At 72.2% G+C, this 57,671-nt stretch carries 42 protein-coding genes and 2 pseudogenes (1 of these 44 running past the window's edge); 11 read left to right on the forward strand and 33 right to left on the reverse strand.

Going from position 1 to position 57,671, the window contains the following annotated elements; all coding sequences use genetic code 11:
- Positions 1–107: 107 nt before the first annotated feature.
- From ACFVYL_RS16785 to rimP, 9 genes are all read right to left on the reverse strand, one after another.
- Positions 108–1,070, reverse strand: a complete 963-nt coding sequence (locus ACFVYL_RS16785; protein WP_389716410.1) for a bifunctional riboflavin kinase/FAD synthetase — start codon at positions 1,068–1,070, stop codon at positions 108–110.
- A 149-nt stretch (positions 1,071–1,219) separates the two neighbouring features.
- Positions 1,220–4,846, reverse strand: a complete 3,627-nt coding sequence (locus ACFVYL_RS16790; protein WP_389716411.1) for a trypsin-like peptidase domain-containing protein — start codon at positions 4,844–4,846, stop codon at positions 1,220–1,222.
- A 566-nt stretch (positions 4,847–5,412) separates the two neighbouring features.
- On the reverse strand, positions 5,413–6,321 hold the full coding sequence (gene truB / locus ACFVYL_RS16795) for a tRNA pseudouridine(55) synthase TruB (RefSeq protein WP_389716413.1): 909 nt from the start codon (positions 6,319–6,321) through the stop codon (positions 5,413–5,415).
- Positions 6,318–6,776: a 30S ribosome-binding factor RbfA gene (rbfA, locus tag ACFVYL_RS16800; protein WP_389716416.1), complete on the reverse strand. Its 459-nt coding sequence runs from the start codon at positions 6,774–6,776 to the stop codon at positions 6,318–6,320. Before rbfA ends, truB begins: the two co-directional genes overlap by 4 nt.
- 50 nt (positions 6,777–6,826) lie before the next feature.
- Positions 6,827–7,120, reverse strand: a complete 294-nt coding sequence (locus ACFVYL_RS16805) for a DUF503 domain-containing protein (protein WP_389716418.1) — start codon at positions 7,118–7,120, stop codon at positions 6,827–6,829.
- 161 nt (positions 7,121–7,281) lie between these two features.
- A complete protein-coding gene (infB, locus tag ACFVYL_RS16810; protein ID WP_389716420.1) occupies positions 7,282–10,422 on the reverse strand; it encodes a translation initiation factor IF-2 in 3,141 nt (1,046 codons plus the stop codon).
- A gap of 158 nt (positions 10,423–10,580) precedes the next feature.
- Positions 10,581–10,859 (reverse strand): YlxR family protein, encoded by a 279-nt coding sequence (locus tag ACFVYL_RS16815; RefSeq protein ID WP_389716423.1) that lies wholly within the window; start codon positions 10,857–10,859, stop codon positions 10,581–10,583.
- A gap of 132 nt (positions 10,860–10,991) precedes the next feature.
- Positions 10,992–11,981 (reverse strand): transcription termination factor NusA, encoded by a 990-nt coding sequence (gene nusA, locus ACFVYL_RS16820; protein WP_389716426.1) that lies wholly within the window; start codon positions 11,979–11,981, stop codon positions 10,992–10,994.
- Between the two features lie 2 nt (positions 11,982–11,983).
- A complete protein-coding gene (rimP, locus tag ACFVYL_RS16825) occupies positions 11,984–12,481 on the reverse strand; it encodes a ribosome maturation factor RimP (RefSeq protein WP_389716428.1) in 498 nt (165 codons plus the stop codon).
- A 282-nt stretch (positions 12,482–12,763) separates the two neighbouring features.
- Between rimP and ACFVYL_RS16830 the strand changes: the two genes are divergently transcribed.
- Genes ACFVYL_RS16830 through ACFVYL_RS16840 form a run of 3 tightly spaced genes read left to right on the forward strand, consistent with a single transcriptional unit; the run spans position 12,764 to position 14,715 of the window.
- Positions 12,764–13,306 (forward strand): hypothetical protein, encoded by a 543-nt coding sequence (locus ACFVYL_RS16830; protein WP_389716430.1) that lies wholly within the window; start codon positions 12,764–12,766, stop codon positions 13,304–13,306.
- Positions 13,303–13,788 (forward strand): ferritin-like domain-containing protein, encoded by a 486-nt coding sequence (locus tag ACFVYL_RS16835; protein ID WP_389716432.1) that lies wholly within the window; start codon positions 13,303–13,305, stop codon positions 13,786–13,788. The genes ACFVYL_RS16830 and ACFVYL_RS16835 overlap by 4 nt, the downstream gene beginning before the upstream one ends.
- A 27-nt stretch (positions 13,789–13,815) precedes the next feature.
- Complete coding sequence (locus tag ACFVYL_RS16840) at positions 13,816–14,715, forward strand: aminoglycoside phosphotransferase family protein (RefSeq protein ID WP_389716434.1); 900 nt, start codon at positions 13,816–13,818, stop codon at positions 14,713–14,715.
- 35 nt (positions 14,716–14,750) lie between these two features.
- Here the strand turns inward: ACFVYL_RS16840 and ACFVYL_RS16845 are convergent, their stop codons facing one another.
- The 11 genes from ACFVYL_RS16845 to ACFVYL_RS16895 all read right to left on the reverse strand — a co-directional run bounded on the left by ACFVYL_RS16845 (position 14,751) and on the right by ACFVYL_RS16895 (position 33,382).
- Entirely contained in the window at positions 14,751–16,445 is a 1,695-nt protein-coding gene (locus ACFVYL_RS16845) for a proline--tRNA ligase (RefSeq protein WP_389716436.1), read from the reverse strand.
- Positions 16,446–16,559: 114 nt separating this feature from the next.
- Positions 16,560–17,102 (reverse strand): GNAT family N-acetyltransferase, encoded by a 543-nt coding sequence (locus tag ACFVYL_RS16850; protein ID WP_389716438.1) that lies wholly within the window; start codon positions 17,100–17,102, stop codon positions 16,560–16,562.
- A 29-nt stretch (positions 17,103–17,131) separates the two neighbouring features.
- On the reverse strand, positions 17,132–17,980 hold the full coding sequence (locus tag ACFVYL_RS16855) for a GNAT family N-acetyltransferase (RefSeq protein WP_389716439.1): 849 nt from the start codon (positions 17,978–17,980) through the stop codon (positions 17,132–17,134).
- A 319-nt stretch (positions 17,981–18,299) separates the two neighbouring features.
- Positions 18,300–19,457, reverse strand: a complete 1,158-nt coding sequence (ispG, locus tag ACFVYL_RS16860) for a flavodoxin-dependent (E)-4-hydroxy-3-methylbut-2-enyl-diphosphate synthase (RefSeq protein ID WP_150215887.1) — start codon at positions 19,455–19,457, stop codon at positions 18,300–18,302.
- 195 nt (positions 19,458–19,652) lie between these two features.
- On the reverse strand, positions 19,653–20,954 hold the full coding sequence (locus ACFVYL_RS16865) for a M50 family metallopeptidase (RefSeq protein ID WP_389716442.1): 1,302 nt from the start codon (positions 20,952–20,954) through the stop codon (positions 19,653–19,655).
- Positions 20,951–22,228, reverse strand: a complete 1,278-nt coding sequence (dxr, locus tag ACFVYL_RS16870) for a 1-deoxy-D-xylulose-5-phosphate reductoisomerase (RefSeq protein WP_389716444.1) — start codon at positions 22,226–22,228, stop codon at positions 20,951–20,953. The genes ACFVYL_RS16865 and dxr overlap by 4 nt, the downstream gene beginning before the upstream one ends.
- Positions 22,229–22,308: 80 nt before the next feature.
- Positions 22,309–25,071, reverse strand: a complete 2,763-nt coding sequence (gene secA, locus ACFVYL_RS16875) for a preprotein translocase subunit SecA (protein ID WP_389716827.1) — start codon at positions 25,069–25,071, stop codon at positions 22,309–22,311.
- A gap of 245 nt (positions 25,072–25,316) precedes the next feature.
- Entirely contained in the window at positions 25,317–27,260 is a 1,944-nt protein-coding gene (locus ACFVYL_RS16880) for an acyl-CoA dehydrogenase family protein (RefSeq protein WP_389716446.1), read from the reverse strand.
- Positions 27,261–27,539: 279 nt separating this feature from the next.
- A complete protein-coding gene (locus ACFVYL_RS16885) occupies positions 27,540–28,985 on the reverse strand; it encodes an aldehyde dehydrogenase family protein (protein ID WP_389716449.1) in 1,446 nt (481 codons plus the stop codon).
- Between the two features lie 300 nt (positions 28,986–29,285).
- Positions 29,286–30,986: a PucR family transcriptional regulator gene (locus tag ACFVYL_RS16890; RefSeq protein ID WP_389716453.1), complete on the reverse strand. Its 1,701-nt coding sequence runs from the start codon at positions 30,984–30,986 to the stop codon at positions 29,286–29,288.
- Positions 30,987–31,228: 242 nt separating this feature from the next.
- Positions 31,229–33,382, reverse strand: a complete 2,154-nt coding sequence (locus ACFVYL_RS16895; RefSeq protein WP_389716455.1) for an ATP-binding protein — start codon at positions 33,380–33,382, stop codon at positions 31,229–31,231.
- Between the two features lie 300 nt (positions 33,383–33,682).
- Between ACFVYL_RS16895 and gabT the strand changes: the two genes are divergently transcribed.
- Entirely contained in the window at positions 33,683–35,017 is a 1,335-nt protein-coding gene (gene gabT, locus ACFVYL_RS16900) for a 4-aminobutyrate--2-oxoglutarate transaminase (protein ID WP_389716457.1), read from the forward strand.
- 574 nt (positions 35,018–35,591) lie between these two features.
- On the opposite strand, the gene ACFVYL_RS16905 is transcribed toward gabT, so the two are convergent.
- Positions 35,592–36,638 carry an Lrp/AsnC family transcriptional regulator gene (locus ACFVYL_RS16905; protein WP_389716460.1) on the reverse strand — a complete coding sequence of 349 codons (1,047 nt, stop codon included), beginning with the start codon at positions 36,636–36,638 and terminating at the stop codon, positions 35,592–35,594.
- A 102-nt stretch (positions 36,639–36,740) separates the two neighbouring features.
- Between ACFVYL_RS16905 and ACFVYL_RS16910 the strand changes: the two genes are divergently transcribed.
- Together ACFVYL_RS16910 and ACFVYL_RS16915 are read left to right on the forward strand one after the other, a co-directional pair.
- Positions 36,741–39,974, forward strand: a complete 3,234-nt coding sequence (locus ACFVYL_RS16910; protein WP_389716461.1) for an amidohydrolase family protein — start codon at positions 36,741–36,743, stop codon at positions 39,972–39,974.
- 69 nt (positions 39,975–40,043) lie between these two features.
- On the forward strand, positions 40,044–40,754 hold the full coding sequence (locus tag ACFVYL_RS16915) for a phosphatase PAP2 family protein (protein ID WP_389716463.1): 711 nt from the start codon (positions 40,044–40,046) through the stop codon (positions 40,752–40,754).
- On the opposite strand, the pseudogene ACFVYL_RS16920 reads toward ACFVYL_RS16915, so the two are convergent.
- The 8 genes and pseudogenes from ACFVYL_RS16920 to ACFVYL_RS16955 all read right to left on the reverse strand — a co-directional run.
- Positions 40,708–41,721 (reverse strand): annotated as a pseudogene (locus ACFVYL_RS16920) (chitinase); the annotation flags it as partial. The gene ACFVYL_RS16915 and the pseudogene ACFVYL_RS16920 sit on opposite strands and share 47 nt — an antisense overlap.
- 337 nt (positions 41,722–42,058) lie before the next feature.
- Positions 42,059–42,535 (reverse strand): hypothetical protein, encoded by a 477-nt coding sequence (locus tag ACFVYL_RS16925; protein ID WP_389716465.1) that lies wholly within the window; start codon positions 42,533–42,535, stop codon positions 42,059–42,061.
- 193 nt (positions 42,536–42,728) lie between these two features.
- Positions 42,729–44,147, reverse strand: a complete 1,419-nt coding sequence (locus tag ACFVYL_RS16930) for an NAD(P)/FAD-dependent oxidoreductase (protein ID WP_389716467.1) — start codon at positions 44,145–44,147, stop codon at positions 42,729–42,731.
- A gap of 65 nt (positions 44,148–44,212) precedes the next feature.
- On the reverse strand, positions 44,213–45,016 hold the full coding sequence (locus ACFVYL_RS16935) for an ABC transporter permease (protein ID WP_389716469.1): 804 nt from the start codon (positions 45,014–45,016) through the stop codon (positions 44,213–44,215).
- Positions 45,016–45,960 carry an ABC transporter permease gene (locus tag ACFVYL_RS16940; RefSeq protein WP_389716471.1) on the reverse strand — a complete coding sequence of 315 codons (945 nt, stop codon included), beginning with the start codon at positions 45,958–45,960 and terminating at the stop codon, positions 45,016–45,018. The genes ACFVYL_RS16935 and ACFVYL_RS16940 overlap by 1 nt, the downstream gene beginning before the upstream one ends.
- Positions 45,957–47,126: an ABC transporter ATP-binding protein gene (locus ACFVYL_RS16945; RefSeq protein ID WP_389716473.1), complete on the reverse strand. Its 1,170-nt coding sequence runs from the start codon at positions 47,124–47,126 to the stop codon at positions 45,957–45,959. The genes ACFVYL_RS16940 and ACFVYL_RS16945 overlap by 4 nt, the downstream gene beginning before the upstream one ends.
- A 114-nt stretch (positions 47,127–47,240) precedes the next feature.
- Positions 47,241–48,491, reverse strand: a complete 1,251-nt coding sequence (locus ACFVYL_RS16950; RefSeq protein ID WP_389716475.1) for a spermidine/putrescine ABC transporter substrate-binding protein — start codon at positions 48,489–48,491, stop codon at positions 47,241–47,243.
- Between the two features lie 62 nt (positions 48,492–48,553).
- Positions 48,554–50,056: a gamma-aminobutyraldehyde dehydrogenase gene (locus tag ACFVYL_RS16955; RefSeq protein ID WP_389716477.1), complete on the reverse strand. Its 1,503-nt coding sequence runs from the start codon at positions 50,054–50,056 to the stop codon at positions 48,554–48,556.
- A gap of 218 nt (positions 50,057–50,274) precedes the next feature.
- Here ACFVYL_RS16955 and ACFVYL_RS16960 point away from each other — a divergent pair, with 218 nt between their 5' ends.
- Positions 50,275–50,832 carry an NADAR family protein gene (locus ACFVYL_RS16960; RefSeq protein ID WP_389716479.1) on the forward strand — a complete coding sequence of 186 codons (558 nt, stop codon included), beginning with the start codon at positions 50,275–50,277 and terminating at the stop codon, positions 50,830–50,832.
- Between the two features lie 13 nt (positions 50,833–50,845).
- Here ACFVYL_RS16960 and ACFVYL_RS16965 read toward each other — a convergent pair whose 3' ends face one another.
- Entirely contained in the window at positions 50,846–52,183 is a 1,338-nt protein-coding gene (locus ACFVYL_RS16965) for an MFS transporter (protein ID WP_389716481.1), read from the reverse strand.
- Positions 52,184–52,248: 65 nt separating this feature from the next.
- Here ACFVYL_RS16965 and ACFVYL_RS16970 point away from each other — a divergent pair, with 65 nt between their 5' ends.
- The gene (locus tag ACFVYL_RS16970) at positions 52,249–53,568 is read left to right on the forward strand and encodes an aminotransferase class I/II-fold pyridoxal phosphate-dependent enzyme (protein WP_389716483.1); all 1,320 of its coding nucleotides are present in this window, start codon (positions 52,249–52,251) and stop codon (positions 53,566–53,568) included.
- 21 nt (positions 53,569–53,589) lie between these two features.
- Here the strand turns inward: ACFVYL_RS16970 and ACFVYL_RS16975 are convergent, their stop codons facing one another.
- A complete protein-coding gene (locus tag ACFVYL_RS16975; RefSeq protein ID WP_389716485.1) occupies positions 53,590–54,096 on the reverse strand; it encodes a DUF4190 domain-containing protein in 507 nt (168 codons plus the stop codon).
- A gap of 25 nt (positions 54,097–54,121) precedes the next feature.
- Complete coding sequence (locus tag ACFVYL_RS16980) at positions 54,122–54,262, reverse strand: hypothetical protein (RefSeq protein ID WP_389716486.1); 141 nt, start codon at positions 54,260–54,262, stop codon at positions 54,122–54,124.
- A gap of 117 nt (positions 54,263–54,379) precedes the next feature.
- Here ACFVYL_RS16980 and ACFVYL_RS16985 point away from each other — a divergent pair.
- The 3 genes and pseudogenes from ACFVYL_RS16985 (at position 54,380) to ACFVYL_RS16995 (ending at position 57,136) form a co-directional block, all read left to right on the forward strand.
- Positions 54,380–55,521: pseudogene (locus ACFVYL_RS16985) on the forward strand (adenosine deaminase).
- Positions 55,522–55,541: 20 nt separating this feature from the next.
- Complete coding sequence (locus tag ACFVYL_RS16990; RefSeq protein ID WP_389716488.1) at positions 55,542–56,222, forward strand: glycerophosphodiester phosphodiesterase; 681 nt, start codon at positions 55,542–55,544, stop codon at positions 56,220–56,222.
- 23 nt (positions 56,223–56,245) lie between these two features.
- Positions 56,246–57,136 (forward strand): DUF72 domain-containing protein, encoded by an 891-nt coding sequence (locus tag ACFVYL_RS16995; RefSeq protein WP_389716490.1) that lies wholly within the window; start codon positions 56,246–56,248, stop codon positions 57,134–57,136.
- A 62-nt stretch (positions 57,137–57,198) separates the two neighbouring features.
- On the opposite strand, the gene ACFVYL_RS17000 is transcribed toward ACFVYL_RS16995, so the two are convergent.
- Positions 57,199–57,671: the final stretch of a spermidine/putrescine ABC transporter substrate-binding protein gene (locus tag ACFVYL_RS17000; protein WP_389716492.1), read on the reverse strand. The gene runs 691 nt beyond the window's last position; only the last 473 of its 1,164 coding nucleotides appear in the window; the start codon falls outside the window, past its right edge; the stop codon is at positions 57,199–57,201.

Here is a 57,671-nt window from a genome sequence, read left to right on the forward strand (position 1 = left end):
GCAGTTCCCCGCGCCCCTGGGTGGAGCGCCCTGCGGGCGCTCTCCAGGGGCGCGGGGAACTGCGCGAGCAACCACGTCGCACCCGCAGACACGTACGAAGGCCGCTGCTACGGCAGCTGGGCGGGCCGCGACGCCTCGATCAGCTCACGGCACCGCTTCACATCGTCCGCGATGGCGACCAGCAGCGACTCGATGGAGTCGAACTTCGCCTGGCCCCGCACGAAAGCGAGGAAGTCGACGGCGACGTGCAGGCCGTAGAGATCGAGGCCGACCCGGTCGATCGCGTACGCCTCGACCGTCCGCTCCGTGCCGTCGAACTGCGGATTCGTGCCCACGGAGATCGCCGCCGGCATCGCCTCGCCCTCGACGTGCAGCCATCCGGCGTAGACGCCGTCGGCGGGAGTGGCGGTGTGCGGCAGGGTCTCCACGTTCGCCGTGGGGAAACCGAGCTCGCGCCCGCGCTGCGCGCCCCGCACGACGACGCCCTCGACGCGGTGCGGGCGGCCGAGGATCTCCGCCGCTCCCGTCACGTCGCCCTCGGCGATCAGGCGCCGGGTCAGGGTGGAGGAGAAGGGCTCGCCGCCGCCTGCCTCACCGCTGACGTAGAGGTCGATGACGTCGACTTCGTAGTCGTACGTACGGCCGAGCTCGGCCAGGAAGTCGACGTTGCCCGCGGCCTTGTGGCCGAAGCGGAAGTTGGGGCCCTCGACGACCACGCGCGCGTGCAGCTTGTCGACGAGGACCTTGACGACGAAGTCGGCGGGCGACAGCTTCGAGAACTCCGTGGTGAAGGGCAGGATCAGGAGCGCGTCCACACCGAGCTCGGCCATCAGCTCGGCGCGCCGGTGGTGCGGGGCGAGCAGCGGCGGGTGGCTGCCGGGGCGCACGACCTCGCTGGGGTGCGGGTCGAAGGTGACGACGACGGCGGGCACGCCGAGCTCACGCGCGTGCTCCACGGCACGCCCGATGATCAGCTGGTGACCGCGGTGCACGCCGTCGTAGGAACCAATGGTGACGACGCTGCGCCCCCAGTCCTGGGGGATGTCCTCCAAGCCACGCCAGCGCTGCACTTCTTTGCTCCTCGCCGAACCCGTATACGTCACGTACATCTGTACGTTCCCCTTGCCGATTGCGCAGGACTAAGACTGCCATGCCGACGGGTCGGGGCTCGCACCGGAGGGAGTGGCGGGGGTCACTCGCGCGCTGCGGGCGCGAGAACCTAGGCGGGGACCCGGACGCCACCCGCGAGACCCTCGATGGTGCGGCAGGCGCTCGGCCCGACCACCGCGGCCCAGTCCTGCGGGGCGGCGCCGATCCAGCCCGCGACGAGCGCGGCGAAGCCCGGCCGGGTGCGGGCCAGTTCGACCAGGGTCCGGTCGAAGCGGGAGGCGCCCTCCGGGGTGCGGACGAGCAGGAGTCCGGTGCGGTGCACGCGCTCGCGCGTACGGGCCTCGCCGCGCTCCCCCATGCCGCGGGCCACCGCCCGCAGGACGCTCTCCAGAACGGCGGAGTCCCGCTCCTCGCTGAGCAGGACGTCAAGGAGCTCGTCCCGCAGGTCGCGCGAGGCGGCGGTGCCGGGGGCGGCGAGCACGGGCGCGAGGGCGGCCCGTACCCGCGCGGGGCGGCTGTGCAGCAGCCTGGCGACCAGCGGGAAGAGGACGGGGCGCACGGCGGGGCCGTGTTCGAGCCGCCGGTCGATGTACGCGGCGGCCTGGCCTGCCGCCTCGGGGCGGGCCTCCAGGAGGTCGTGCACGAGGTCGGCCACGCGGCGCGCGAGCGCGGGAGTGGTCACGTCGGCGAGGGCGCACAGCACGTCGTCGGGCACCGTTCCGGGCACGTGCAGGCGGCCGCGGAAGGCGTCGAGCACCGGATCGGGGTGGGTGGCCAGGGCGGCGGCCAGGGCGCTCGCGGGGAGGCGGGGGTCCCCGGCGGCGAAGCGGGAGAGGGCGTGGGGCAGGTGCCGTGAGCGGGTCTGCGGGTCGTGCACGAGGAGGGCGAGCGCGGAGCCGTGCAGGGTGTCGTCGGCGGGGGCGAGCAGCGCGAAGGCGGCGTGCCGCAGGAGCTCGCGGTCGGCGCGGCCGGTGGTGTGCGGGGCGGCGAGCGGGGCGTAGGCGGCGGCCGCCACGCGCCGGGCGGGGCGTTCGTCGCGGGCCCAGCGGCCGACGGCGCGGCAGACGGCGGACGGCTCTTCCTCGGCGAGCGCGGTGAGCAGTTCGTCGGCGTGGGTGTCGGCGCAGTCGACGAGGGTCTCGATGAGGTCGTCGATGGCGCGGCGCCGGTGGGTGTGGAGCAGCGCCTGCGCGGCGGAGGCGACGGTGGCGTCGGGCGCGGCGGCCAGCGGCCGTTCGTCGGTGAACCAGCGCGAGAGGTGCGGTTGGACGCCCGCGGGGTCGGCGGCGAGAAGTTCGGCGACGGCGTCGAGGCAGCGGTCCGGGGCGCCCGGGGGTCCGTCGTGCACGACGAGCCGCCGCAGCAGCGCGAAGCGCTCGGCCTCGCACAGCGGCAGCGTCAGCCAGAAGGAGGGCCCGAACTCCCCCCGCTCGGCGAGGGGTTCGAGCACGGCGAGGTACGGGGAGGCGTCGGGCACGCGCAGCAGCACTTCGCCGAGCAGGTGGGCGGCCCACCATGCGGCGTCCCCGGCGTCCCCGGCGTCCCCGGCGTCCCCGATGTCCCCGATGTCCCCGGCGTCCCCGGTGTCGTCCGCGTCCGCCGCTTCGGCTCCCTGCTCCACCCCTACGGCAGGCGGCGACCCGTCGGCGAAGTCCACCAGGGCGTCCGCCAGGCCGACCAGGCGCGAGGCCAGCTCCGCGGCGCCCTGCTGGCGGCCCAGCAACAGCAGCGCCTGGATCACCGGGCCGATGCGGTGCCTCGGCACCGGCAGCGGGCGGGGAGCGGGCGCCGGGGCCCGCCCGCGGCGCCGCTGTTCCGGGACGGCGGGGGTCCTGGCCGCGACCCGGTGCCGGTGTACCAGCGACGTCAGCGCGCCGTCCACGTCCAGGTGCGCCCCCTGGATCCAGTCGGCCAGCTCCTCGTGCGCGAAGCGGTAGCCCGCACCGGCGGGCACGAGCAGCCCTTCCGTGAGGACGGCGGGCGCCCACCCCGTACAGGCCGACAGCGCCCCCCACGGGAAGACCTCTTCGAAGGAGGCCGTGTCCAGCTCCCCCTGGCCGGGCCCCAGACACCGCCGCGCCGCCTCGTGGACCTGCCCGGACACCCTCGCGGCGAGGCGGCGCACCGCGCTCCCGCGCAGTCCGTTCGCCGCCGCGAGCCGCACCGCGACCCGCAGGCAGAGCAGGTCGAGGTAGGCCGCGAGGATCTCCGGCCGGTCCGGGATGCCCGGTGGCGGCGCGTCCGGCCGGGCGGCCCGCACCTCGGCGAGCAGCCGCAGCGCCAGCGGATGCCGCGCGTCGGCGGGGGCGAGCGCGCCGTCCGGGATGCCGTACCCCGCGCGGGCCCGGCGGGCCTGCGGCTCCGGCAGGTCACCGAGGCGTACGCAGCCGGGGAGCCCCGCGCTCTGGTCCGCCCCGTGCAGCGACGCCACGTCGAAGTGGGCTCCGGCCTGCTCCCAGTACTCCGCGCGGCAGGCGACGACGAGGCGTGTGCCCGTCTCCCGCAGCCAGCGGGCCGTGCCCTCGCTCCACTCCGCGAGGAGGTGCGCGAGCGCGGGCGGCATCTCCTCGGGGCCGTCGAGCAGGAGGAGCAGCGGCCGCCCCGCGTCCCGTACGAGCCGTGCGATCCGGCCGGCCGAGACGTCACCGAGGCCCTGGTCCGCCGGGGCCTCGTCCGCCGCCTCAAGGATCCGCCCGGCACGCTCCAGTGCCCGCTCCACCGCGTCGGCCACGGAGGTGTCCGTGCTGCGCAGGTCGGCGCCGCGCAGCCACAGCGTGGGGGTGGGCTCGGCGCCCCGTGCCCGGCGCGCGGCGAGCGCGGCCAGCTCCGTGGTGCGGCCCGTGCCGGGGTCGCCGACGAGCCCGAGCACGCGTGCGGGTCCTGCGGTGAAGGCGGTGAACTCCCTTGCCGTATCGGGTCGTTCGACCGGCTCGTGGAGCGGGGCGCGCGGCCCGTCGGAGCCCGCCGAGGTGGCGGTCAGGTGCAGCGCGCCCGCGAGGTTCAGGTCGTCGCCGTACGCGGGCACGGTCGCCGCGTTGTGGCCGAGGAGCGCGGCGAGCGGCCCGGCGGGGTCGGCGGCGGCCGCGGCCCGCAGCGGGAGCGCGTACCCGGCGGGGCGGTGGGCGCAGGCGTCCTGGCCGGGCGGGGCGGGCTCGGGGGTCTGCGGCAGCAGGGCGGTCCCGAGGACGGCGAGGACGGCGCCGGACGAGGTGTCGACGACCGGACCGCCCGCGGCCCCGCCGCCCAGCCGCAGCGCGTCGGCGCCGTCCGTGCCGATCGCCAGTTCCAGGGCGGTGTCCACCAGATGGAAGCGGTCCGTCGCCGTGTACGTCACCGGCGAGGAGCCGAGGACGCGTGCCTCGCGCCAGCCGTGCGCGGCGATCCGCACGTAGGTGCCGGTCGCGACGGAGTCCCGCACGGTGACGGGGAGGGGCCGCAGTCCGAGTCCCTCGGTGCGGATGAGCGCGAGGCCGACGGCGGGCAGTGCCACCACCGCGTCGGCGGGCACCACGCAGGTGCGTTCGCCCGGTGCGTGCAGGACGATCCGGGCCAGGCCGTCGACCGCTTCGTGGCTCGTGACGACCGTGCCGTCCTCGTCGGCGGCGAACCCTGTGCCTCGCGGGCGTCCCGCGAGATCACACACCCGCACCACGGACCGGTCGGGCACCGGACCCGAGGGGCCGCCTCGCTCCCCCGCGTCCCCGGCGCGCCCGGACCGCGGGCCGCGTCCCGCCATGCTCGAACCTCCCCACCATGCCCCGTTATCCACCGACCGTAGGTCGGGCGTGATCAGCGGGACAGGCGGAGACGCGAACGCGCCCCCTTCCGACCCCGCGGTTCACTCCGAGCGCCTGCTCGATGGGGTGAATGGGCACGCGGCGATGGATACACCAGTAGTGGGGGGATCGTGGAGCGGCGGACGCGAGTCCGCCGCTCCGCAACGAGAGCACCGCGCTACGGCGGGGCCGCCGATCTACAACGAGAGCACCGCTCCATGGCGGGGTAGCCGCTTCACGACGAGATCGCCGCACCACAGGGGTGATCACCGCTCTACGACGGGGTCGCCAATCCACAACGAGAGCACCGCTCCATGGCGGGGTTGCCGCTCCACGACGAGATCGCCGCACCACAGGCGTGATCACCGACCCAGAACAGACTCACCGCCCCAGAACGGGATCGCCGCTCCAGAACAGAATCACCACCCCAGAAAGAGGTCCTCGCTCCAGAACAAGACCACCGCTCCAAGGCGAGATCACCGCTCCAGAATGAGAGCGCCACCCCACAACATAATCACCGCTCCCGCTACGCGAAGACCGCCAGGCTCTTGGCCTTGCCCCGCGACTCCTCCGCCAGGACCAGGAAGCGGCCCTCCGGATCGAAGACGGCGACGGCGCCCACACCCGCGTACTCCTCGGGCATGTCGATCCGTACGCCGTTCAGGAGCAGTCGGCCGCGCTTCTCGTCCACGTCCCAGCGCGGGAAGGCCCGCTCCGCGGCCTCGGCCACGGGCATCACCGTCAGCTCCTCCTGGAGCTGGTCGAGGGTCTTGGCCGCGTCCAGCTTGTAGGGGCCGACGCGGGTGCGGCGCAGCGCGGTCAGGTGGCCGCCGACACCGAGGTCCGCGCCCAGGTCGCGGGCGAGCGCCCTGATGTACGTCCCGGAGGAGCAGACGACCGAGACGACCAGGTCCTGGACGGGCGTGCCGTCCTCGGCCACGGCCTCGCGGACGTCGTACACCGTGAAGGCGGAGACCGTCACGGGCCGGGCGGGGATCTCGAAGTCCTCGCCCTTGCGGGCCCGCGCGTACGACCGCTTTCCGTCGATCTTGATCGCGCTGACCTTCGACGGCACCTGCATGATGTCGCCGGAGAGCTTGGCGATGCCCGCGTCTATGCCCTCGCGGGTGACCCCGGACGCGTCGGTGGACGAGGTGATCTCGCCCTCCGCGTCGTCGGTGATCGTGTTCTGTCCGAGGCGGATGGTGCCCAGATACTCCTTCTCGGTCAGCGCCAGGTGACCGAGGAGCTTGGTGGCGCGCTCGACGCCGAGCACGAGGACACCCGTCGCCATCGGGTCGAGGGTGCCCGCGTGCCCGACGCGGCGGGTCTTGGCGATCCCGCGCATCTTGGCCACCACGTCGTGCGAAGTGAAGCCGGACGGCTTGTCGACGATGACAAGTCCGTCCGGCGTTGTGGTGCTGCTCTTGCTCATGCGGGGGCGTCGCCGTCCTCGTTCTCGTCGTCGTCCTCGGGCTTGCGGTACGGGTCGGCACCGCCCGCGAACTCGGCGCCCGCCGAGACCTCACGCACCTTGGCGTCCGAGAGCCGTGCCTTGTCCAGCAGGTCCTCGATGGCCCTGGCGTTGTCCGGCAGGGCGTCCGCGACGAAGGCCAGCGTCGGCGTGAACTTCACGCCCGCCGCCTGGCCGACCGCCGACCGGAGTACGCCCTTGGCGCTCTCCAGGCCCGCGGCCGCGGCGGCCCGGTCTTCGTCGTCGCCGTAGACCGTGTAGAAGACCGTGGCCTCCCGCAGGTCACCGGTCACCCGGGTGTCCGTGATCGTCACGTGCGTTCCGAGCCGCGGGTCCTTGATCCCGCGCTGCAGCTTCTGAGCAACCACCTCTCGAATGAGGTCCGCCAGCCTTTTCGCCCGCGCGTTGTCGGCCACTGCTCCGTCTCCCTTATCCCCGGGCATTCCCTGGGCTTGTCTTGCTGTGTTCAATCGTCGTCGCCGTGCAGCCGCCGCCGGACCGACAGCAGCTCCACTTCGGGCCGGGCGGCGACCAGGCGCTCGCACCGGTCCAGTACGTCATGGAGGTGGCCCGCGTCGCCGGACACCACCGCGAGGCCGATCTCGGCTCTGCGGTGCAGGTTCTGACCGCCCACTTCCGCCGCGCTCACTCCGTGCTTGCGCTGGAGCTCGGCGACGATCGGACGGACGACGGAGCGTTTCTCCTTCAGCGAATGTACGTCGCCGAGGAGCAGATCGAAGGACAGAGTCCCCACATACATGTGTGTCCGGATGTCCCGCCGGTACGGGGTCGAGGCCCCGCCAACCGCTTGGCAGGGACACAAGAACCGTACACGGAACGGCCGGGGCCGATCGACGGGATTTTCCCCGTCGACCGGCCCCGACGCTGACCGCGCAGATCGGACTGCCGTGAGGCAGTCGATCAGCCGCGCGGCTTCTCGCGCATCTCGTACGTCGCGATGACGTCGTCGATCTTGATGTCGTTGAAGTTGCCGAGGTTGATACCGCCCTCGAAGCCTTCGCGGATCTCGGTGACGTCGTCCTTGAAGCGGCGCAGACCCTCGATGTTGAGGCTCTCCGCGATGACCTTGCCATCGCGCAGCAGGCGGGCCTTGGTGTTGCGCTTGACCTCGCCGGAACGGATGAGGACACCCGCGATGTTGCCGAGCTTGGACGAGCGGAAGACCTCGCGGATCTCCGCGGTGCCGAGCTCGACCTCCTCGTACTCCGGCTTGAGCATGCCCTTGAGGGCCGCCTCGATCTCCTCGATGGCCTGGTAGATCACCGAGTAGTAGCGGACGTCGACGCCCTCGCGCTCCGCCATCTGCGCGGCACGGCCGGCCGCACGGACGTTGAAGCCGATGACGATGGCGTCGGAGCCCATCGCCAGGTCGATGTCGGACTCGGTGACCGCACCCACACCGCGGTGCAGGACACGGATGTCGACCTCTTCACCGACGTCGAGCTGGAGCAGCGAGGACTCGAGAGCCTCCACCGAACCGGACGCGTCGCCCTTGATGATGATGTTGAGGTCCTGCACCAGGCCTGCCTTGAGCACCTGGTCGAGGTCCTCGAGGGACACCCGGCGGGTGCGCTTGGCGAACGCGGCGTTGCGCTCACGGGCGGCACGCTTCTCGGCGATCTGACGCGCCGTACGGTCCTCGTCGACAACCAGGAAGTTGTCGCCGGCACCCGGCACGTTGGTGAGACCGAGCACGAGGACCGGAGTCGACGGAGTCGCCTCCTCCACGTTCTCGCCCTTGTCGTCGAGCATCGCGCGGACTCGGCCGTACGCGTCACCGGCGACCATCGTGTCGCCGACGCGGAGGGTACCGCGCTGGACGAGGACGGTCGCGACGGCGCCGCGGCCCTTGTCGAGGTGGGCCTCGATGGCAATACCCTGCGCGTCCTGCTCCGGGTTGGCCCGCAGGTCGAGCGAGGCGTCCGCGGTCAGGACCACGGCCTCGAGCAGCTGCTCGATGTTCTGCCCCTGACGCGCGGAGATGTCGACGAACATCGTGTCGCCGCCGTACTCCTCGGCCACCAGACCGAACTCGGTGAGCTGACCGCGCACCTTGGTCGGGTCGGCACCCTCGACGTCGATCTTGTTGACCGCGACCACGATCGGCACGTCGGCCGCCTTGGCGTGGTTCAGCGCCTCGATCGTCTGCGGCATCACACCGTCGTTGGCCGCGACCACGAGGATCGCGATGTCGGTGGACTTCGCACCACGGGCACGCATGGCGGTGAACGCCTCGTGACCGGGGGTGTCGATGAAGGTGATGGCGCGCTCTTCGCCGTTGACCTCGGTGGCGACCTGGTACGCACCGATGTGCTGCGTAATACCGCCGGCCTCGCCCGCGACGACGTTCGTCTTGCGGATCGCGTCCAGAAGTCGGGTCTTACCGTGGTCGACGTGACCCATGACGGTCACGACCGGCGGACGGGAGACGAGCATCTCCTCGCCGCCCTCGTCCTCACCGAACTCGATGGAGAACGACTCGAGGAGCTCGCGGTCCTCCTCCTCCGGGCTGACGATCTCCAGGACGAAGTTCATCTCGTCCGCGAGGAGCTTCAGCGTCTCGTCGGAGACGGACTGGGTGGCGGTGACCATCTCGCCGAGGTTCATCATCACGCCGACGAGCGACGCCGGGTTGGCGTTGATCTTCTCGGCGAAGTCGGTCAGCGAGGCACCGCGCGACAGGCGGACGATCTGTCCGTTGCCGCGAGGCAGCATGACGCCGCCCACCGACGGGGCCTGCATGGCCTCGTACTCCTGGCGCCTCTGCCGCTTCGACTTGCGGCCACGACGGGCGGGCCCGCCGGGACGGCCGAACGCACCCTGCGTGCCACCACGGGCACCGGGGCCACCGGGACGGCCACCGAAACCGGGACGACCGCCGAAGCCGCCGCCACCACCGGGACGACCGGCACCGCCGCCACCGGGACCGCCGGGACGACCGGCGAAACCGCCGCCGCCACCGGGACCGGCCGGACGACCGGCGAAGCCGCCGCCACCGGGACGACCGCCGCCGCCACCCGGACGACCGCCGCCGCCACCGGGACCACGGCCACCACCGGGGCCACCGCCGGGACGCGGACCCGCGGCGGGACGCTGCGGCATCATGCCCGGGTTCGGACGGTTACCGGCGGGACCGCCGCCGGGACGCGGAGCGCCGCCCTGCGGGCGAGGCATGCCGCCCGGGGTCGGACGGGCGCCGCCCTGACCCTGCGGACGGGGAGCGCCGCCGGGACCGCCCTGGCCCTGCGGGCGCGGGGCGCCGCCGGGACCGCCGGGGCCACCCTGGCCGCCGGGACGCGGGGCGCCGCCCGGACGGGGCGCCTGCGGGCGCGCCATGCCGGTGGAGCCACCAGAGGTGAAGGGGTTGTTGCCAGGACGCGGACCCGCGGGACGGGCACCGCCGGGACGCGGGGCACCACCCTGGCCGCCGGGGCGCGGAGCACCCTGACGGTCGCCGCGGTCGCCGCGGTCACCACGGCCCTGGCCCTGACCCTGACCCTGGCCCTGACCGGGGGCCGGACGGCCGCCGGGCTTCGGGGCACCCGGGCGAGCGGCGCTCGGGCGGGGGGTCTGCGGTGCCGCGGGGGCTGCCGGAGCGGCCGGGGCGGCGGGCGGAGCGGTGAACTCCGGGGCAGCCGGAGCCGGCGAGGCCGGCGCGGGCTTGGGGGCCGGCGGCTTCGGGCCGGGCGTCGGGCGCGGGCCCGGGGTCGCCGGCGAAGCCGCGGGCTTCTCGGCCGCGGCGGGCTTGGCCGCCGGCGGCTTGGGCGCGGCCGGACCCGGACGGGCGGCCTGCGCGGGAGAGGGCGCCGACGGGGTCGGCGGCTTGGGGGCGGCCTGCTTGCGCGGCGCGCCGGGCTTGGCGGCGGACTTGCCGTTGCCACCGCCCTGCTGGAATGCGTCAGTCAGTTTGCGTACTACGGGCGCCTCGATCGTCGAGGACGCCGAACGTACGAATTCACCGAGATCTTGGAGCTTGGCCATGACGACCTTGCTCTCTACACCGAACTCCTTGGCGAGTTCGTATACCCGGACCTTAGCCACTTCGCTCCTTTTAGGTCCGGGTTACGCCGGACCGTCGCTACTTCATGGGCGTACTCATCGCGTGCTCATCGAGTGCTCATCGCAATCTCGACCTACTTCCAACTCGCGGGGTACCAGGGCCGCACGGGGTTCCGTACAGCCACGTCTTGCGTTGTTGCCTACTGGGCAACCGTCTCGACAGCCCGGCGCAGCGCCTCCGTGTCGAGCGGCCCCTGGGCTCGAAAGGCCCGCGGGAACGCCCGGCGGCGGACCGCCAGGTCTAGACAGACCAGGGCGGGGTGTACATACGCACCCCGGCCGGGCAGCGTACCGCTTGGATCGGGGGCGCAGGCGCCCTCTTTCGCCACGATGCGCAGCAGTTCGCTCTTGGCCGCTCGCTCCCGGCACCCCACACAGGTGCGCTCAGGGCATACGCGGGCATGCGTCCGGCCAGACACGCTTAAGTCTACCTCCCCGCACCGACCTCACCCCTTTGGGGCAAGAATCGAACGGCTACTCGCCACATACTGTCGTGATCGAAGCGGTGGCCGCCCGGAATTTATTCCCGGCGGCGGCTCCCCCGCTGGTCGCTACTGGTCGGCCGGCTGCTCGGTGTCGGGCCGGATGTCGATGCGCCAGCCCGTGAGCCGCGCGGCCAGACGGGCGTTCTGCCCCTCCTTGCCGATGGCGAGCGACAGCTGGTAGTCCGGCACGGTCACCCGGGCCGAGCGGGCGCCGAGGTCGACGATCTCGACCTTGCTGACGCGGGCCGGGGAGAGCGCGTGGGCGACCATGTCGGCCGGGTCGTCGGACCAGTCGACGATGTCGATCTTCTCGCCGTTGAGCTCGGCCATGACATTGCGCACGCGGCTGCCCATGGGGCCGATGCAGGCGCCCTTGGCGTTCAGACCCGAACGCGTCGAGCGGACCGCGATCTTGGTGCGGTGGCCGGCCTCGCGGGCGATCGCCGAGATCTCGACGGAACCGTCGGCGATCTCCGGGACCTCAAGAGCGAAGAGCTTCTTCACCAGGTTCGGGTGGGTGCGCGACAGCGTCACGGACGGGCCGCGGACGCCCTTCGCCACGCGGACGACATAGCTGCGCAGGCGCATCCCGTGCGGGTACTCCTCGCCCGGCACCTGCTCCTGGACGGGCAGGATGGCCTCGAGCTTGCCGATGTCGACAAGCACGTTCTTCGGGTCGCGGCCCTGCTGGACGAGACCGGTGACGATGTCGCCCTCGCGGCCCGCGTACTCGCCGAGGGTCACGTCGTCCTGGGCGTCCCGCAGCCGCTGCAGGATGACCTGCTTGGCGGTCGTCGCGGCGATCCGGCCGAAGTCGGACGGGGTGTCGTCGAACTCCTTGGCCTCCTGCCCCTCTTCGAGGTCCGCCGGGTCCTCCGTCGCCCACACCGTCACATGGCCGCTGTCGCGGTCCAGCTTCACGCGGGCCCGACGGAAACTGCCTTCGGTGCGGTGGTAGGCGATGAGGAGGGCCGACTCGATCGCCTCGACGAGGAGGTCGAAGGAGATCTCCTTCTCCCGGACCAGACCCCGCAGGGCACTCATGTCGATGTCCACGGCTACGCCTCCTCTTCCTTCTTGTCCTTGCGGTTGAACTCGACCTGTACGCGCGCCTTGTCGATCTCGTCGAAGGCGAGGCGGCGGGAGGTGGGCTTGCGGCCCTTCACTCCGGGCACTTCGAGGTCGAGGCCTTCGTCGTCCACGGTGAGGATGCGAGCGGTCAGTTCGCCACCCTCGGTCAGCTGGAACTTCACCAGGCGGCTCACGGCGCGCACGTAGTGACGGTGCTCGGTCAGGGCTCGCTCGGCGCCGGGGGAACCGACCTCCAGGTCGTACTCCCCCTCGCCCATGGCGTCACTCTCGTCGAGCTTCGCGGAGAGCAGGCGGCTCACTTCCGCGATCTGGTCCAGGTCCACGCCGTCCTCGGAGTCGATGACGACTCGCAGCACTCGCTTGCGTCCGACCGGGGCCACTTCGATCTCTTCGAGATCGAGGTCCTGGGAGCTGACGAGCGGTTCCAGTAGTTGCCGCAGCCTCTCGCTCTGGGTGGTGCTCATCCGGGTGACTCCTCGGCCGCGTGTGCTGTTGTGGGATTGTCGCGTGTCAGGTCAAAGGGTATCCGGTCCCGAGGGGTGTTGCCGCCCACGGACAGGACGGACGGGCCGGGCGGTGCGCCGCTCCGTTCCGAGCCGCTCGCGGGCGCCGGGGCGGTCCGAAGGTACGGTGATCACCGGGCCCCTGCCCACCGATCTCCCTTTGTGCTCCTTTCCGTTCCCTCGTGCTCCTTTCCGTTTCTTTCTCGCTCACGCCTTTTGGCCTTCCTTCCGAGGATGTCTGCCGTGCCGTCGTATCCCACCGCCCCGCGGTCCCGCCCGGGTCCGCGTCGAAGGAGCCTGCTCACCGGGGCCGCCGGTGCCGCTTCGGCGGCGCTGCTCGCGGGCTGCTCGGACTCCGCCGGCTCCGCCGCCGACGAACGTCCGTCCGCCGCCCGGCGGCTGCGCGCCGAGGCGACCGAGGACAGCAGGAAGCTCCTGCGGCACTACGACGCCGTGCTCGCGGTGCACCCCGCCCTCGAAGCGCGGCTCGGGCCGCTGCGGTCCGAGGTGAAGCAGCACGCCGAGGCGTTCGACGACGACCGCGCCCCGGCCTCCCCCGCCTCCGCGACCTCCCCGGCCGCCCCTGAGCCGAAGCCGTCGCCCGCCGTCGCCTCGGACCCCGGCAAGGCGGTGCGCGACCTCGCCAGGGCCGAGCGCGAGCTCGCCGACCGCCGGGGCGCGGCCGTCCTGGACGCGCCCGCCGAACAGGGCAGGCTGCTCGCCTCGGTGGCCGCCGCGGGGGCGGCCCACGCGTACCTGCTGACGGCGACGGAGGACGACAAGTGAGCGACGGCAAGGGTTCGGACGAGGCGTCGAAGGACGAGGAGCTGAAGGCCCTGCAGGCCGTGCTCGGCGCCGAGCACGCCGCCGTGTACGGCTACGGGGTCGTCGGCGGCCGGATCGGCGACCAGCGCAGGGCCGAGGCGCGCACGGCGTACGACGCGCACCGCGCCCGGCGCGACGAGCTGCAGCGCGCGGTGCGCGACCTCGGCGGCGAGCCGCAGGCCGCCGACGCGGCGTACTCGCTGCCGTTCCCGGTGCCGGACTCCGCGGCGGCCGTGCGGCTCGCCACGGAGCTGGAGGACCGGGTCGCCGGGGTCTACTCCGATCTCGTACGGGCCGCTTCGGGCGCCCGGCGGGGCACCGCGGCGCGGGCGCTGCGGGAGGCCGCGGTCCGGGCGGCGCGCTGGCGCGGCGGGAGCGTAGCCTTCCCTGGGCTCGCGGAGCGGTCGGCACCCTCGTCCGCACCGGCGACGCCCAAGGCGTAACGCGCTCAGGAAGGGAACGACTCGCGCATGGCTTTCGAACCGCCGCAGCGCCTCGTCACAGCACTCGGCGAGACGGCGCAGGACGGCGACGACTGGCTGGAGAAGCTGCCCGAGGCAGCCGAACAGGCCGTCGCTCTACGCGAGTTGACCGTCGAGCGGGTCCACGTGCCCGGCGGCCGCAGCAGCCTCGTGCTGATGGTGCGCCAAGCCGGGGGCGCACCCGCCGTGCTCAAGCTGGTGCCGCCCCGCTCACGGCCGCAGAGCGAGCGGGCCGCGCTCGCCCACTGGAACGGGCTCGGCGCCGCGCGGCTGCTCGATCCCGAGGGCTCGGACGGGGCGCTGCTCCTCGAACGGCTGCACCGCGACGTGTCGGTGCGGTCCCTGCCCGAGGCCAAGGCGCTCCTGGAGGCCGCGGGGACGCTGCGTCGGCTCTGGGTGGCACCGCCCGCCGGGCACCGCTTCGAGACGGTCGCCGAGCGGACCGGGCGGCAGGCCGACGCGATGCGGGCCTCCGCCGCCGCGCAGGCGGACCTCGCGCCGCTGGTCGACGCGGCGCTCGCGGCCCGCGACGAGCTGCTCGCGGCGGAGGTGGAGCCGCGCCTGCTGCACGGCACGTTCCGGCAGAGCAAGGTCCTCGCAGGGGACCGGCTGCCGTGGCTGGCCGTGGGGCCCGATCCGGTGGTCGGCGATGCCGCCTTCGACCTGGCGCGGCTGGTGCGCGACCGGGTCGAGGACCTGATCGCGTCGCCGTCGGGCGCCTCGATCACCCGGCGGCGCGTGAAGAAGCTGGCCGAGGCCCTGGAGGTGGACCAGGAGCGGCTGCGGGGCTGGACGTTGTTCCGGGCCGTCGAGTCGGGGGTCCGGGCCCTGCGGGTGGGGCGTGGCCAGGACGCGGAGCTGTTGCTGGAGTTCGCGGGGTGGCTGTAGGAGGTCGCCCTCCCACAGCCACCGTGCCGGATCAGTCAGGCCGTCAGGCGGGCGATCGCCTCGTCGACCGTGAGCTCCTCGCGCTCGCCCGTGCGGCGGTCCTTCAGCTCCACGACGCCTTCGGCGGAGCGGCGGCCCGCGACCAGGATCTGCGGGACACCGATCAGCTCGGCGTCGGTGAACTTCACGCCCGGGGAGACCCCGGCCCGGTCGTCCACCAGGACGCGCGCGCCCGCGGCGCCCAGCTTCTCGGCGACGTCGAGGGCCAGCTCGGTCTGGAGCGCCTTGCCGGCGGCGACCACGTGCACGTCGGCGGGGGCGACCTCCTTGGGCCAGCACAGGCCCTTGTCGTCGGCGGTCTGCTCGGCGAGCGCCGCCACCGCGCGGGAGACGCCGATGCCGTACGAGCCCATGGTGACGCGGACCGGCTTGCCCTGGTTGCCGAGGACGTCGAGCTGGAAGGTGTCGGCGTACTTGCGGCCGAGCTGGAAGATGTGGCCGATCTCGATGGCGCGGTCCAGCTTGAGGCCGGTGCCGCAGTTCGGGCACGGGTCGCCCTCTTCGACCACGACGACGTCGAGGTAGTCGTCGACCTCGAAGTCACGGCCGCAGACCACGTTCCTGGCATGCTTGTCCTGCTTGTTGGCGCCGGTGATCCAGGCCGTGCCCGGGGCGACGCGCGGGTCGGCGATGTAGCGGACCTTGGCCAGGCCCTGCGGGCCGACGTAGCCGCGTACGAGGTCGTCGCGGCCCTCGAAGTCCTCGGCGGTGACGAGCTCGACCTCGGCCGGGGCCAGGTGCTCGCCGAGCTTGCCGAGGTCGACCTCGCGGTCGCCGGGGACGCCGACGGCCACGATCTCGCCGTCGACCTTGACCAGGAGGTTCTTCAGGGTCGCGGAGGCCGGGACGCCGAGGTGCTCGGCGAGGGTCTCGATGGTCGGGGTGTCGGGGGTGTCCAGCTCCTCGACCGGGCCGTGCGCGGCGCCGTCGACCGGGGCGAGCTTGAAGGTGACGGCCTCGGTGTTGGCGGCGTAGTCGCAGGCCGGGCAGTCCACGAAGGTGTCCTCGCCGGCCGGGGCCGGGGCCAGGAACTCCTCGGACTTGGAGCCGCCCATGGCGCCGGCGACGGCGGACACGATGCGGTAGTCGAGGCCGAGGCGCTCGAAGATCTTCTGGTAGGCGCCTCGGTGCAGCGCGTACGACTCGGCGAGGCCCTCGTCGGAGGTGTCGAAGGAGTACGAGTCCTTCATCTGGAACTCGCGGCCGCGCAGCACACCGGCGCGCGGGCGGGCCTCGTCGCGGTACTTGGTCTGGATCTGGTAGAGGATCACCGGCAGGTCCTTGTAGGACGAGCACTGGTCCTTGACGACCTGGGTGAAGATCTCTTCGTGCGTGGGGCCGAGGAGGTAGTCGGCGCCCTTCCTGTCCTTGAGGCGGAAGAGCAGGTCGCCGTACTCCTCGTAGCGGCCGGATGCCTCGTAGGGCTCCTTGGGCAGCAGCGCCGGGAGGAGGACCTCCTGGCCGCCGATGGCGTCCATCTCCTCGCGGACGACGCGGGCGATGTTCTCGTAGACCTTCTTGCCCAGCGGCAGCCAGGTCCAGATGCCGGCGGCGGTACGGCGGACGTAGCCGGCCCGGACGAGCAGCTTGTGATTGAGCGTCTCGGCGTCCGCGGGGTCGTCGCGCAGTGTCTTGACCATCAATCGGGACATGCGCTGGACCTGGGCCATGATGAACTCCTGCTACAGGGTGGTCCCCCCTGCTCCGGCTGGGCCGGGAGCTCGGGGAAGGGTGATGCCAGGAGGTTAGCCGGGGGCCGGGGGCGGGCGGAAATCGGTTATGGCTCAGACCCGCCGCGGCAGGGGCAGCGGGGCGCCCATCACGGCGTACGGCTTGGGGGCGCTGGGGAACAGGACGCGGCGTGCCAGATCCGTGTACCCCAGGGAGCGGTACAGGCCGCGGGCGGGGCTCTCGACGTCGATCGCGGAGAGGATCGAGCGGGGCTCGGGGACGCCCTCCGTGATGGTGGTGATGAGCGCCCTGCCGATGCCGCGGTTCTGGTGGCCGGGGTGCACGTGCAGCTCGGTGATGACGAAGGAGTCGTCCAGCCAGTCGTCCAGGTCCCGGCTGCGCAGGTACGGCTCGACGACGGTCGACCACCAGTGGCCCCGGCTGTTGGGCATGCCGTAGACGAAGCCGATGAGCCGGCCGTCGGGGGCGGTCGCGCCGAACGCGCAGGCCCGGGGGTACGTGACGTGGCGCAGGACGATCTGCCGCCGTACCGCGACCTCCTCCTCGCTCAGGCCGAAGGCATGGGCCTGGACGTGCAGCGCGTCGTCCACGCGTGCGGCGAGGTCGAGGGGCCCGATCACGACGTCGTCTGTCATGGTCCGACCCTACTTCGCGGCGGTCCGGTTCAGAACAGGACGCTCATGAACGCCCCGACCTCCCGGAAGCCCACCCTCCGGTAGGCCGCTCTGGCCGCGGTGTTGAAGTCGTTCACGTAGAGGCTGGCGACCGGGGCGATGTCCGCGAGGGCGTAGCGCAGGACGGCCGCCATGCCGGGGGCCGCGAGGCCGCGGCCGCGGTACTCGGGGGCCACCCAGACGCCCTGGATCTGGCAGGCCTGCGAGGTGGCGGCGCCGATCTCGGCCTTGAAGACGACCTTGCCGTCCCGGTCGAGACGGGCGAAGGAGCGGCCGGAGCCGACGAGTTCGGCGACGCGGGCCTGGTAGAGGAGTCCGCCGTCGCCCGCCATCGGGGAGATGCCCACCTCCTCGGTGAACATCGCCACGCACGCCGGCATGATCGTCTCCATCTCGTCCTTGCGGACGCGACGGACGTACGGGTCGGGGGTGATGTCGTCCGGAAGCCGGTCGGTGACCATCAGCGGCTGCTGGGCGCGGATCTCGCGGGCGGGGCCCCAGGACGGTTCCAGGAGCCGCCACAGCTGGGCGGTGGCGGGTGCGGGGCCGACGATGGACGAGCAGCGGCGGCCCGCCCGCCGGGCCCGGTCGGCGAAGCCCCGGATGGCTCGCGGGGTCGCGCAGATGGGGACGAGGTTGGCGCCCGCGTAGCAGAGGGACTCCAGCATGCCGTCCTCGTACCAGCCCCACATCTCGCCGCCGAGGCGCCACGGGTCGAGGCCGGCCACCTGGACGCGAGCGGCCACGAAGGCGTTCGCGACCGGCTCGCGGTCGAGCACGGCGAGCGCGGCGTCCAGGTCGCTCGGTTCGAGCACCCTGGTGGTGGTCTGAGTCAACACGTGCGGGGGCCTCACCATACGGTCTGCTGATCTCCGCACTGTACCTGGCGGGGGCGCCTTGTGCGGGGGTGCCTTTTGTGGGTGGGGGGCGCTGTTGTCGGGCGGGGTGCCCTCGGTGGGGGCGGGCGTCTCTTCGCCGCTTCACGGCGGGGGTCTCACCCACCCGGCCGCCCGTTTGCCCCGCGACGTCGCGTCATCGTAGGGGCGGGCGGCCGGTCTTCCCGGACGTCGCGGTGCGGGCGGGCGGCAACCATTCGGGCCCCACCCACAAACGTGCCCCGGCGCTCCAAGAGCTGCCGGGGCACGGGAGAGGGAGAGGTCAGCCCGCGACGGAGATCGTCGGCTCGCCGGAGGCCACGCCGTCCTTCTCCATCTGCTCGGCGATCTTCATCGCCTCGTCGATGAGGGTCTCCACGATCTTGGACTCGGGCACGGTCTTGATGACCTCGCCCTTGACGAAGATCTGGCCCTTGCCGTTGCCGGAGGCGACGCCGAGGTCGGCCTCGCGGGCCTCGCCCGGGCCGTTCACGACGCAGCCCATGACGGCGACGCGGAGCGGGACCTCCATGCCGTCGAGGCCCGCGGTGACCTCTTCGGCGAGCTTGTAGACGTCGACCTGGGCGCGGCCGCAGGACGGGCAGGAGACGATTTCCAGGCGGCGCTGGCGGAGGTTGAGGGATTCGAGGATCTGGATGCCGACCTTGATCTCCTCGGCCGGCGGGGCCGAGAGCGAGACGCGGATCGTGTCGCCGATGCCCTCGGAGAGCAGCGCGCCGAAGGCGACCGCCGACTTGATCGTGCCCTGGAAGGCGGGGCCCGCCTCGGTCACGCCGAGGTGGAGGGGGTAGTCGCACTGGGCCGCGAGCTGGCGGTAGGCGTTGACCATGACCACCGGGTCGTTGTGCTTGACCGAGATCTTGATGTCGCGGAAGTCGTGCTCCTCGAAGAGGGACGCCTCCCAGAGGGCCGACTCGACGAGGGCCTCGGGGGTCGCCTTGCCGTACTTCTTCAGGAGACGGGCGTCCAGCGAGCCCGCGTTGACCCCGATACGGATCGGCGTGCCCGCGTCCTTGGCGGCGCGCGCGATCTCCTTGACCTTGTCGTCGAACTGCTTGATGTTGCCGGGGTTCACGCGGACCGCCGCGCAGCCCGCGTCGATCGCCGCGAAGACGTACTTCGGCTGGAAGTGGATGTCGGCGATCACCGGGATCTGTGACTTGCGCGCGATCGTGGCGAGCGCGTCCGCGTCGTCCTGCGTGGGGCAGGCGACGCGCACGATCTGGCAGCCGGAGGCCGTGAGCTCGGCGATCTGCTGCAGCGTGGCACCGATGTCGGACGTGCGCGTGGTCGTCATCGACTGCACCGACACCGGTGCGTCCCCGCCGACGGCCACCGTGCCGACCTGGATCTTGCGGCTGACCCTTCGGTCGGCGAGCTTGGTCGGTACGGACGGGATTCCGAGAGAAACGGCAGTCATCTGGCGTGCATCCCCAAGGTGTGGATCATGGTCCCGAGATCGACGGGCTCCAGGCTTCGAGATTACGGCACCCCGTGGTGGCCGAACACATCCCGTCCGAAACTCCACTCAATGGTGGGCGGCCCGTCACATAACGTGCCGGGCCGCCGCACTTTTCACGTATCCGGACGCTTGCGCAGAAGCGTCCGGTTTCTGTCAGGAGATCCTGACCGGGTTCACCACGTCCGCGATGAGCACCAGGATCGTGAAGCAGATGAAGATCCCCGCCACCACATAGGCGACCGGCATCAGCTTGGCGACGTCGAACGGGCCCGGGTCGGGGCGGCGCATAACCTTCGCTACGTTGCGGCGCACGGACTCCCACAGGGCGCCCGCGATGTGGCCGCCGTCGAGCGGGAGCAGCGGCAGCATGTTGAAGAGGAAGAGCGAGAGGTTGAAGCCCGCGATGAGGAACAGCATCATCGCGATCTGGTTCTCCGGCGGGATGTCCAGGGTGAACACGTCGCCGCCCACCCGGGCCGCGCCGACCACGCCCATCGGGGAGTCCTGCTTGCGCTCGCCGTCGCCGAACGCCGCGTTCCACAGGTCGGGGATCTTGGACGGCAGGGCGACGATCGACTCGACGCCGTTCTCCATCATGTCGCCCATGCGGTCCACGGACTCGCCGAAGGACTGCTGGACGATGCCGGTGGCGGGGGTGAAGCCGAGGAAGCCGGCGTAGACGTACTTGCCCTCTACGTAGGCCCCGTCGCCGTCGGTCTTGGTGACCTGGTTCCTGATGAGGTTGGCGTGCAGGTCCTGCCGCTTGCCGTCGCGCTCGACCGTGATGGTGGCCGGGCCGATGGTCTGGCGGATCTTCGACTGGAGCGCCGACCAGTCGCCGACGGGCTTCCCCTGGAAGGCGACGATCTTGTCGCCGGGCTTCAGGCCCGCCGCCTTGGCGGGCGCGGCCTTGTCGCCCTTCTCGCACTTCGCGCGGTTCTCGCTCTGCTGGATGACGCAGTCGGAGACCTTGCCGACCTGGGTCGTCTGGCTGCTGATGCCGAACGTCATCATCACGCCGAGGAAGATCGCCACGGCGAGGATCAGGTTCATGAAGGGGCCCGCGAACATCACGATCACGCGCTTCCACGGCTTGCGCGTGTAGAAGAGGCGCGACTCGTCGCCCGGCTGCAGCTCCTCGAAGGCGGCCGAGCGGGCGTCCTCGATCATGCCGCGCCAGGGGGACGTCGACCGTGCCTCTATGCGGCCGTCCGCGCCCGGCGGGAACATGCCGATCATGCGGATGTAGCCGCCGAGGGGGATGGCCTTGACGCCGTACTCGGTGTCGCCCTTCTTGCGCGAGAAGAGGGTCGGGCCGAAACCGACCATGTACTGCGGCACCCGGATGCCGAACATCTTGGCGGTCGACAGGTGCCCCAGCTCGTGCCAGGCGATCGAGAAGAGCAGCCCGATCACGAAGACGACTATCCCGAGGATCATCATCAAGGTCGTCATGCACGAGCCTCCGCGGTCGTCTTGCCTGCCAGTTCACGTGCCCGAGCACGTGCCCAGGTCTCCGCTTCGAGGACGTCCGCGACGGTCAGGGAGGTTCCCGACGCCGCGGCGGCGGGGCTGCCGTGCTCCTCCACGGTCCTCGTCACGGTCTCCATGATGCCGTTGAAGGGCAGCGCGCCCTTCAGGAACGCGGCCACGCACTCCTCGTTGGCGGCATTGAACACCGCCGGGGCCGTGCCCGCGAGCTCTCCGACGTGGCGGGCGAGGGCGACCGACGGGAACGCGTCGTTGTCGAGAGGGAAGAATTCCCAGCTCGAAGCCTTGGTCCAGTCGAAGGCGGGGGCCGCGTCCGGGACACGTTCGGGCCAGCCGATGCCGATGGCGATCGGGCCGCGCATGTCGGGCGGGGTCGCCTGGGCGAGGGTCGAGCCGTCGCTGAACTCGACCATGGAGTGCACGTACGACTGGGGGTGGACGACGACCTCGATGCGGTCGAAGGGGATGTCGTAGAGGAGGTGCGCCTCGATGACCTCAAGGCCCTTGTTGACCAGCGTCGCGCTGTTGACGGTGATCACCGGGCCCATGGCCCAGGTGGGGTGTGCGAGGGCGTCCTCGGGGGTGACGTGCGCGAGGTCGGCCTTGGTCCGGCCCCGGAAGGGGCCGCCGGAGGCGGTGACGACGAGTTTGCGCACGTCGGCGCGGGTGCCCGCGGCCAGCGCCTGGAAGAGCGCCGCGTGCTCGGAGTCGACCGGGATGATCTGTCCGGGCTTGGCGAGGGCCTTGACCAGGGGGCCGCCGACGATGAGGGATTCCTTGTTGGCGAGCGCGAGGGTGCGGCCCGCCTCCAGGGCGGCCAGCGTCGGGGCGAGGCCGATGGATCCGGTGATGCCGTTGAGGACCGTGTGGCAGTCGGAGGCGGCGAGCTGCGCCGCGGCGTCGGGTCCGGCCAGAATCTCGGGCAGCGGCTCCCCTGCGGCGTACTGCCCCCGGAGCGCTTCGCGCAGCGCCGGTACGACGTCCTCGCGGGCGACCGCGACGGTCTTCACCCGCAGCCGGCGTGCCTGCTCGGCGAGGAGACCGACGCGGCCGCCCGCGGCGGAGAGCGCCGTGACGCGGAAGCGGTCGGGGTTGCGCAGGACGAGGTCGATGGCCTGGGTGCCGATCGAGCCCGTGGAGCCGAGGATCACGATGTCCCGCGGTCCTGCCCCCTCCGTGACGGAGACGGGGTCGAAGACGAGATGCGGGTCGGCGAGGGGAGATGGGCTGTCGCTCATGCCCCCATTGTGGCCGCACCACGCGTCCGCTCCGACAGGGCGTGCCCGGTTGGGGACGTACGGGGCGTGCGGCGACGCCGTCACCGGGTGCGGCGAGCGCCTGCCGGACCGTCGGGCGGCCGGGGGCCCGGCTCCGTTCCCGGCCCGTTTCCCCGGGCGTTTTCCGGATCTTCGTCGTGGGGTGTGAAGTCGCCCTCCAGGACGCCTTCCGCCGTGTCCATCGTCGGCGCGGTGAAGTGGAGTTGACCGCTGGGCCGGCGCGCCCGCAGGCCCTTGGCGCTGATCTCGACGGCGTCCTGCACGGGCTGCTCCTGCTGCTCGACGTGGACCTCCAGGTTGAAGAGGTAGCCGACGGACTCCTCCTTGATGGCGTCCATCATCGCGCCGAACATCTCGAACCCCTCCCGCTGGAATTCGAAGAGCGGGTCCCTGCCCAGGTAGGAGCGCATCCAGATGCCCTCCTGGAGGTAGTCCATCTCGTACAGGTGCTCGCGCCATTTGCGGTCGAGGACGGAGAGCACGACACGCCGTTCCAGTTCGCGCACGACGTCCGTGCCGAGGGCGCGCTCGCGCTCCTCGTACCGGTCGTGGATGTCGTCGACCAGGGCCTCGCGCACCTGCTCGGCGGTGACGTCCGAGCGGGTGCCGGCCGCCGCGTCGAGGTCCTGGGCGGTGACGCGCACGGGGTAGAGCTGGCGGCAGGCGCTCCACAGCCGGTCCAGGTCCCACTCCTCGGCGAAGCCCTCGGCGGTCGCGGCGCCGACGTACGCCTCGACGGTGTCGTCCATGAAGTGGCGGATCTGCTCGCGGAGGTCCTCGCCCGCCAGGACGCGGCGGCGCTCGGTGTAGATGAGGCTGCGCTGGCGGTTGAGGACCTCGTCGTACTTCAGGACGTTCTTGCGGGTCTCGAAGTGCTGCTGCTCGACCTGGGACTGGGCGGAGGCGATGGCGCGGGTGACCATCTTGTTCTCGATGGGGACGTCGTCGGGGACGTTGGCCATGAGCATCACGCGCTCGACCAGCTCGGCGCGGAACAGGCGCATCAGGTCGTCGCCGAGCGAGAGGTAGAAGCGGGACCGGCCGGGGTCGCCCTGCCGGCCGCTGCGGCCGCGCAGCTGGTTGTCGATGCGGCGTGACTCGTGCCGTTCGGTGCCGAGGACGTAGAGGCCGCCGAGCTCCTTGACCTCGGCGTGCTCGGCCGCCGCCGCGGCCTCGATGCGCCGCAGGACCTCTTCGTACCGGTCCGGGGCCTCCTCCGGGGTGAACCCGGCCGCCCGGAGCTCGGCCTCGGCCATGGCCTCGGGGTTGCCGCCGAGCATGATGTCGGTGCCGCGGCCCGCCATGTTCGTGGCGACGGTGACGGCGCCCCTGCGGCCGGCCTGCGCGATGATCTGTGCCTCGCGCCGGTGGTTCTTGGCGTTGAGCACCTCGTGCGGGACGCCGCGCGCGGTGAGCAGGGCGGAGAGGTGCTCGGACTTGGCCACGGAGACGGTGCCGACGAGGATCGGCTGGCCGGTGCGGTGCCGTTCGATGATGTCGGCGACGACGGCTTCGAATTTCACGGATTCGTCGCGGTAGACGACATCGGGCCGGTCCGCGCGGACCATCGGTTTGTTGGTGGGGATGGGCACCACGTGGAGTTTGTAGATCTGGTGGAACTCCGCGGCCTCGGTCATGGCCGTGCCTGTCATTCCGGAGAGTTTCTCGTAGAGGCGGAAGAAATTCTGCAGGGTGATCGTGGCGAGCGTCTGGTTCTCGTCCTTGACCGTGACGTTCTCCTTGGCCTCGATGGCCTGGTGGACGCCTTCGTTGTAGCGGCGTCCGGCGAGGATGCGCCCGGTGTGCTCGTCGACGATCAGGACCTCGCCGTCGGTGACCACGTAGTCCTTGTCCCGCTTGAAGTGTTCCTTCGCCTTGAGTGCGTTGTTCAGCTGGCCTATGAGGGACGTGTGCGCGGAGTCGTAGAGATTGTCTATGCCGAGCTGGTCCTCCAGGAATTCGACGCCGCTGTCGAGGACGGCGACGGTGCGTTTCTTGGGGTCGTACTCGTAGTCGTACGCGGCGCGCAGTTCGGCCAGTTCGAGTTTGCGCTGCGGGGCCGTGAATTTCTCCTCCTGGATCGCGACGCCCCGCATCCGCCGTGCGGCGGCGGCGAAGAATCCGTACCAGTGCGTCGGCTGGTCGGCGGGACCGGAGATGATCAGCGGGGTGCGGGCCTCGTCGATCAGGATGGAGTCCGCCTCGTCGACGATCGCGAAGTGGTGTCCGCGCTGCACCAGTTCACTGTTCGACCAGGCCATGTTGTCGCGCAGGTAGTCGAAGCCGAATTCGTTGTTCGTGCCGTACGTGATGTCGCAGGCGTACGCCGCGCGGCGTTCGTCCGGGCTCATCTCCGCCTTGATGACGCCGACGGTCAGGCCGAGGAAATGGTAGGTGCGGCCCATCCACCGGGCGTCGCGCGCGGCCAGGTAGTCATTGACGGTGACGAGGTGAACCCCCTTGCCCGTCAAGGCGTTCAGATAGGCGGGCAGGGTCGCGGAGAGGGTTTTCCCCTCACCCGTCTGCATTTCGGCGACGTTGCCGAGGTGGAGCGCCGCGCCGCCCATGATCTGGACGTCGAAGTGGCGCATTCCGAGGGTGCGCCGGGCGGCCTCGCGGACGGTCGCGAAGGCCTCGGGGAGGAGATCGTCGAGGTGTTCCCCGTCGGCGTACCGCTCTTTGTACTCGTCGGTGAGCGCGCGCAGTTCGGCGTCGGAGAGCCGCTCGACGTCCGCCTCGATGGAATTGACCTGATCCCTGACGCGTTCGAGCCTGCGCAGCATTCTGCCTTCGCCCGCGCGCATGATCTTTCCGGTGAGACGTTCCAGTTTGAGGACGGACAACGTGATCCCCTCCTGGTTCCCAGGCCGGTCAGCCCATTGTGGGCGGGGCGCACCGCCGCAGCAAGCAGTCCGGTGACGGGCGGGACGGAAAGCGGCGCACGCGACATCTTTGACGCGTGCGCCGCGCATTCGGCGGGTGTTCGACGCCTGCCGTCCCGTCGGGAGGTGCTCCCGCGGCCCGCTCACCGAGCCGGGGGACGCCGGGATCAGCCCTCCTTGATCACCCTTCGTACGTCGGGGCGCGGGGTCTCGGGCAGCTTGGTGTCCGCGATCCACGGGCCCTCGCCTGAGGGGTCGACGACGCCCGACTCCAGCCAGGTGTACGTCCCGGAGAGGACGCCCTTGACCACCTTGCGGTCCAGTTCGTCGGTGTTGGTCCACAGCCGGTCGAAGAGTTCGTCGACCCGGATGCGGGCCTGGCGGCAGAAGACGTCGGCCAGTTGGTAGGCCTCGCGGCCGTACTCCTCGGTGGTGCGCAGGAGTTCGGCGCGCACGCACGCCGCGCTCATCGCGAAGAGCTCCGCGCCGATGTCGACGACGCGGCCGAGGAAGCCCTGCTTGGTCTCCAGCTTCCCCTGCCAGCGGGACATGGCGTAGAAGGTGGAGCGGGCCAGCTTGCGGGCGCTCCGCTCGACGTAGCGCAGGTGGCCGGAGAGGTCCGGGTGGCCCTCGGGGTGGAACTCGGCGTACGAGCGCGGCAGCTGGCCGGGGCCCGTGACCAGCTTGGGCAGCCAGCGGGCGTAGAAGCCGCCCGCCCGCGCGCCCGCCTTCGCCTTGTCGGACAGCGTCTTGTCCGGGTCGATGAGGTCGCCCGCCACCTTCAGGTGGGCGTCCACGGCCTCGCGGGCGATCAGCAGGTGCATGATCTCGGTGGAGCCCTCGAAGATGCGGTTGATGCGCAGGTCGCGCAGGACCTGCTCGGCGGGGACGGCCCGTTCGCCGCGGGCCGCGAGGGACGCGGCGGTCTCGAAGCCGCGGCCGCCGCGGATCTGGACGAGCTCGTCGGCCATCAGACAGGCCATCTCGGAGCCGTACAGCTTGGCGAGGGCCGCCTCGATGCGGATGTCGTTGCGGTCCTCGTCGGCCATCTGCGAGGAGAGGTCGAGGACGGCTTCGAGCGCGAAGGTCGTCGCCGCGATGAAGGAGATCTTCTTGCCGACCGCCTCGTGGTGGGCGACCGGCTTGCCCCACTGCTCGCGGGCGCCCGACCACTCGCGGGCGATCTTCAGACACCATTTGCCCGCGCCGACGCACATGGCGGGCAGCGAGAGCCGTCCGGTGTTGAGGGTGGTGAGCGCGATCTTCAGGCCCGCGCCCTCGGGACCGATGCGGTTCGCGGCCGGCACGCGCACTCCGTGGAAGCGGGTCACCCCGTTCTCCAGGCCGCGCAGGCCCATGAACGCGTTGCGGTTCTCGACGGTGATGCCCTCGGACGCCGCCTCGACGACGAAGGCGGTGATGCCGCCCTTGTGGCCCTCGGACTTCGGCACGCGGGCCATGACGACCAGCAGGTCCGCGACGACGCCGTTGGTGGTCCACAGCTTCACGCCGTCCATGACGTAATCGTCGCCGTCCGGGACCGCCGCCATCGCCATGCGGGCCGGGTCCGATCCGACGTCGGGCTCGGTCAGCAGGAACGCGGTGATGTCGGTGCGCGCGCACCGGGGCAGGAAGGCGTCCTTCTGCTCCTGGGTCCCGAAGATCTTCAAAGGCTGCGGCACGCCGATCGACTGGTGCGCGGAGAGCAGCGCGCCGATCGCGGGGCTCGCGGAGCCGACGAGGGCCAGGGCCTTGTTGTAGTAGACCTGCGTGAGGCCGAGCCCGCCGTACTTCGTGTCGATCTTCATGCCGAGCGCGCCGAGCTCCTTGAGCCCCTTGATCACCTCGTCGGGGATCTTCGCCTCGCGCTCGATGCGGGCCGCGTCGATCTTCGTCTCGCAGAAGTCGCGGAGCTTGGCGAGGAACTCCTCGCCGCGCTGCGCGTCCTCGTCGGGCGGCATCGGATGCGGGTGGATCAGGTCGAGCCGGAATCGGCCGAGGAAGAGTTCCTTGGCGAAGCTGGGCTTGCGCCAGTCCTGCTCACGGGCGGCCTCGGCGACCTGCCGGGCCTCGCGTTCGCTCACGGACGGCTTGGGGGTTGGTGCGGTCATGAGGAGCTCACCTCGCCGCGGAGTGGGGCCGCCGGGCCCGTCGGCCCGGTCGTGCCGGTCGGTTACTGACTGGTGCTACTGGATCGTTGGTACCCGATCCGCCCCGAGCCCACCAGTCCTCGCGCAGCGTTCGGCGCATTGCGCACCCGTGCGGCCACGCGCGCCCCCGCTCCTCGCGGCTCCTCGCAGTTCCTCGCGGCTCCTCCTGAGCTCCTCGTACGAGAACGGCCGGAGCCCCCGCACAGTGGGCTCCGGCCGTTGTCCTTCGCGGACGTGGTCCTACAGGGCGAGGCCCGTCAGGACCATGACGCGCTCGTAGGTGTAGTCGTCCATCGCGTAGCGGACGCCCTCGCGGCCCACGCCGGACTGCTTGACGCCGCCGTACGGCATCTGGTCGGCGCGGTAGGACGGGGCGTCGCCGATGACCACGCCGCCGACCTCAAGGGCGCGGTGCGCGCGGAAGGCGGTCTGCAGGTCGTGCGTGAAGACGCCTGCCTGGAGGCCGTACTTGGAGTCGTTGACGGCGTCGAACGCGGCGTCCTCGCCGTCCACCTTCTTCAGCGTGAGGACCGGTCCGAAGACCTCCTCGTGGGCGAGAGTGGTGTCGGCCGGTACGTCGGCGAGCACGGTCGGCGCGTACGCGGCGCCGTCGCGCTTGCCGCCGGTGAGCAGCTGGGCGCCCGCGGCGACGGCCTCGTCGACCCAGGACTCCACGCGCTTGGCGGCGTCCTCGTTGACGAGCGGGCCGACCTCGGTCCTCGGGTCGGACGGGTCGCCGGTGACCTGGGCCTCGACGGCCTTGACCACGCGCGGCACCAGGCGGTCGTACACGGCGGCGTCCGCGATGACCCGCTGCACGGAGATGCAGGACTGGCCGCCCTGGTAGTTGGAGAACGTCGCGATGCGCGAGGCCGCCCAGTCGAGGTCCTCGTCGGAGGCGTAGTCGGCGAGGACCACGGCCGCGCCGTTGCCGCCGAGCTCCAGGGTGCAGTGCTTGCGCGGCACCGAGTCCATGATCGCGTAGCCGACCTTCTCGGAGCCGGTGAACGAGATGACCGGCATCCGCTCGTCCTGCACCAGGGCGGGCATCTTGTCGTTGGCGACCGGCAGGATGCTCCACGAACCGGCCGGCAGCTCGGTCTCGGCGAGCAGCTCGCCGAGGATCAGTCCCGAGAGCGGGGTGGCCGGCGCGGGCTTCAGGATGATCGGCGTGCCGACGGCGATGGCCGGGGCGATCTTGTGCGCGCAGAGGTTCAGCGGGAAGTTGAACGGCGCGATGCCGAGCACGACGCCCTTGGGGAACCGGCGGGTGAGGGCGAGGCGGCCCTGGCCGCCCGCGTCGGTGTCCAGGCGCTGGGCCTCGCCGCCGTTGAAGCGGCGGGCCTCCTCGGCGGCGAACCGGAAGACGGAGACGGCGCGGCCGAGCTCGCCGCGGGCCCACTTGATCGGCTTGCCGTTCTCGGCGGAGATCAGCTGGGCGATCTCCTCGGTGCGCTCGACGAGGCGGTCCGAGACGTGGGCGAGGGCGGCGGCGCGGACGTGGGCCGGGGTCGCGGCGAACTCGTCGCGCACGGCGTACGCGGCGGCGACGGCCTCCTCGACCTGGGCGTCGGTCGGGACGGCGGCCTTGCCGACGATCCGTCCGTCCCAGGGCGAGGTGACGTCGAGGGTGGTCTCGCCGGTGGTCTGGCGACCGGCGAGCCAGAAGGCGTGGATGGAAGTCATGTTGATTCCCGGCCCTTCCGCGGTGGTGTGTCTGGGGGTACGTCCCTCACGGTAGGGGTAGGCGGAGGGGCTGGCGTTTGTCCGGCGCGGAGTACTGGCCGGGGGCCTCGCGCCGCTTTGTATGTGTCGCCCTCGTTCATTGCCTGCGGGTCCGTGGGGGCTGGGTGCGCAGTTCCCCGCGCCCCTTGGGGGCCCCCTCTTCTCTGCGGCTGCGGGTCCGTGGGGGCTTGGCGCGCAGTTCCCCGCGCCCCTTACAGGGTGGTCCTCGGTCGGATGTCCCGCGCCCCTTACGGGGCGCCCTCAGTCGGATGTCGTCGATGTCGCCTTCAGGGAGAGCCACAGCTCCATGCGGACGTCCGGGTCGTCGAGGGAGCGGCCCAGGATCTCCTCGACCCTGCGCATCCGGTACCGCAGCGTGTGCCGGTGGACGCCGAGGTCCGCCGCCGCGGCGTCCCACTGCCCGTGCCGGGAGAGCCAGGCCCGCAGCGAGGCGACGAGGTCGCCGCGGCCGGTCGCGTCGTGCTCGTGCAGCGCCCGCAGCAGGCCGTCCGCGAAGGCCCGCACCGCGTCGTCGGCGAGCAGCGGAAGGACGGAGCCCGCGGCTAGCTCCTCGTGCTCGACGAGGGCACGGCCGCGCCGCCGCGCGACGGACAGCGCCTGTTCGGCCTGCTTGTACGCGGTGGCCGCGGCGATCGGTCCGGCTGGTGCGGAGAGGCCCATGACCAGCTCGGCCTGCTCGCCGGACGCGGCGGGCTCGCGCCCCGCGACGCCGCGCCCCGCCTCCAGCGCGGCCGCGTACTGCGCGCAGGCCCGTGCGCCCGCGCCGCCGTCCACGACGAGCAGTACGAGCCGTTCCCCGTACGGGACGACGAGCAGCGCCTCGCCGGAGCGTGCGGCCGCGGCCTCGACGACGTCGACGAGCGCGGCGAGCGGGTCGCCGCCGCCCGAGACCTCGGCCACCGCCGCGAGGACCGCGGCGGACGCGGTGCCGGGGCCGCCTTCCTGAGCGCCCGCGCCCGCGCCGTCGTCGTCGGCGCCCGCCCGCACCCGGGCCGCCGACGCGGACGCCACCTCGGCGACGACCAGCCGGAAGGGGGCGTCCAGGAGCCCGCCGTACAGGTCACCCGCGACGGTCCGCGCGTGGTCCGGCTCGCCCGCGAGCAGCATCCGCAGCACGGCCACGCCGATCCGCTGCTCGGCGGCGTGCAGCGAGCGGGAGCGCTCGGTGGTGAGGGTGAGCAGCGCGATGGCGGAGTGCACCGCGTACCGCTCGGCGGTGCCGAGGGTCGAGGCCGTACCGACGGCGAGGGCGGCGCGCGGCCTGCGTCCCGTGCCGAGCGAGTGCAGCTCCACGCGGTCCTCAGTGCCCGCGACGACGGAACTGGCGGGCGCCGGGCGCTCCCTGAGGCGTTCGACGTCGGCGGTGAGCCTGGCGGCCCTGCGGGTGGCCCACTCCGGCGCGGTGGCGACGACGGCGCCGGACGCGTCGTACAGCGCGGCCCAGCCGTCGACCTGTCCGGCGAGCGCGAGCAGCAGCCCTTCGGGTCCGTCGCTCAGCGTCTGCTTGGTCAGTTCGCGCTGGGCGGCGAAGCCCGCCGTCACGGCGCGGTACTGCTCGGCGGCGATGGCGGCGGACACGGCCTTGCTGATGGCGAGGAACGGGGTGCGCCGGGGCACCTCGATGAGCGGAAGACCGGCGTCGGTCGCGGCGTCGAGCAGGGCCTTGGGGATGTCGGGGTAGTGCACGCCGACGGCGAAGCCGAGCCCGACGACGCCGGCGCCCGCGAGCCGTTTCACGTAGCGCCGCATGGCCTCCGGGTCCTCCGCGTCCAGCTTCAGCGCGGTGATGAGGAGGAGCTCGCCGCCCTCCATGTAGGGCACGGGGTCGGCGAGTTCGCTCGCGTGCGCCCAGCGCACGGGGGCGTCCAGCCGTTCCTCGCCCGCGCGCACGGTCAGCTTGAGCGCGGAGTGGTGGACGAGCGAGGCGAGCGTGGGCGGCATGGGACCTTCAGGTCTGCGGCAGGCGGGGCGGGCGGGCTTCCCGGCCCCCGGGGTGCGGGCGCCGGGACGTGGATCTTCGCGATGTGGATCTTTTGGCCGCTCCGTATGAACGACCTGTGTCGATTCTGCCTCACCGTACGGTGCGCCAGGGACCGAACACCACGTACGGGACGATCCGGAAGTCCTCTCGCGATGGACCGTCCGGGTACCCCTCCCTCATGGCTTCAGACGCTCCCTGGGCTTCAGGCCCGCAGGTCCACGAGGAGCGGGGGCGCGTACTCACCCCGTACGTCGGTCAGGGAGAGCACCGCGTGCCCCGGCGGCACCCCGTGTGCCAGCTCGGAGGCGGACCAGCGCTCGCGCTCGACCTGGCGGACGGTGACCGCGCGGGCCGTCGGGGCGTTGCCGGTGATGACACGGCGCAGCACGTGCACGGTCTTGCCCAGTGGGGTCTCGGCGATGATCTGCCGGTCGGTGACATCCCGTGCCTCCGTCCACTCCTTGCCCCAGACTTCCGCGAAGTCCTGGCCGTCCCACGGGGTGAGCCCGGAGAGCGCCATGCGGCAGCCGGTCGCGCCGAGCAGGGGGGTGCGCAGCGGGCGGGGTACGTCGTCGAGCGTACGCAGGGTCATGACGACGCCCGCGTTGGCGGACCGCAGCCGCTGGATGCGGCGTACGGACTCCGGGGTGACCGTGCCGGACGCGTCGTCCAGGACCAGGCAGGCGAAGAGCGAGCGGTCCTCGCGGGCGGCGGCGCTCGCCGTGAACTGGGCGAGGACGAGGCGGGCGAGGATCCGCGAGGCGTCGGCGTGCCCGCGCTCGGGGAGGTCGATGCGGACGCGGACGGGGTGGTCGAGGGCGCGCAGCGAGAACGGGGTGCTCCGGCCCGAGGTGTCGAAGAAGGCGGCGAACGCGGGCCGGTCGAGCAGCGCGATGCGGTCGGCGAGGACCGCTCCGGGGTCGCCGGGGTGGCCCAACTGGCGCTCGCGGGCGTCGAGTTCGCGGATCATGGCGTCGTGCCCCGCCTGCTGCAGCGCCTTGCGCAGCGCGCCGAGCGGGCCGGGCGAGCCGTCGAGCAGGGCGCGCAGCTCGGGCACGGACGGGAAGCGCCGGTGGACGGCGAGCCAGGGGCCGAGGAGCTGGGCGAGACAGGTCGTGGAGCGGCGGCTGTCGCCGCTGGGGTGCGGGTCCACGAGGTCGCCGACGAGGGCCTCGGCGAGCACGGCCGCGGCCTCGTCCGGGTCGTCGGTGCCGCCGTACAGGTCGAGGTCGTACAGGGAGTCGGGGTGGCCGACCCGTACCACCACGTCGTAGTCCTCGGCGGGCCCGAGCCCCGCGCCCGCGGCGCCGACCACCACGACGGCGGCCCGCCCGGCGAGCGCGCCCAGGCACAGCGACTCGGCGAGCGGCCACACCACGCGGGCGGTCTTGCCAGAGCCGCCGGGTCCGACGGCGACCAGCGAGGTGCCGAGCAGGTCGGGGCCGAGCGCGAGCCCGGTGCCCCGGTAGGCATAGGGGTTACGGGGATCGTCGACCGTCGTCCCGATCCGCACCTGCGCCGTGGCGAGGTCGTGGCGCGCGGCGCGCTGGGGCAGGTCCCGGTCGCCGGACGGATGCATGCAGGCGGCGGCCCCGTCCCGTACGACCGCGTCGCTGAAGGCGGCGAGCGGGCTGCGGCCGGCCTGCACGGACCGCCAGGCCCGCGCGATCCGGGCGTGGTCGACGTCCCGCATCAGCCCGGACCGCGCGTCGGCGGCGAGCCGGTCGGCGGCGTCCTGCGCGCCCGCGGCCCGCAGCTGCGGCCAGTGGGCGGGGTCCTCCCCGGGCGGGGGCGGCGGCGCGGGGGCCTCGCGGCGGCGCAGGCGCGGGGCGACGAAGCGGCGCCAGACCTCGGACCAGCGGCCGAGCTTGCCGACTCCGATCATGATGGCGAGCGCGATGAGGACGTAGTAGCCGTTCCACACGATGGCGTTGCCGATGCGGTCGCCGCTGTAGAGCCAGGCGTCGGGCAGGAACAGTTCGATCGGCAGCACCCACCAGCCGCCGAGGTAGCCGTTCCAGAGCAGCGACCAGAGCAGCCAGCCGACCAGGAACGAGATGAGCGCGCCGCTGAGCAGCTGCCGGGACGGCACGACCTCGGGCTCCCGCTCCGGCCGCGGCGAGTGCGCGAAGCGCCAGATGCCGGGCAGGGTGGCGGGCCGCGGCGCCCGCAGCCAGGCGAGGAAGGCGGCCCCGTCGGGCAGCGGCGACGCCCCGGGGGCCTGCGCGGGCCGGGGCGGAACCCCGGGCGCCCTGCCCCCCGCACGGGGCACCGCGGACCCGGGCGGAGGCGCCGCCGGGCGCGGCACCGGTGTGGCGTGTGTGCCGCGAGCGTCGTGCGTGCCGTCGGAGTCCATGCCCCTTGCCCCCTGACCAGCCGAACTGTCGTTTCGCGGGTCAATCTAGTGCCCCAGCAGGGGCAGTTCACCGGATACGCGCCCGGACCCGCGGCGATCCGGTATCCGCCGGTCCGGTATCCGGTCCGGTGTCCGGTCCGCCCGGCAGCCGCTTCACGGACCGGCTCGCTATGTCCACCACGGACAACCGCCGCGCCCGACGACTCCCCGATGGAGCATGCCCGCCCCCCGGCCTCGCCCCTAACCTGCGAAGAAAGCAGTAGAGCGTCCGTATCGTCGCCCCACCCCCCAGGAGCCCCCATGACCGCCCTTCCGCAGGAGCGCCGCGTCGTCACCGCCATCCCCGGTCCGAAGTCGCAGGAGCTGCAGGCCCGCCGTACCGCCGTGGTCGCCGGTGGCGTGGGCTCCGTGCTGCCCGTCTTCGCCGCGCGCGCGGGTGGCGGGATCATCGAGGACGTCGACGGCAACCGTCTGATCGACTTCGGCTCCGGCATCGCCGTGACGTCCGTCGGCGCGTCCGCGGAGGCCGTGGTGCGCCGGGCGTCCGCGCAGCTGGAGCAGTTCACCCACACCTGTTTCATGGTCACGCCGTACGAGGGCTACGTCGCCGTCGCCGAGGCGCTCGCGGAGCTCACGCCGGGTGACCACGAGAAGAAGTCGGCCCTGTTCAACTCCGGCGCCGAGGCCGTCGAGAACGCCGTCAAGATCGCCCGCGCGCACACCAAGCGCCAGGCCGTCGTCGTCTTCGACCACGGCTACCACGGCCGCACGAACCTCACGATGGCGCTGACCGCCAAGAACATGCCGTACAAGAACGGCTTCGGCCCGTTCGCGCCCGAGGTCTACCGCGTCCCGGTCGCCTACGGCTACCGCTGGCCGACCGGCGCCGAGAACGCCGGCGCCGAGGCCGCCAAGCAGGCCATCGACATGATCGGCAAGCAGGTCGGCGCGGAGAACGTCGCCGCGATCATCATCGAGCCCGTGCTCGGCGAGGGCGGCTTCATCGAGCCCGCCAAGGGCTTCCTGCCGGAGATCGTGAAGTACGCGAACGACAACGGCATCGTCTTCGTCGCCGACGAGATCCAGTCCGGCTTCTGCCGCACCGGCCAGTGGTTCGCCTGCGAGGACGAGGGCATCGTCCCGGACCTGATCACCACCGCCAAGGGCATCGCGGGCGGCCTGCCGCTCGCCGCCGTCACGGGCCGCGCCGAGATCATGGACGCCGCGCACGCGGGCGGCCTCGGCGGCACCTACGGCGGCAACCCGGTGGCCTGCGCCGGTGCGCTCGGCGCCATCGAGACCATGAAGGAGCTCGACCTCAACGCCAAGGCGAAGAACATCGAGGCCACCATGAAGGCCCGGCTGACCGCCATGGCCGAGAAGTTCGACATCATCGGCGACATCCGCGGCCGCGGCGCGATGATCGCCATCGAGCTGGTCAAGGACCGTACGACCAAGGAGCCGCACCCGGAGGCGACCGCCGCCCTGGCCAAGGCCTGCCACGCGGAGGGCCTGCTCGTGCTGACCTGCGGCACGTACGGCAACGTCCTGCGCTTCCTGCCGCCGCTGGTCATCGGCGACGACCTCCTGTACGAGGGCCTCGACATCATCGAGGGCGCCTTCGCCCGCGTCTGAGCAACCGGGCGCGCCCGCGCCTGCCCGGCCCGGCGTGCGAGGCCCGTACGGATCCCCGTACGGGCCTTTCGCATGGCCGGAAACGGGCGCTCGGAAAAGGGCGCTGACGTGCACGGATCCCGTGCGGTGGCGGTGGTGTGACCTGAGGTGGGCGTCGGGGCGTGTGAAGAAGGTGTGGGGGCCCCATGTCGGGTTGCTGTTCCGTCTGTCGGCCCGCGACGAGCTGCCGTACGGTTTCTGCAGATGAGAGAAACACCCGCTCACAGGGGACTGTGGGCGGCACCATGGCGGAGCTTCCCCGGCCCCGCTCTGGTCGTGCCCTTGCGCACGTCCGGGGTCTTCGACTCCGGAACTCCTCACCGATCGGACGGCCGCCCGCCCCAAACCCCCCGGGGCGCGCGGACCGCCGGTCCGGAAGGCCGCCTCGGCGCCTCACCCGACGGACTCGCGCAAGCAGACCGGCTCGGACAGGCCGGGCCGGCCGACCACCGAAGGGCTGGCGCACTCCCCCCCTTGCGCCAGCCCTTCGGCGCGTTCTCCCCCGGTGGACCGGTACGGCGCCACGCCCGCGCCCTCACACCGGCCCCCGGCCGGACCTCCGCCCCTGCGCGTCGAGCAGGTATCCCGCGCGCTTGACGGTGCGCAGCGTGATGCAGCGGTCCGCGATCTGCACCCCTTCGAGTCCGTCCTCGATCCGCGCCTCAAGGCGGGTCACGTCGGTCAGCTCCCGCATCCAGACGCACATCGCCAGGTTGTACGTCCCGACGGCGGCGACCACCAGACGCGCCTCCTCCAGGCGCGCCAGCCGCGCGGCCACTCCCGTCAGGCGGCGCGCCGGAACCCGGATGAAGTACCAGGCCTGCACGGACCGCCCGGACATCGCGCGGGCCACGTCCGTCCACAGCAGCACCCGCTGCTGGGCGAGCAGGCGGTGCACGGTCTCCCGCGCCCGGCGCACGGGGACGCCCGTGCGGGCGGCGATCCGGGTGGCGGGCATGCGCCCGTCCTCATGCAGTGCGGCCACCACCTCGCGCTCGAACCGGGTCAGGGCGTCGCAGGCGGCGGCGTCGCGGGCGGCGGCATCGCGGGGGCCGGGGCCGGTGAGCCGTTCGAGCTGGTCCGGCGAGAGCTCCCCGAGCCGCCACTCGCCCGGGTCCCGGGTGAAGGAGGTGACGAGCTGGGTGCGCACGGCCCGTACCTGCGGACCCGCGCCGAGCCGGGTCAGGACGTAGTCGGCGAGGCCCGCCTCGTCGGCCGTGCCCACGCCGAGCAGCAGATTGCGCCCGCCCGACACGATGTCGAGCGTGCGGCACTCCCGGTCGCGGGCGAGCTCCTCGGCCAGCTCCAGGGGATTGCCCGCGCACTCCACCTCGACGACGGCCCTGCGGCCGAGACCGGGCGAGGACTCACTCGCGGTCACCCAGACCAGGCCCGCGGCCCGCAGCCGGATCCACCGGCGGGCGACGGTGGCGGCGTCCACTCCGAGAACGGAGCCGATCTTGGTCCAGGAGGCCCGCGGCTCGACCTGGAGGGCGTTCACGATCAGCCGGTCCAGACGGTCGACGCCCGGCTCCGGCAGGGGTGACTCGCCGCCGCTCCCCCTCGGCGTATCGGTACACACAACCGCCTGTATAGCGCGCTTTCCTGCGCGGTGCTGATCAATTTCGCCCGGATCCTGCGCCGCACTCCTCGCCGCCCGACCTCTGGATGAAGATCGCGACCCATGGCCGCTGCACTCCACCGGCCTCACCAACAGGCCTGCGTTGGAGGAAAGTTGACCATCCCGGAGTTCTCGCGGCGTCGTTTTCTGCGGACGACCACAGTGGCGGGCGCGGCGGCCACGACCGGCGCGTTCGCGGGCGCCGGACCCGCGCACGCGACTCCCGCCGCCGGTCCGGCCGGCCCCGCCGCCACCGCGGGCGCCGCCGGGGCCTCGCTGCGCTTCACCGCCGCCACCACCGGTTCCGCCTCCCTCGCGGGCGACCGGCTGGTCGCCGAGGTGCAGGGCGTGCTGTGGTCCCTGCCGCGCAAGGGCGGCGAGGCCGTGCCGCTCACCCCGGCGGACCTGGAGCCGACGCGTCCGGTGCACTCGCCCGACGGGCGGTCCATCGCCGTCTGCGCGTTCCGCTCGGGCACCTTCCAGATCTGGACGCTGAGGCCGGACGGCTCCGAGCTGACCCAACGTACCGAAGGCCCGTGGGACTGCCGCGGCCCCGCCTGGTCGCCGGACGGCAAGCGGCTCGCCTTCGCCTCCGAGCGCGACGGCGACCCGGTGACCGGCGCCCCCTTCCGCATCTGGACCCTGGAGCTGGCCACCGGCGAGCTGACCCGGCTGACCGGCCGTCCCGGTCAGCCGGGTCCCGTGCAGGACGGCGCGTGGGAGGACTTCGACCCGGTCTGGTCACCCGACGGCAAGCGGGTGCTGTTCGTCCGCGCCGCGGCGGAGTCGGGCGCGCTCGACGCCCGCACGATCGCCTCCGTGGCCGCCGACGGCAGCGGCTCCGTCACCGTGGAGCACACCGGCACCGGCCAGCTCCTCGTGCCCGCCGTCTCCTCCGACGGCACGCTCGCCTACCTGCGCACGACGGCCGCGCCCCACGCGGGCTGCACCCTCGTCGTGGCCGGCGAGACCGTGGCGGTGGGCGGCGACATCGCGCCCGTACCGCCCCGCTGGATCTCCGCCAAGGAGCTGCTCCTCACCGTCGACGGCCGCTTCACCGTCGTACGGCCCGCCGCCCCCGGCACCCGTGAGGACATCCCCTTCACCGCACCCCTGCCCCTCGACCGCCCGGACTACCGGGTCAAGTCGTTCGATCTGGACGGCACCGAAAGCCGCCCGGTGCGCGCCTTCGACCTGCCCGCGCTCTCCCCCGACGGCGGGCAGGTCGCCTTCACCGCCCTCAACTCCCTCTGGATCGGCGACGTTTCGGGCGGCAGGGCGCCGCGCAGGGTGACCCGGGCCAAGGCGACCGGGTACCTCTACGCGGCGGCGTGGACGCCCGACGGCAAGGCCCTGCTGTACTCCGACGACCGCGACGGCATGCCCGCCATCCGGCGACGGGAGCTGGCCGACGGCAAGGAGACGGTGATCGCCTCCGGCGGCCGGATCCAGCCGGCGCCCTCCCCCGACGGCAACCGCCTCGCCTGCTTCGACCTCGCGACGAACCTGCTGATACGTGACCTGCGCACGGGTGAGGAGACGAAGCTGGCGGCCAGTCCGCCCGGCGGCGAGATCTCCGGCCGCCCCAGCTGGTCCCCCGACGGCCGCCGGGTCGCGGTCAGCGTCCGCAACCGCATCAACCAGCGCTTCCGCGAGGGCTACAACCTCATCCGGGTGATCGACACCGTCGACGGCTCCGCCGAGACCCACGCGGTGGCGCCGCACACGTCCCTCTCCGACCGCACCAGCAACGGCCCGGTCTGGTCCCCGGACGGCCGGTACATGGCCGCCGTCGTCGAGTCCGCGCTGTGGCTGCTGCCGGTGCGCCCCGACGGCACCCCCGACGGCACGCCCCGCACCTTCCCCGGCGAGGCCGCCGACCACCCCACCTGGTCGGGCGACGGCCGTCACGTCCTCTACCTGTCGGCGGGCCGGCTCCGGCTCCTCACCGTCGCCGACGGCAGCGTCCGCACCGTCAAGCTGCCGCTCGGCCACCGGCGCCCCGCGGCCGAGGACACCGTCGTCCACGCGGGCCGCTTCTGGGACGGCGCCGGCGACGACGACACCGTCCGCGAGGACGTCGACATCATCATCCGCGGCGGGCGCGTCACCGCCGTCGAACCGCACCGGGCGGGCCGCGCCGCCGCCCGCCGCGTCGACGCCGCGGAGCACACCGTGATCCCCGGCCTGTGGGACTCCCACATGCACCCGCAGCCGTCCGTCTACGGCGGCAGGCAGGCCACCCTGTTCCTCTCCTACGGCGTCACGAGCACCGTGTCGATGGGCGGCGCCGGATACGAGGGGGCCCGCCTGCGCGAGGCCGTCGCCGCCGGTGAGCTGGCCGGACCCCGGCTCGTGACCGCGAGCGAAGTGCTCGACGGGACGCGCGTCGCGTGGGACAACCGCGTCCACGCGACCCGCGAGGGCCTGCGCCGGACCCTCTCGCGCGGCAAGGCCCTCGACTGGGACTTCGTCAAGACCTACGTACGGGCCCCTGGCTGGGTGATGGAGGAGGCCGCGCGCTTCGCGCACCAGGAGCTCGGCGTGCGCTGCGGCAGCCACAACCTCTCCCCCGGCATCCAGCTCGGCCACGACCTGACGACGCACCTCCAGGCGACACAGCGCGCCGAGTTCGGCCACGCCACCACCGCGGGCGAGTTCGCCTACCAGGACGTGACGGAGATCTACACCGCCACCGGCGACTTCCACCTGGTCGCCACGCCGTTCTCGGCCGCCCCGCTGATCGGCGCGGCCCCGGGCCTCGCGAAGGACCCGCGGGTCACCCGCCTCATGCCGCCGTGGGAGACCTCCCAGGTGCGGGACCTGGCGGCGCAGCCGCCCACCGAGGCGCAACTGGCCACCCTGACACGGGAGATCGACATCTACCGCAGGATCTCGGCGGCCGGCGGGCTCATCGCCATCGGCACGGACTCCCCCGGCATCCCGACCGGCCTGGGCGTGCACATCGGTCTGCGCGCCCTGCGGCGCGGCGGCATGTCGGTCTCCCGCACGCTGCGCACGGCGACCTCCGCGCCCGCGCGGATCTTCGGTCTCGACCGCGACCTCGGCACGCTTGAGGTGGGCAAGCTCGCCGACCTCGCGGTCATCGACGGAGACCCCTTCACCGACTTCGACTCGCTGGTGCGGACGGTGTCGGTCATGCGGGGCGGCGTGCCGTACGAGCAGCAGGAGCTGGTCGGCTCCGTCGCCGCGGTGCGGGTCGCGGCACGGGACCGGGCGCACTGGGACCGTACGGGTGCGAAGTTGCGGAGCCAGTGCTGCGACCACGGGCACTGAGCACGCTCCCGTCCGCGCGCCGTGCCCCGCACGCGCGGGCGGGCGATCGTTCCTGCCAGGCTGGGGGCCATGTCTGCTTCCCCGCCCCCGGGCCCCCGGGGCGTGTCCGCCGCGCCGGAGAGCCGGACTCCCGCACCACGGCGGCCCGCCCTCTCCCTCTCTCTGTGCGCACTGCTCTTCGCGCTCCTCACCTGGCAGGTCGTGGCCGACGGGCCGCTGCGCCGTGCCGACGAACACGCGGCGCGCACCCTCGCGGGCAGCCGCCTGCCGGACCGTGCCGCCGAGTTCCTCGCCGACCTCGGCAACGTCACGGTGGCCGTGCCTGTCCTCGTCGCCGTCCTCGCGTACACGGCCTGGCGCGGGCAGCGGTCCGGCGCCCACCGCTGGTGGCTGCCCGCGGCCGCCGCGCTCGTCGCGATGGCCGCGGTGCCCGCGCTCGTGACCCCGCTCAAGGCGCTGGTCGACCGCCCGGGTCCGCCCGGCTCGGCCGGTCACGAGGGCTACTTCCCCTCGGGCCACGCGGTGACCGCCGCGGTCGCCTACGGCGCGGCGGTCCTGCTCGTCCTGCCGTTGCTGCGCGGCGCGTACGGCCGCCGCGAACTGGTCATCGGCTGCTGCCTGTTGAACGTCGCGGTCGGGTTCGGGCTGGTGCGACGCGGGTACCACTGGCCCCTGGACGTGGTGGCGGGCTGGTGTCTGTCCGTGGCGCTGCTGCAGGTGATGCTGGTGGTGATCAGCCGAAGTACGCGTCGAAGTTCTTCGAGAACTCCCGGTTGTTGAAGCGGTCCCAGTTGACCGACCAGGCCATCAGGCCGCGCAGGTCCGGCCAGGTGCCATGGGTCCGGTACGACCCGCAGTTGGTTCCCTTGGTCAGGCAGTCCAGGGCCTTGTTGACCTCGCTCGTCGGCACATGCCCGTTGCCCGCGTTGACGGACGCGGGCATGCCGACGGCGACCTTCTGGGGCGGCAGGGGCGGGAAGACCTTGTTCTTGTCGCCCGCCACGGGGAAGCCGGTGAGCAGCATGTCGGTCATCGCGATGTGGAAGTCCGCGCCGCCCATGGAGTGGTACTGGTTGTCCAGGCCCATGATCGGGCCCGAGTTGTAGTCCTGGACGTGCAGCAGCGTGAGGTCGTCGCGCAGGGCGTGAATGACCGGGAGGTACGCACCCGCGCGCGGGTCCTGGCCGCCCCACTTTCCGGTGCCGTAGAACTGGTACCCGAGCTGCACGAAGAAGGTCTCGGGCGCCATGGTGAGCGTGAAACCGGCGCCGTACCTGGCCTTGAGGGTCTTCACGGCGGAGATGAGGTTGACGATCACCGGGGTCTTCGGGTTCCTGAAGTCGGTGTCGTCGGCGTTGAGCGCGAGCGAGTGGCCCTCGAAGTCGATGTCCAGGCCGTCGAGGCCGTACTCGTCGATGATCCTGGAGACCGAGGAGACGAAGGTGTCGCGGGCCTGCGCCGTCTTCAGCTGGACCTGGCCGTTCTGGCCGCCGATGGATATGAGGACCTTCTTGCCCGCCGCCTGCTTCGCCTTCACGGCGGCCTTGAACTCGTCCTTGGTCTCCACGTTCGGGCACTCGGTCTTCGGGCAGAGGCCGAAGCGGATGTCGCCCGAGGTCACGGAGGTCGGCTCGCCGAAGGCCAGGTCGATGATGTCCCAGCTGTCGGGGGTGTCCGCGAGGCGGGTGTAGCCGGAGCCGTTGGCGAAGCTGGTGTGCAGATAGCCGACGAGGGCGTGGTCGGCGAGGGCTCGACCGGCGGGGGCTCCACCGGCGGGGGCAGCCGTACGGTCCGCGGTGACCGGGAGCTCGGGAGCCGCCGTCGCGCGGGTGGAGAGCAGGCCGGACGCGGTGAGCGCGCAGGCGGCGACGGCGACCACGGCGAGACGTCTGACGCGGCTCGCGCGGCTGGTTCGGGGCAACAAGGAGCGGTCCACAACTGCCTCCGGGCATGGGGGGGGTGGAGGGCGGGTCGCGCTTAACTTGGTCCAGACCAATTGAGTTGTCAAGGTGTCCGACGGCACGCCCTCGGTGTCCGGCCGCACGCTCCCGGCTCCCGACGGCACCCTTCCCGCCTCCGGCGGCTCACTCCTCCCCCTCCCGTGCCAGCCACGCCGCCGCCTCGTGCATCGCGAGTTCGAGCAGTGCCGGGTCCGTCAGCGTCCCCGAGCCGTCCGGCGGGACCAGCCAGCGGATGCCGCCCGTGGCCCGCCCGGGATGAGGCACGACGATCCAGGTGCCGCTGCCGACGCCGCGTACGCCCGTACCGAGCCAGCGGGAGACCGTGCCCGGCGGCACGAAGAACCCCGTGCGTTCGTCGCCGAAGTCGGCGAGCACGGGGCCGGGACGGTCGATGCAGCGGGTCAGCACGTCGAGCGTGGGATAGCCGAGTTCGGCGGGCAGGATCAGCACGTCCCAGCGCCGCCCGGCGGGCAGGAGCGCGACCCCGAGGGGGCTGCGCTCCCATTCCCAGCGGCAGGCGTCCGGGTCCGGCGCCGCCGACGCCAGCCATTCGGCCGCCGCCCTCGCTCCAGAGCCACCCGGACCAGTCCAGCCAGTCATGACAGAACCTCTCTCTCCTGTACGACAACAGTGCGTGCCATGGGGAGAGAGGCTTCGGGGCGCGGCATTACGCGGGTTCCGGCTGCCAGTTGGTGGTGCGGGGGGCACCGGGGACGAGCGGGGCGTGCGCCGGTTGATCACGCCCCGCTCAGTGGCCCGCCGACCGTTCGCTCGATGCGTCCCGTGCGTCCCGTCAGCTGTCGAAGCCGAGGCCCAGTTTGTCCATCGTCTTGAGCCAGAGGTTCCGCTTGCCGCCGTTGGCGTCGGACCGGGCGAGCGACCACTTGGTCAGCGCGACACCGGTCCACGCGAAGGGCTCGGGCGGGAACGGCAGCGGTTTCGTGCGGACCATCTCCAGGTCCGTACGCTCCGTCCGCTCGCCGGACAGCAGGTCCAGCATCACGTCGGCGCCGAACCGGGTGGCCCCGACACCGAGACCCGTGTACCCCGCCGCGTAGGCGACCCGGCCCTTGTGGGCCGTGCCGAAGAACGCCGAGAAGCGCGAGCACGTGTCGATGGCGCCGCCCCACGCGTGCGTGAAGCGCACCCCCTCCAGCTGCGGGAAGCAGGTGAAGAAGTGTCCGGCGAGCTTCGCGTAGGTCTCGGGGCGGTCGTCGTACTCGGCGCGCACCTTGCCGCCGAACGGATAGATCGCGTCGTAACCGCCCCACAGGATGCGGTTGTCGGCGGAGAGCCGGAAGTAGTGGAACTGGTTGGCGCTGTCGCCGAGGCCCTGGCGGTTCTTCCAGCCGATCGCCGCCAGCTGCTCGTCGGTCAGGGGCTCCGTCATCAGCGCGTAGTCGTAGACCGGGACCGTGTACGGACGCAGGCGCTTGACCAGCGACGGGAAGATGTTCGTGGCGAGCGCGACCTGCCCGGCGAAGACCCTGCCGTACGGGGTGCGGATCGCCATCCCCGCGCCCGCAGAAGCCAGTTGGAGCGCGGGCGTGTGCTCGTAGACGCGTACGCCCTTCTCCAGACAGGCCCGCTTCAGACCCCAGGCCAGCTTGGCCGGGTTCAGCATGGCGACGCCTTCGCGGTCCCAGAGGCCGCCGAGGAAGGTCGGCGAGTCGACCTGTTCGCGCAGGGTGTCCGCGTCGAGCAGTTCGGCGCCGCCCGCCAGGCCGTGCTCGGCCATCTCCTCGTACATCTCGCGCAGTTCGGCCAGCTGGTGCGGTTCGGTGGCCACGTCGATCTCGCCGGTGCGCTCGAAGTCGCAGTCGATGGAGTAGCGCTTGACGGCCGCCTCGATCTCGTCGAGGTTGCGGGCGCCGAGCTCCTCCAGCTTCCCGATCTCGCCGGGCCAGCGGGCCAGGCCGTTGGCGATGCCGTGGGTGAGGGAGGCGGCGCAGAAGCCGCCGTTGCGGCCGGACGCGGCCCAGCCCGCCTCGCGGCCCTCGACCAGGACGACGTCGCGGTGCGGGTCGCGCTCCTTGGCGATGAGCGCGGTCCACAGGCCGCTGTACCCGCCGCCGACGACGAGCAGGTCGCAGCGCTCGTCGCCGGTCAGGGCGGGCTCGGGGGCCGGCCTGCCGGGGTCGTCCAGCCAGTACGAGAGAGGCCGGGCGTCGGCGAGAGATGAGGTCCAACGGGTCATGGCGCCTGGGGCCATGATTTCCACTCCTTCGGAAACAGGGATCCTTCGGAAACAGGAATCCTTCGAAGAACAGAGAAGCGCTATTTCGCCTGCTTGTTGCGGCGCTTGCCGACGAGCATTCCGGCGAGCACGAGCAGTACGGCCACGAGGAACATCGCCGTACCGATCACATTGATCTGAACGGGCGTGCCCCGCTGCGCGGATCCCCAGACGAACATGGGGAACGTCACAGTCGATCCCGCATTGAAATTCGTGATGATGAAATCGTCGAAGGAGAGAGCGAAGGCGAGCAGCGCGCCCGCCGCGATGCCAGGTGCGGCGATCGGCAGGGTGACCCGCAGGAACGTCTGCACGGGACCCGCGTAGAGGTCCTGCGCGGCCTGTTCCAGACGGGGGTCCATCGACATGACGCGCGCCTTGACGGCGGTCACCACGAAGCTGAGGCAGAACATGATGTGGGCGATGAGCACGGTCCAGAAACCGAGCTGGGCGCCCATGTTGAGGAAGAGCGTGAGCAGCGAGGCGGCCATCACGACCTCGGGCATCGCCATCGGCAGGAAGATCAGCGAGTTCACCGCGCCGCGCGCCCGGAAGCGGTAGCGCACGAGCGCGAAGGCGATCATCGTGCCGAGCACGGTCGCGCCGATCGTCGCCCAGGTGGCGATCTGCAGGCTCAGCGAGAGCGATCCGCACATGTCGGCGACGCCGCAGGGGTCCCGCCACGCGTCGAGCGAGAATTCCTGCCAGGAGTAATTGAAGCGCCCCTTCGGCTTGTTGAAGGAGAACACCGTCACGACGACGTTGGGAAGCAGCAGATACGCGAGCGTCAGCAGGCCCGCGATGACGACGGCATTGCGCCGCAGCCGGCGGAAGAAGGCGGCCATCAGACGAGATCCTCCGTCCCTGACTTGCGGATGTAGAAGGTCACCATGAAGAGGATGGCGGCCATGAGGATGAAGGAGAGCGCGGCGGCCGTCGGGTAATCCAGAATGCGCAGGAACTGCGTCTGGATGACGTTTCCGACCATGCGCGTGTCGGTGGATCCGAGCAGGTCCGCGTTCACGTAGTCGCCCGCCGCCGGGATGAAGGTGAGCAGCGTGCCGGAGACGACACCCGGCATGGAGAGCGGGAAGGTCACCTTGCGGAAGGTCGTCGACGGCCTGGCGTACAGGTCACCCGCGGCCTCGTGCAGCCGCCCGTCGATGCGCTCCAGGGAGGTGTAGAGCGGCAGGATCATGAACGGCAGGAAGTTGTACGTGAGTCCGCAGATCACCGCCAGCGGCGTGGCGAGGACCCGGTCGCCGTCCGTGACACCCAGCCAGCTGGTGACGTCGAGGACGTGCAGGGAGTTCAGGGCGCCCACGAGGGGGCCGCCGTCCGCGAGGATCGTCTTCCACGCCAGCGTGCGGATCAGGAAGCTGGTGAAGAACGGCGCGATGACCAGGACGAGGATGACGTTGCGCCAGCGGCCCGCGCGGAACGCGATGAGGTAGGCGAGCGGATAGCCGAGCAGCAGGCACAGGACCGTGGCGGCGCCCGCGTAGAGCACCGAGCGCAGGAACTGCGGCCAGTAGTCGGCGGCCGCGTCCCAGTAGGTGGCGAAGTGCCAGGTGACCTTGAAGCCCTCTTCGAGGGAGCCGGTCTGCACGGAGGTCGACGCCTGGTAGACGAGCGGCAGCGCGAAGAAGACGACCAGCCAGAGAAGGCCGGGGAGCAGCAGCCAGTACGGGACGAGGCGGCCGCGTTTGCGGGTCCTGCGCGGGGCCGGGGCGCTGTCGTCGGGTGCGGCCCCGGGGGCCGGGGGTGGCGCGTCGGTCACGGTGGTCATGCGGAGGCTTCCTCCTCGACCTTCTCGACGCCCGCCGCGACGTCCTGTGCGGCGTCCAGGGCGAAGGTGTGCGCCGGGTTCCAGTGCAGGACGACCTCGGCGCCCGGGGTGAGGCGGCCGTCGCGCTCGATGTTCTGCGCGTACACCTCGAAGGAGGGGCAGACCGGGCTGCGGACGACGTACTGCGTGGAGACGCCGATGAAGCTGCTGTCGCCGATGCGGCCGGTGATGCGGTTGCGGCCCTCGGGTATCCGCCCCGCGTCGTCGGCGTGCGTGAGGGCGATCTTCTCGGGCCGTACGCCGACCAGGACCTTGTCGCCGGTGGCGGTGGGGCCCGTACACCGGGCGGCGGGCAGCGTCAGCTTGCAGTCGCCGGCCTTGACGGTCAGGTCGCCGCCGCTCTTGGCGCCGCCCCCCTGGATCTCCGCCTCGATGAAGTTGGAGGTGCCGAGGAAGTTGGCGACGAAGGTGGTCCGCGGGTTCTCGTAGAGGTCGGCGGGGGCGCCGAGCTGCTCGACGCGGCCGCCGTTCATCACGGCCACGGTGTCGGCCATGGTCATGGCCTCCTCCTGGTCGTGCGTGACGTGCACGAAGGTGATGCCGACCTCGGTCTGGATGCGCTTGAGCTCCAGCTGCATCTGGCGGCGCAGCTTCAGGTCGAGGGCGCCGAGCGGCTCGTCGAGGAGGAGCACCTTGGGGTGGTTGATGAGCGCGCGGGCGACGGCGACGCGCTGCTGCTGGCCGCCGGAGAGCTGGTGCGGCTTCTTGCGGGCCTGCTCGCCGAGCTGGACCAGGTCGAGCATCTCGCCGACCTGGTTCTTCACGGACTTGATGCCGCGGCGGCGCAGGCCGAAGGCGACGTTCTCGAAGATGTCCAGGTGCGGGAAGAGGGCGTACGACTGGAAGACGGTGTTCACGGGCCGCTTGTACGGCGGCAGGGCCGTGACGTCCTGGTCGCCGAGGCGGACCGTCCCGGAGCTGGGCTCCTCCAGGCCCGCGATCATGCGGAGCGTGGTGGTCTTCCCGCACCCGGACGCGCCGAGCAGCGCGAAGAAGGAGCCCTGCGGCACGGTGAGGTCGAGAGGGTGCACGGCGGTGAAGGAGCCATAGGTCTTGCTGATCCCGGCGAGACGGACGTCGCCGCCGTGTTCTTGAGCAGTGGTCATGATGGGTCCAGGAGAAGTAGAGGGAGGAACAGGGGCGCCCCTCAAGGGACGCGGGAAACTGCGCGACCAGCCACAAACCGCCCCGCGGACGCGAACCGGCAACCGCGGAGCCGCCTACGCGCCGAGAAGCTTCGCGAACTTCTCTTCGTACGCGGTCTCTTCCTTCGACGTGAGCGAGCGGAAGGCCCGGGACTTCGCCTTCATCTCCTTGTCGGGAATGATCAGCGGGTTGGCCGCGGCGTCCTCGTCGATCTTCGCGAGCGCCTCCCGCACACCGTCCACGGGGCAGACGTAGTTGATGTACGCCGCGAGGCGGGCCGCGGGTTCCGGCTCGTAGTAGTAGTCGATGAGCCGCTCGGCGTTGCGTTTGTGGCGCGCCTTGTTCGGGACGAGGAGGTTGTCCGTGGACGTGATGTAGCCCTGGTCCGGGATGTGGAAGCCGATGTCGGGGTTGTCGGCCTTCAACTGCACGATGTCGCCGGCCCAGCCGAGGCAGGCGGCCATGTCGCCCTTGGCGAGGTCCGAGGTGTAGTCGTTGCCGGTGAAGCGGCGGATCTGCTTCTTGTCGACGGCTTTCTGGAGGCGGTCGATGGCCGCGTCGAAGTCGTCGTCGGTGAAGTCGCCGGGGTCCTTGCCCAGGTCCAGGAGGGTCATGCCGACGGTGTCGCGCATCTCCGAGAGGAATCCGACGCGCCCCTTCAGCTTCGGGTCGTCCAGGAGCTCGGACACCGAGGTGATCTTCTTCCCGCCGGTGGCCTTCTTGTTGTACGCGATGACCGTGGAGATGCCGGTCCACGGGTACGAGTACGCGCGGCCCGGATCCCAGTCGGGGTCGCGGAACTGGGTGGAGAGATGGGCGTACGCGTGCGGCAGGTTGGCCGGGTCCAGTTTCTGGACCCACCCGAAGCGGATGAACCGGGCCGCCAGCCAGTCGGTGACGCAGATGAGGTCGCGCCCGGTGTCCTGGCCCGCGGCGAGCTGCGGTTTGACCTTTCCGAAGAACTCGACGTTGTCGTTGATGTCCTCGGTGTACTTGACCTCGATCCCGGTGCGCTTCGTGAACGCCTTCAGGGTCGGCCGCCGGTTCTCGTCCTTCTCGTCGACGTCCATGTACTCGGTCCAGTTGGAGAAGGTGACGCGCTTCTCCTGCGCCGAGTGGTCCTCGGACGAGACCTCGCCCTGCTTCTTGCCGGCCGCGGGGATCCCGCAGGCGCTCAGCGCCGCGAGTCCGCCGGCCGCGAACGCGCCGCCCGTGCCTGCGCGCAGCACGGAGCGCCGGGTCAGGGCGGCCCTGCCGCTCGTGAAGCTGCGGTGCATGGCGGCCAGTTGGGCCGGGGAGAGGCAATCGGGCTCGTACTGCTCCATGCGCGTGGTTGCCCTTTCGGGAATAAGGCGGCCGCCGGTCGTGCGGCCTGGTGACGACGTGACTATCGGTCCCCGAAGATCGTGCGGTGCCAGTCCTTGCGGACCACCGCGGTGTTGTCGAACATGACGTGCTTGACCTGCGTGTACTCCTCGAAGGAGTACGCGGACATGTCCTTTCCGTAGCCGGAGGCCTTGTAGCCGCCGTGCGGCATCTCGCTGAGGATCGGGATGTGGTCGTTGACCCACACGCACCCGGCCTTGATCTCGCGGGTGGCGCGGTTGGCGCGGAACACGTCGCGGCTCCAGGCGGAGGCGGCGAGGCCGTACGGGGTGTCGTTGGCGAGCCGGATGCCCTCGTCGTCGGAGTCGAAGGGCAGCACGACGAGCACCGGCCCGAAGATCTCGGACTGCACGACCTCGCTGTCCTGCGCGGCGTCCGCGATGAGGGTGGGCTTGTAGTAGGCGCCGGGGTGTGCGAGCGCCTCGCCGCCGGTGACCACGCGCGCGTAGGACCGGGCCCGGTCGACGAATCCGGCGACGCGGTCGCGGTGCACGTGCGAGATGAGCGGCCCCATGTCGGTGCCCGGGTCGAAGGGGTCGCCGAGCCGCACGCTCTCCATGAGGTCGGCGACGCCCTGCACGAAGGCGTCGTAGAGGGGACGCTGCACGTACGCGCGCGTGGCGGCCGTGCAGTCCTGCCCGGAGTTGATGAGCGCACCGGCGACCGCGCCGTGCACGGCGGCCGCCAGATCGGCGTCGTCGAACACGACGAACGGCGCCTTGCCGCCGAGCTCCAGGTGCAGCCGCTTGACCGTGGCGGTGGCGATCTCGGCGACGCGCTTGCCGACGCCGGTGGACCCGGTGAAGGAGGTCATGGCCACGTCGGGGTGGCCCACGAGGTGCTCGCCCGCGTCGCGTCCGGCCCCGCTGACGATGTTGACGACACCGTCCGGGATGCCCGCCTCGGTGGCGGCCTGCGCGAACAGGAGTGAGGTGAAGGGGGTGAGCTCGGCGGGCTTGAGGACGATCGTGTTGCCCGCGGCGATGGCGGGGAGGATCTTCCAGGCCGCCATCTGCAGGGGGTAGTTCCAGGGGGCGATGGACCCGACGACACCGATGGGCTCTCGCCGTACGTACGAGGTGTGGTCACCGGTGTACTCGCCGGCCGACTGGCCCTGGAGGTGGCGGGCCGCGCCCGCGAAGAAGGCGGCGTTGTCGACGGTCCCCGGGACGTCGAACTCCCGGCTCAGCTTGATCGGCTTGCCGCACTGCAGCGACTCGGCCTGCGCGAACTCCTCGGCGCGCGCCGCGAGGACGCCCGCGAACCGGTGCAGGGCGTCGGAGCGCTCGCCCGGGGTGGCGCCCGCCCAGCCCGGGAAGGCCTCGGCGGCCGCGGCGACGGCGGCGTCCACGTCGTCCCTTCCGGCGAGCTCGTACGAGTGGACCTCGTCGCCCGTGGCGGGGTCGACGACGGCATGGCTGGTGCCCGACGTCCCCTTGGTCAGCCGCCCGGCGATGAACTGCGCGCCGTCCGCGAAGTGGTCCCGCGCCTGGAAGTTGTGCATGACGCTCTCCTCCGCCGCCCTCCCCGTCCCGCTGGGGTCGGCGTAGCTCCAGATCGATTTGAGTGACGATCCTGACAGAGCCCCGGTAGCCCAACAAGTGATTCCGTTGTTGCCTTTTGGTTACGCGACGAAATCTGTCGGTGAGGTGTCGACCAGGTGTCGAGTCCCCCCGGAAAACCCGGGACGGAGTGTCCGTGGTGCGTGCCAGACTCGCGTGCATGACGGAGAACGACTCGATCCGGACGGTGGAGGCGCTGGTCCGCGCGGTGCGCGCGGGCGAGAAGGTGAAGTACCTGCACTTCTGGGGCCACACCCCGCGCCGCGACGGCACGCTGGGCGCGAGCTGCCTCAGCCAGTGGTGGCCCTCGCCCTTCACCGTGGACGGCGTGCGGTACGCGACGGCCGAGCACTGGATGATGGCCGCCAAGGCCCGCCTCTTCGGTGACCCGGAGGCGGAGCGGGCGGCCCTCGCGGCCCGGACCCCCGCGGAGGCGAAGAAGGCGGGCCGGCTCGTACGGGGCTTCGACGAGGCGACCTGGACGCGTGAGCGCTTCGACATCGTGGTCAGGGGCAGCACGCACAAGTTCGCCTCGGACCCCGCCCTGCGCGACTTCCTCCTGGGCACGGGCCACCGGGTCCTGGTCGAGGCGAGCCCCCTGGACCGCGTCTGGGGCATCGGCCTGGCGGCCGACGATCCCCGGACGGACGACCCCGCCCGGTGGCGGGGGCCCAACCTGCTGGGCTTCGCCCTCATGGAGGCCCGCTCCCGCCTCTGACCGGCGGGTCGCCTCACATGGGCCGGGGAGTCGCGGCCTCGCTCGGCGCGGGGTCCCCCGGGGCCGGACCGCCGCCCGCCACGACGGGGCCTGCCGCGGTGCTCCGCCCGCTCAGCCGCTTGCGTACCAGACGGCTCTGCGCCGCCACCGTCACGATCACGCCCGCGCCGAGGACCGGCCAGGCGAGCGGGCCCGCCGCGATCACGGCGGTGACCAGCAGCGGTCCGCCGCTGCGCTGGGCAGACGAGGACAGGCCGTGCACTCCGAGGTAGGCGCCCTGGGCGTCGCCAGGGGCGAGCGCGATCGAGAGCTCCCAGGAGGCGATGGCGTGCAGTATCTCCGCGAAGGTGAGGGCGACGGCCGCGACCGTGAGGGCGGCGACGGCGAGCCACGTGCCACCGAGCGTGGAGGCGCTCAGCGCGGCGCACCCGACGACGAAGCAGCCCGCGAGCGGGACGAGGAGCGCGCGGGCCCGCTCCGGCGTACTGCCGAACCGGGACAGCGGGACCTGGCAGCAGACGACCAGCACGCAGTTGAGCACCATGAGGAGCGGCGCGAGGCCGTGCGGGGCGTCGGTGGCGTGGACGATCCACAGGGGGATGCCCACCTGGAGCACCGCGTCGTCGAGGAAGAGGGCCGCTTCGGTGACCGTGAAGAGCAGGTAGGAGCGGTCGCGCCAGGGATTGGACGCCGGGGCGACGGGCGCGGTCGCGGTCCCGGTGGCCGTCGGGTCGGTGACCACCCGGGACGGTGAAGGCGGTTCGGCGCAGCGCAGGGTGAGGGCCGCGGCGGCGAGGAAGCTGACCACGTTCCCGATGAGCAGCGCCTGGTAGGCGTGGGTGGTGCCGACGGCGAGAGCGAGCGCACCGGCCAGACCGCCGAGGGCCCAGCCCGCGTTGGAGACGGTGCGCTGCACCGCCTGGTACCTGGTGCGGTCCGGGCCCGCGATCCGGGCGGCGTACAGCTTGGTGAGCACGTTGGCGCCGCGGTCGGCGAGGCTGTTGACGGCCGAGTACAGCAGGAGCAGCGCGAAGTCGTCCGTCGTGAGCAGTGCCAACAGCGCGATGGCCTGCTGGAGTTGGGCGCCGATGATGATGCGGGTGACCGGGAAGCGGTCGGCGAGGTGGCCGGCGAGCGGGGCGCCCGCGATGCCGACGGCGCCCGAGACTCCGAGCAGGACGCCGACCTCGGCGACGGACAGCCCGGTGACCAGGGTGAAGTAGAGGGCGGCCGCCCCCATCCAGAGTCCGGTCCCCACCTTGTTGATCAGGGCGATCCAGAGCATGCGGCGGCCGTCGGCACCCCCTGGTATCCGTGCGTACAACGCGGCCCGCTGTTGACTGAAGCTCACCCATCCCCCTGGACGTGCTGGTGTCGACTTGACTCAGTTTTTTGTACCGGTACATAATCTCTTACGTGGCAGCACAATATGTGATCAGTGGTTCGACCGCCAAGGGCATTACCGCGTCGGTCGAACAGGCCGTGGCCGACGGCGGATTGGCGCCGGGGGCCGCGCTGCCTCCGGTGCGCAGGCTCGCCGACGACTTGGGGGTCAGCGCAGGCACGGTCGCGACGGCCTACAAGGAACTGCGCCAGCGCGGGATCGTGGTGACCCGCGGCCGGGGCGGAACGGTCGTGGCGCAGGCCCCGGCGGTGGGGACCCGCAGGCCGCCCAGGGCGCCCCAGGGAGTGCGCGACCTGGCGGGCGGGCATCCGGATTCGGCTCTGCTGCCGGTCCTGACGCCACCCGCCCGGGTGGAGCCGGTGGGCGGATCGCACCGCGCGGCGCCGCGCCTCGCGGGACTCGAGGAGCTGGCCCGGGAGTGGTTCGCGCGGGACGGGGTGCCACCGGAGCGGGTGACCTTCGCGCACGGGGCGCTTGACTGCATGGCCCGGCTGCTCTCGGTGGAGCTGAAGCCGGGTGACACGGTGGCCGTGGAGGACCCCGGCTTCCACCATCTCCTCGACCTCGTACCGGCATTGGGGCTGCGCATGGCGCCGGTGGCCGTGGACGACGAGGGCATCAGGCCGGACGCGCTGCGCGGCGCGCTGCGGGCGGGTGCCAGGGCCCTGGTGTGCAGCCCGCGCGGGCAGAACCCGATGGGCGGCCGCTTCACGGCGGCGCGGCGCGATGCGCTGCTCGACGCCCTCGACGGCCATCCGGACGTCCTCGTCGTCGAGGACGACCACAACGCCGAGGTGGCGGGCGCGGCCCCGCACTCACTGGCGACCGGCGGGCTCCCGCGCTGGGCGCAGGTGCGCACCGTCTCCAAGCACCTCAGCATCGACCTGCGGTGGGCGGCCCTCGCGTGCGACGCCACCACGCTGGCCCGGCACGAGGGGCGGATGCTGCTCACCTCAGGGTGGGTCAGTCACGTACTGCAGGAGACGGTCGAGCGGACGATGACCGACCCCGCGACGCGCGAGGTGGTGGGGCGGGCCGAACGCGCCTACACGGAGCGGCGCGAGGCGCTGATCCGTGAGCTCGACCGGCACGGGATCACGGCGCGGGGGGCGAGCGGGATGAACGTATGGGTGCCCGTGCGGGACGAGTCCGCGGTGGTCAACGGGTTGCGCTCGCGGGGGTGGTGGGTGGCCGCGGGCGCGCGCTTCCGCATCGCCACGCCCACCGCCGTGCGCATCACCACGTCCGCGCTCCAGACGGCGGACGCGGTCCGCCTGGCCGCGGACTTCTCCGCCGTGCTCGACGAGTCGGAGGCCACGTACGGGGGGTGAGCCGGGGCCGCGCGGGGCGGCTCAGGAGGCCGACGTCGCCGAATAACCCGGGTCGTCCGGCGAGGAGTTCGCGTCCGTGTAGTCGTCGGGCAGCACGATGAGGAGCACCAGGAACGCCACGCCCAGGGCGATGCCCGCGGCTCCGCAGATGATCCCGGCGAGGGCCTGCCCGCCGTTCGTCGCCTCGCCCCGCCGCGCCTTCCCGCGCCCCACCGCGCCGAAGATCACCGCGAGGATGCCGAGGATGATCGCCAGCGGCCACAGGCAGAAGCCGACGGCCGCGATGATCCCGAGGACCAGCCCGGTCACGCCCATGCCGTTCGCGGGCGCCATCGGCATGGCGGGCCAGCCGTAGCCGGGTCCGCCCTGGCCGCCGGGGTGCCCCGGGTAACCGGGGTATCCCGGATAACCCTGGTAGCCGGGGGGCCCGGGCTGCCCCTCGTACCCCGGAAAACCGCCCGGCCCCTGATGCCCGTACCCGTACGGCACCTGCCCCGGCCCGTCCGGCGCGACCGGAGGCGGCGGCACGGGCTCGCCGGGCGCCGCGAAGGGGTTACCGGCCTGCGGACTCGGCGGCGGAAGCGGAGACGGGGTCGGAGATGCAGACGGGGAGGGAGAGCGAGAGGGTGACTGCGGCGGAGGCGGAGGCGGAAAGGCCCCCGGCCCCGGCGAGCCCTCCGCGGGCGGCGCCCACGGATCCCGCTCCTCAGGCTCCCCCGGCGCCCCCTCGCCGGGCACGGCATCGTCCTCGGACTTCGCGGACATGACGGGTCACCTCTTTCGTACGTTCCGTCATGCTACGGCCCCAGCTTTGCCCGCGCCGACCGCCGCCTACGATGATCCCGACCCACCGATCAGCCGATCAAACCCGTTCCTGGGGAGGAAACCGTGACCGAGCAGCAGAAGACCGCACCCGCGACAGCCGGCGACCCGCACGCCTTCATCGCCGGACTGCCCAAGGCGGAACTGCACGTGCACCACGTGGGCTCGGCCTCCCCCCGCATCGTCTCCGAGCTGGCCGCCCGGCACCCCGACTCCGCGGTGCCGACCGACCCCGAGGCGCTCGCCGACTACTTCACGTTCACGGACTTCGCGCACTTCATCAAGGTCTACCTGTCCGTCGTGGACCTGATCCGCACCCCGGAGGACGTGCGCCTGCTCACCTACGAGGTGGCCCGCGACATGGCGCGGCAGAACGTCCGCTACGCCGAGCTGACCATCACCCCCTTCTCCTCCGTCCGCCGCGGCATCGACGACCGCGCCTTCATGGACGCCATCGAGGACGCCCGCAAGGCCGCCGAGAGCGAGTTCGGCACCGTACTGCGCTGGTGCTTCGACATCCCGGGCGAGGCCGGCCTCGAATCGGCCGAGGAGACGGTCCGCCTTGCCACCACCGACAAGCTGCGCCCCGAGGGCCTGGTCTCCTTCGGCCTCGGCGGGCCCGAGGTCGGCGTCCCGCGCCCGCAGTTCAAGCCGTACTTCGACCGGGCCATCGCGGCGGGCCTGCACTCGGTCCCGCACGCGGGCGAGACGACGGGCCCCGAGACGGTCTGGGACGCCCTGAACCACCTGGGCGCCGAGCGCATCGGCCACGGCACGACCTCCGTGCAGGACCCGGAGCTCCTCGCCCACCTCGCCGAGCACGGCATCCCGCTGGAGGTCTGCCCGACCTCGAACATCGCGACGCGCGCGGTCCGCACCCTCGACGAGCACCCGATCAGGCAGTTCGTGGCGGCCGGGGTGACCGTCACCGTCAACTCCGACGACCCGCCCATGTTCGGCACGGACCTGAACAGCGAGTACGCCGTCGCGGCCCGTCTCCTCGGCCTCGACGAGCGCGGCATCGCGGACCTCGCGAAGAACGCCGTGGCGGCGTCCTTCCTCGACCCGGCGGGCAAGGCCCGGATCGCGACGGAGATCGACACGTACACGGATACGTGGCTGGCCCGGTAGGACGGCACCACAATGGGCCCATGCGCACCGTGACTGCTGTGGCCCACCGAGGCGATCCCTACCGCGTCCGCGAGAACACCCTCCCGTCCCTGCGCTCCGCGCTCGACCGGGGCGCGGACGCGGTGGAGATCGACGTCCGCCTGACCAGCGACGGCGTGCCCGTCCTGCTGCACGACGCGACGCTCAAGCGTCTGTGGGAGTGCGACCGGCCGATCGCCGCCCTCTCCGCCGCGGAGGTCGACGGCCTCACCGAGGGCGGCGTGCCGACCCTCGAAGCGGCCCTCGCGGCCACCGAGGGGCACCGGCTCATGATCGACCTGCCGGGCGCGTCCTACGACGACGTGCGCGCGGTCGTCGGGGCCGTCGCGGAGTGCCGCGCTGCGGAGCGGGTGTACTACTGCGCGGGCGGGGAGACGATGCTCGCCGTCCGCGCTGCCGATCCGGGCGCGGAGATCGCGCTGACCTGGACGACCCTGGCCCCGCCCCGCCCCGTCCTGCTCGACGCGGTCAAGCCGCGCTGGCTGAACTACCGCTTCCCGCTGGTCGACCGCGAACTGGCGATCCACGTGCGCCGCCACGGCATGCTCCTCTCGGCCTGGACCCCCGACACGCGCCGCTCGATGCGCCGCCTGCTCGCCGCGGGCGTCGACTCGATCACCACCAACCGCATCGACGTGCTGGCTTCCCTGCGCACCTCCTGAGCTCCACGGGGTACCCGGGCCGGATGAGCGAGATTCTGGTGGGGACCTGTTCGTGGACGGACCGCGCGCTGTTGGCCAGCGGCTGGTACCCGCGGGGCCTGCGGGACTCGGCGGGAAGACTGCGGCACTACGCCGGCCGCTTCCCGCTCGTCGAGGTCGACTCGACGTACTACGCACTCCCCCAGGTCCGCAACAGCCACCTGTGGGCAGAGCGCACGCCGGACGGCTTCCGCTTCGACGTGAAGGCGTTCTCGATGCTCACCGGGCACCGGACGCGGCAGGCCGCGCTCCCGCCCGACCTGCGCGGGCGGGTGGCGGGACCCGAGCTCGTCGACGCCGTGTGGCAGCGCTTCCGCGACGCGCTCGAACCGCTGCGCGCCGCGGACCGGTTGGGGACCCTGCTCTTCCAGTTCCCGCCGTGGTTCACCCCCGGCAGCCGGGCGGAGGACACCCTCGCGGAGTGCGCGCGCCGCGCCGCGGGGTGGCCGGTGGCCGTGGAGTTCCGGCACCCGGACTGGTGGAGCGAGGACCGAGGGCCCGGTACGGCCGCGCTCCTGGCGGAGCTGGACCTGGCGGCGGTGGCGGTCGACACGGCGCAGGGCCTGCCGCACTCCATGCCCCCGGTCACCCCGGTCACCGCTCCCCGGCACGCCGTGGTCCGCTTCCACGGCCGGAGCGAGGTGTGGGGCACCGGCTCCAAGGAGGACAAGTTCCGGCACACCTACACGGAGGCGGAGCTCGCCCAGTGGCTCCCGCGCATACGCCACCTGGCGGAGCGGTCCGAGGAGGTCCACGTCCTGTTCAACAACTGCTGCGCGGACGCGTCCGTGCGGGCGGCGGAGACGATGAGCCGCCTGCTCGCCCGGCAGGACACCGGCCCGCGAGAGAGCGGCATGACAGCCGGACGGGACTGAGACTCGTCACACCCCGACCGGCGCCCCCTACACCCCTCCTACAACCCCACTTACAACCCCACTTACAACCCCACCAACGAATTCCACCGCTTCGCGAACTCCGTCCGCTCCTTCGACGTGATGTCACGCGCGATCACGAGCCGCTTGCGCATCGCGTCGTCCGGGAAGATCAGGGGGTCCTCGGCGAGGGCGGCGCGGTCCTTGTCCTTGGCGGAGGCGAGGACGTCGCGGGCGGCCGGGACCGGGCAGACGTAGTTGACCCAGGCGGCGAGCTCCGCCGCCACCTCCGGCTCGTAGTAGTGGTCGATGAGCCGCTCGGCGTTCCGCTTGTGGCGGGCCAGGTTGGGGATCATCAGGGACTCGGCCCACAGCTCCGCGCCCTCCTCGGGGACGACGAACTCGATGTCCGGGTCGTCCGCCTGGAGCTGGATGACGTCGCCGCTGTAGGCCTGGCAGGCCAGGACGTCGCCGCTGGAGAGGTCCTTGATGTAGTCGTTGCCGGTGAAGCGGCGGATGTGGTGGCTGTTCACCATCT

It is taken from the genome of Streptomyces sp. NPDC058308 (genome assembly GCF_042880275.1).
Lineage (GTDB): Bacteria > Actinomycetota > Actinomycetes > Streptomycetales > Streptomycetaceae > Streptomyces.

What these genes read in the sequence shown, in the direction of transcription:
- ACFVYL_RS16930 (WP_389716467.1), bottom strand. Translation starts at nt 44,147, where the DNA reads ATGGCCCCAGGCGCCATGACCCGTTGGACCTCATCTCTCGCCGACGCC.
- ACFVYL_RS16940 (WP_389716471.1), bottom strand. Translation starts at nt 45,960, where the DNA reads ATGACCACCGTGACCGACGCGCCACCCCCGGCCCCCGGGGCCGCACCC.
- ACFVYL_RS16950 (WP_389716475.1), bottom strand. Translation starts at nt 48,491, where the DNA reads ATGGAGCAGTACGAGCCCGATTGCCTCTCCCCGGCCCAACTGGCCGCC.
- ACFVYL_RS16895 (WP_389716455.1), bottom strand. Translation starts at nt 33,382, where the DNA reads ATGGACTCCGACGGCACGCACGACGCTCGCGGCACACACGCCACACCG.
- truB (WP_389716413.1), bottom strand. Translation starts at nt 6,321, where the DNA reads ATGAGCAAGAGCAGCACCACAACGCCGGACGGACTTGTCATCGTCGAC.
- ACFVYL_RS16885 (WP_389716449.1), bottom strand. Translation starts at nt 28,985, where the DNA reads ATGACTTCCATCCACGCCTTCTGGCTCGCCGGTCGCCAGACCACCGGC.
- dxr (WP_389716444.1), bottom strand. Translation starts at nt 22,228, where the DNA reads ATGAGCGACAGCCCATCTCCCCTCGCCGACCCGCATCTCGTCTTCGAC.
- ACFVYL_RS16925 (WP_389716465.1), bottom strand. Translation starts at nt 42,535, where the DNA reads ATGACTGGCTGGACTGGTCCGGGTGGCTCTGGAGCGAGGGCGGCGGCC.
- ACFVYL_RS16955 (WP_389716477.1), bottom strand. Translation starts at nt 50,056, where the DNA reads ATGCACAACTTCCAGGCGCGGGACCACTTCGCGGACGGCGCGCAGTTC.
- ACFVYL_RS16880 (WP_389716446.1), bottom strand. Translation starts at nt 27,260, where the DNA reads ATGACCGCACCAACCCCCAAGCCGTCCGTGAGCGAACGCGAGGCCCGG.
- secA (WP_389716827.1), bottom strand. Translation starts at nt 25,071, where the DNA reads ATGCGCGCGGGCGAAGGCAGAATGCTGCGCAGGCTCGAACGCGTCAGG.
- ACFVYL_RS16845 (WP_389716436.1), bottom strand. Translation starts at nt 16,445, where the DNA reads ATGGCCCAGGTCCAGCGCATGTCCCGATTGATGGTCAAGACACTGCGC.
- ACFVYL_RS16890 (WP_389716453.1), bottom strand. Translation starts at nt 30,986, where the DNA reads ATGCCGCCCACGCTCGCCTCGCTCGTCCACCACTCCGCGCTCAAGCTG.
- ACFVYL_RS16805 (WP_389716418.1), bottom strand. Translation starts at nt 7,120, where the DNA reads ATGTATGTGGGGACTCTGTCCTTCGATCTGCTCCTCGGCGACGTACAT.
- ACFVYL_RS16790 (WP_389716411.1), bottom strand. Translation starts at nt 4,846, where the DNA reads ATGGCGGGACGCGGCCCGCGGTCCGGGCGCGCCGGGGACGCGGGGGAG.
- ispG (WP_150215887.1), bottom strand. Translation starts at nt 19,457, where the DNA reads ATGACTGCCGTTTCTCTCGGAATCCCGTCCGTACCGACCAAGCTCGCC.
- ACFVYL_RS16935 (WP_389716469.1), bottom strand. Translation starts at nt 45,016, where the DNA reads ATGGCCGCCTTCTTCCGCCGGCTGCGGCGCAATGCCGTCGTCATCGCG.
- ACFVYL_RS16990 (WP_389716488.1), top strand. Translation starts at nt 55,542, where the DNA reads ATGCGCACCGTGACTGCTGTGGCCCACCGAGGCGATCCCTACCGCGTC.
- ACFVYL_RS16840 (WP_389716434.1), top strand. Translation starts at nt 13,816, where the DNA reads ATGGCTTTCGAACCGCCGCAGCGCCTCGTCACAGCACTCGGCGAGACG.
- ACFVYL_RS16910 (WP_389716461.1), top strand. Translation starts at nt 36,741, where the DNA reads ATGGCCGCTGCACTCCACCGGCCTCACCAACAGGCCTGCGTTGGAGGA.
- ACFVYL_RS16865 (WP_389716442.1), bottom strand. Translation starts at nt 20,954, where the DNA reads ATGACGACCTTGATGATGATCCTCGGGATAGTCGTCTTCGTGATCGGG.
- ACFVYL_RS16960 (WP_389716479.1), top strand. Translation starts at nt 50,275, where the DNA reads ATGACGGAGAACGACTCGATCCGGACGGTGGAGGCGCTGGTCCGCGCG.
- ACFVYL_RS16995 (WP_389716490.1), top strand. Translation starts at nt 56,246, where the DNA reads ATGAGCGAGATTCTGGTGGGGACCTGTTCGTGGACGGACCGCGCGCTG.
- ACFVYL_RS16915 (WP_389716463.1), top strand. Translation starts at nt 40,044, where the DNA reads ATGTCTGCTTCCCCGCCCCCGGGCCCCCGGGGCGTGTCCGCCGCGCCG.
- rimP (WP_389716428.1), bottom strand. Translation starts at nt 12,481, where the DNA reads ATGAGCACCACCCAGAGCGAGAGGCTGCGGCAACTACTGGAACCGCTC.
- ACFVYL_RS16850 (WP_389716438.1), bottom strand. Translation starts at nt 17,102, where the DNA reads ATGACAGACGACGTCGTGATCGGGCCCCTCGACCTCGCCGCACGCGTG.
- gabT (WP_389716457.1), top strand. Translation starts at nt 33,683, where the DNA reads ATGACCGCCCTTCCGCAGGAGCGCCGCGTCGTCACCGCCATCCCCGGT.
- ACFVYL_RS16945 (WP_389716473.1), bottom strand. Translation starts at nt 47,126, where the DNA reads ATGACCACTGCTCAAGAACACGGCGGCGACGTCCGTCTCGCCGGGATC.